General features: G+C 70.5%; 20 protein-coding genes and 1 pseudogene (1 of these 21 running past the window's edge). 5 read left to right on the forward strand and 16 right to left on the reverse strand.

The annotated features are described in order from the left end of the window. Nucleotides 1-284 precede the first annotated feature (284 nt). On the reverse strand, nt 285-935 hold the full coding sequence (locus ACWEO7_RS16110; protein ID WP_452424053.1) for a LysE family translocator: 651 nt from the start codon (nt 933-935) through the stop codon (nt 285-287). A gap of 209 nt (nt 936-1,144) precedes the next feature. Between ACWEO7_RS16110 and ACWEO7_RS16115 the strand changes: the two genes are divergently transcribed. Beyond that, nucleotides 1,145-1,960: an NAD(P)H-binding protein gene (locus ACWEO7_RS16115; protein WP_452424055.1), complete on the forward strand. Its 816-nt coding sequence runs from the start codon at nt 1,145-1,147 to the stop codon at nt 1,958-1,960. A 94-nt stretch (nt 1,961-2,054) separates the two neighbouring features. Here ACWEO7_RS16115 and ACWEO7_RS16120 read toward each other — a convergent pair whose 3' ends face one another. From ACWEO7_RS16120 to ACWEO7_RS16135, 4 genes are read right to left on the reverse strand one after another with little or no spacing between them, the layout of a single operon-like run. Continuing rightward, nucleotides 2,055-3,143 carry an ABC transporter ATP-binding protein gene (locus ACWEO7_RS16120; RefSeq protein WP_452424056.1) on the reverse strand — a complete coding sequence of 363 codons (1,089 nt, stop codon included), beginning with the start codon at nt 3,141-3,143 and terminating at the stop codon, nt 2,055-2,057. A gap of 13 nt (nt 3,144-3,156) precedes the next feature. Then, the gene (locus ACWEO7_RS16125) at nt 3,157-4,026 is read right to left on the reverse strand and encodes a carbohydrate ABC transporter permease (RefSeq protein WP_452424057.1); all 870 of its coding nucleotides are present in this window, start codon (nt 4,024-4,026) and stop codon (nt 3,157-3,159) included. 55 nt (nt 4,027-4,081) lie between these two features. Continuing rightward, entirely contained in the window at nt 4,082-4,927 is an 846-nt protein-coding gene (locus ACWEO7_RS16130) for a carbohydrate ABC transporter permease (RefSeq protein WP_452424058.1), read from the reverse strand. 3 nt (nt 4,928-4,930) lie between these two features. Further along, complete coding sequence (locus ACWEO7_RS16135) at nt 4,931-6,241, reverse strand: extracellular solute-binding protein (protein WP_452424059.1); 1,311 nt, start codon at nt 6,239-6,241, stop codon at nt 4,931-4,933. Nucleotides 6,242-6,322: 81 nt separating this feature from the next. Between ACWEO7_RS16135 and ACWEO7_RS16140 the strand changes: the two genes are divergently transcribed. Beyond that, the gene (locus tag ACWEO7_RS16140; protein WP_452424061.1) at nt 6,323-7,486 is read left to right on the forward strand and encodes an ROK family protein; all 1,164 of its coding nucleotides are present in this window, start codon (nt 6,323-6,325) and stop codon (nt 7,484-7,486) included. 213 nt (nt 7,487-7,699) lie between these two features. Then, complete coding sequence (locus ACWEO7_RS16145) at nt 7,700-9,730, forward strand: FAD-dependent oxidoreductase (protein WP_452424063.1); 2,031 nt, start codon at nt 7,700-7,702, stop codon at nt 9,728-9,730. 41 nt (nt 9,731-9,771) lie between these two features. Here ACWEO7_RS16145 and ACWEO7_RS16150 read toward each other — a convergent pair whose 3' ends face one another. From ACWEO7_RS16150 to ACWEO7_RS16175, 6 genes and pseudogenes are all read right to left on the reverse strand, one after another. Next, nucleotides 9,772-10,305 carry a PaaI family thioesterase gene (locus ACWEO7_RS16150; RefSeq protein WP_450018502.1) on the reverse strand — a complete coding sequence of 178 codons (534 nt, stop codon included), beginning with the start codon at nt 10,303-10,305 and terminating at the stop codon, nt 9,772-9,774. 12 nt (nt 10,306-10,317) lie between these two features. Beyond that, nucleotides 10,318-21,144: pseudogene (locus ACWEO7_RS16155) on the reverse strand (type I polyketide synthase); the annotation flags it as partial. Between the two features lie 37 nt (nt 21,145-21,181). Then, the gene (locus ACWEO7_RS16160) at nt 21,182-31,441 is read right to left on the reverse strand and encodes a type I polyketide synthase (protein ID WP_452424064.1); all 10,260 of its coding nucleotides are present in this window, start codon (nt 31,439-31,441) and stop codon (nt 21,182-21,184) included. 53 nt (nt 31,442-31,494) lie between these two features. Next, complete coding sequence (locus ACWEO7_RS16165; RefSeq protein WP_452424066.1) at nt 31,495-31,860, reverse strand: hypothetical protein; 366 nt, start codon at nt 31,858-31,860, stop codon at nt 31,495-31,497. After that, nucleotides 31,799-48,196 (reverse strand): SDR family NAD(P)-dependent oxidoreductase, encoded by a 16,398-nt coding sequence (locus ACWEO7_RS16170; protein WP_452424068.1) that lies wholly within the window; start codon nt 48,194-48,196, stop codon nt 31,799-31,801. Before ACWEO7_RS16170 ends, ACWEO7_RS16165 begins: the two co-directional genes overlap by 62 nt. Nucleotides 48,197-48,318: 122 nt before the next feature. Further along, the gene (locus ACWEO7_RS16175; protein WP_452424070.1) at nt 48,319-48,498 is read right to left on the reverse strand and encodes a hypothetical protein; all 180 of its coding nucleotides are present in this window, start codon (nt 48,496-48,498) and stop codon (nt 48,319-48,321) included. Between the two features lie 1,596 nt (nt 48,499-50,094). Here ACWEO7_RS16175 and ACWEO7_RS16180 point away from each other — a divergent pair. Then, nucleotides 50,095-51,132: a fused (3R)-hydroxyacyl-ACP dehydratase subunits HadA/HadB gene (locus ACWEO7_RS16180; protein ID WP_452424072.1), complete on the forward strand. Its 1,038-nt coding sequence runs from the start codon at nt 50,095-50,097 to the stop codon at nt 51,130-51,132. Nucleotides 51,133-51,147: 15 nt separating this feature from the next. Here ACWEO7_RS16180 and ACWEO7_RS16185 read toward each other — a convergent pair whose 3' ends face one another. Genes ACWEO7_RS16185 through ACWEO7_RS16200 form a run of 4 tightly spaced genes read right to left on the reverse strand, consistent with a single transcriptional unit; the run spans nt 51,148 to nt 55,236 of the window. After that, a complete protein-coding gene (locus ACWEO7_RS16185; protein ID WP_452424073.1) occupies nt 51,148-52,182 on the reverse strand; it encodes an LLM class flavin-dependent oxidoreductase in 1,035 nt (344 codons plus the stop codon). A gap of 40 nt (nt 52,183-52,222) precedes the next feature. After that, complete coding sequence (locus ACWEO7_RS16190) at nt 52,223-53,239, reverse strand: alpha/beta hydrolase (RefSeq protein ID WP_452424075.1); 1,017 nt, start codon at nt 53,237-53,239, stop codon at nt 52,223-52,225. Between the two features lie 8 nt (nt 53,240-53,247). Beyond that, nucleotides 53,248-54,198 (reverse strand): acyl-ACP desaturase, encoded by a 951-nt coding sequence (locus ACWEO7_RS16195; protein WP_452424076.1) that lies wholly within the window; start codon nt 54,196-54,198, stop codon nt 53,248-53,250. Nucleotides 54,199-54,255: 57 nt separating this feature from the next. Further along, nucleotides 54,256-55,236: a transcriptional regulator gene (locus ACWEO7_RS16200; RefSeq protein ID WP_452424078.1), complete on the reverse strand. Its 981-nt coding sequence runs from the start codon at nt 55,234-55,236 to the stop codon at nt 54,256-54,258. 530 nt (nt 55,237-55,766) lie between these two features. On the opposite strand from ACWEO7_RS16200, the gene ACWEO7_RS16205 reads away from it, so the two are divergent. Next, the gene (locus ACWEO7_RS16205) at nt 55,767-57,317 is read left to right on the forward strand and encodes an acyl-CoA carboxylase subunit beta (RefSeq protein ID WP_452424079.1); all 1,551 of its coding nucleotides are present in this window, start codon (nt 55,767-55,769) and stop codon (nt 57,315-57,317) included. A gap of 215 nt (nt 57,318-57,532) precedes the next feature. Here ACWEO7_RS16205 and ACWEO7_RS16210 read toward each other — a convergent pair whose 3' ends face one another. Further along, nucleotides 57,533-57,671, reverse strand: partial view of an Rv1733c family protein gene (locus tag ACWEO7_RS16210; RefSeq protein WP_450020063.1) — the final stretch only. 443 nt of this gene lie beyond the right edge of the window; 139 of the gene's 582 nt are visible here — the last part of the coding sequence; its start codon lies off the right edge, out of view; it ends in the stop codon at nt 57,533-57,535.

A 57,671-nucleotide genomic window follows, 5' to 3' on the forward strand; every position in this document is an offset into this window, starting at 1 on the left:
AGGGCGACATCGACCGAAACACCTACAAGATTGAGATCGACGTCACCATCAACACCAGTTGACACCAGCCCGACCAGCCTATGTGAGCGGCATTGACGCTAGAACTCGACAGGGCGATGCACTTCCCCGTCCGATGGTTCTGGACACCTCACGAAGAGGTCAGGTCTTCGTAGGGACGCGATACATTTGTCGCGGATTCGTGAGTTCCTCTGTCCCACTCGAACGCGGGCGCGACCATGACCTACATCGCGGCGGCCGTGTTCGCGACACAGCTGCGCGACAGGTCACACCCGCACTCGGTCGGTGAAGGCGAGCGCGCCGCCGAAGCCGGTCAGCGCGACCCCGGCGAAGCTGTCGACGGCGATCTGTGCTCGTCTGCGGCGCAGGACAGCGTGGAGGCGCGTTGCGGTACCGACGAATAGCATCCACCAAGCGAAACCGATGGCTATGTCGAGTACGCCGAGTAGCAGGACTTGTGGTGTTACCGGGTTCGCCGGGGCGAGGAACTGCGGCAGCACCGCGACGAAGAACAGCGCCGCTTTGGGATTCAATACGTTCGCGGTGAACGCCTGGGCGAAGACCTGTCGCCCCGCTACGGATGCCGGTGGCGACACACTGGATGCCCGCGCGACGTCCCAGTGACGCCAGCCGCGGTACCCATCGCGCAATGCGCGCACGCCCAGGACGACGAGATATACCCCGCCAGCCAGTTTCACCACTGTGAACGCCTCGGCGCTGGTCGCCAATATCGCCGACAGCCCGGCCGCGGCGGCCGCCATATGCACGATCAAGCCGCATTGAACGCCCACCGACGCGCAGATACCCGCAGCCCGCGAGCGCGAGGCATGTCGCAAGACCAGAAGCCAATCGGGACCAGGAATCACATAGGCCAGCAGCACCGCACCCACGAAACCCCACACAAGACCAACATCCATCCCAAGTCTCCCGGGCTCCTCGACAGCAACCTCCCCGGGCAGCCTAGGAGAAACGACCTCGTCACGCAGCTCTCGAGCCCGGCGACGTCAGGAAGGATCCGCCGCGACAAGGGACAACGTCCGCCGGATGGAGGGCAAAGGTTGCACAGTGCCTTGCAGGTATGCGTACGGTCCCGCGAAAACCGTTGGAAACTGGAAGGATCAGCGCAATGATTCTCGTGACAGGAGCGACCGGCAATGTCGGCGCTGAAGTTGTGCAAGCCCTGGCCGCGGCGGGCGAGCCGGTGCGCGCGCTGGTGCGCGATCCGCAGCGTGCGGTCGTACCCCCGGAAGCGGAAGCCGTGGCGGGCGACCTCACGTCTCCAGAGACCCTGAGTTTCGACGGGGTACGTGCGTTGTTCCTGCTGCCCGGTTATCCAGCGGTCGCGCAGGCGGCCGCGAAGGCGGGCGTCGAACACATCGTGCAACTGTCGGGTGTTTCCGCGGGCACCGGCGACACATCCAATGCCGTCACCCGCTATATGATGGCCTCCGAGCAGGAAGTCACCGAATACGCTGCGGCATGGACCATTCTGCGCCCCTGCGCCTTCGCATCCAACGCCCTGCGCTGGCTCCCCCAGCTGCGCGAAGGAGACGTGATTCGCGCTCCGTTCCCCGGGGTGCGCACGGCCGCTCTGGATCCGCAGGACATCGGCGCGGTAGCTGCCACCGTACTGCGGGACAACAGTCATCACGGCGAAATCCTCTGGCCTACGGGGCCGGAGCCGCTCACACCCGCGGAGCAGGTCGCGATCCTGGCCGAGGCCGTCGGCCGCGATCTCATCTGTCAGGGCCTCGGCGACGAGGAGGCCCGCGCCGACATGCTCCGCACCACCCCCGTCGAGTATGTGGACGCCTTCTTCGACTTCTACGTGAACGGAGCCATCGACGAATCCATTGTCCGAGCGACGGTAGAAGAGGTCATCGGCCGCGCGCCACGGACGTTCGGTCAGTGGGCCACGGCCCACGCGGACGCCTTCCGGTGATCATCCGCGCAGGATCACCCCCGATCGAAGGTACTGGGAGGGGCGTGCCGCGACCGGGCGCGACGGCTCCGTGCCGCATTCGCCCCGTGGCGGATCAGTCGAGGTTCAGCAGCATTCCGGTTTCCGGGTCGTACCAACGGCACGCTTCGGGTGGCAGGTACAGATCGGAGGGGTCGCCCTCGGCGGCACGAAAGCTCGGCGGCGCTTGAACTTTCACGGTCTGACCGCCGACGCGGGTGGTGAGCAGGGTCGAGGAGCCGAGTGGCTCCAGCACTTCGAGTTCACCGCGCACGGTCGCGTCCGCGGGGCCTTCGCGCACCACGATGGCCTCGGGGCGGATACCGAGCCGGAGGGTGCCACCCTCGAACGACGACAGCGCCGCGGGCACGGCGAGTGATTGCCCGCCCAGGTCGATCCGCGGTCCGTCCTGCGCCGCGGAGACCACGCCGGTGAGGAAGTTCATCGGCGGGCTGCCGAGGAAACCGCCGACGAATTCCGTCGCCGGGTCGTCGTAGACCTCGGTCGGCGGGCCGCACTGGACGATCGATCCGTCCCGCATCACGGCGACACGGTTGCCCAGCGACAGCGCCTCGACCTGGTCATGGGTGACGTAGACGGTCGTGGTGCCGAGTTCCGCGACGAGTCGTTTCAGCTCGGCCCGGAACGACAGCCGCAGCAGCGCGTCCAGGTTGGACAGCGGCTCGTCCATGAGCAGCACGTCGGCGTCCATCACGATGGCCCGCGCGACCGCGACACGCTGGCGCTGCCCGCCGGACAGCCGCGCCGGGTAGCGGTCCAGGTACGGGGTGAGTTGCAGCAGGTCCGCGGCCCAGGCGACTTTGCGCCGGATCTCCTCGGCCGGTACACCGTGCACGCGCAGGCCGAAGCCGATATTGTCGGCGACCTTCTTGTTGGGGAAGACCGCGTAGGACTGGAAGACCATCGACAGGTTGCGCCGCCGAGGTTCGAGGTAGGTGACGTCCTTGCCGCCGATCACGATCTGCCCCGAGTCCGGCAGCTCCAACCCGGCGATCATGCGCAGCAAGGTCGTCTTGCCGCAGCCGGAAGGCCCCAACAGCACCATGAACTCGCCGTCGGCGATCTCCAGCGAAACCTCGTCGGTAGCACGCGCCGTGCCGCCGGGATAGGTCTTCACCAGATCCCGGACAATCACCTCGGCCATCAGCGAACCCCTGTCATCTGAGCGTCGTCCCCCACATGTTCACCAGGTAGCGCCGCATCACGAAGATGAACACCAGCGCCGGGATGATCAGCGCGAAGCCACCGGCGAAGCGGTACGCGGTCGACGCCTCACCCAGCGCCGTGAGCACCTGCGCGGGCAGCGTGCGGTGCCCGAGCGTCACGATCGTCGCGCCGAGGATCTCGTTCCACGACAGGACGAATGTGAAGATCGATGACGCGGCCAGACCCGGCAGCGCGAGCGGCACCACGACCCGGCGCGCGGCCTGCCATCGAGTGCACCCGAAGACCCGGGCCGCCTCCTCCAGATCCGGCGGCACCGCGACGAAGATGCTCGCCGTGATGAGCACGGTGGTCGGCAATGCGAGCGTGGTGTGCACCAATGTCACGGCGAACACCGTGTCGTACACATCGATTCGCAGGAATACCGTGGCCAGCGGCACCGAGAGCACCACGATCGGCAGCGCTCGCACGAAGAGAATGAAGACCTGGTAGGTGTCTTTGCCGCGAAAAGCATGGCGGGCCAGCGCGTATCCCGCGGGCGCGCCGATCACCAGCGACCAGAACACCGTGCACAGGCCGACGAGCACCGAGTTGCCCAGTGCGGCGACGGTCCCGGTGGCGCGGAAGAAAGACACCAGGGTGTCGGTGGAGAATTCCTTCGGGATGAGTGGCTTCGGGAACTCGTTGAGCGCCGCGCGGGAGGACAACGCGGCGAGTCCGATGAGCACGATCGGCAGCGCCATGAACAGACTTACAGCAGTGCAGGCCGCCTGCACCCCCACCGCGCGCAGGCGGCGCCTGCGCAGGGGTGCGCGGTCGATGGGTGGCAGCACGCGCCGCGACGGCGCCTCGGCCGAGTTCATCGCGCTCCTCGCCTCCTGCGCGTGCGCCCGCGGCCCTCCGCCGCACGAGCGCGACTCATCGGGCCTGCTCCGGCTGCCGGACCGCACGCAGGTAGAACACCGCGGTAGCGAGCGAGATCGCCAGCACGATCAGCGAGACAGCGCTGGCGACCGCGGGGTTCTGCAGATTCGCGTACCACTCGTAGGTCTCGCCGACCAGCAGCGGAAAGTCCCGGCCGGTCAATGCCTGCGCCACGGCGAAAGCCTGCAGCGCGAGGATGGTCCGCAAGATCAGCGCCACTTGCAAGCTCGGGCCGAGCAGCGGCAGCGTCACATGCCGCAGCCGCTGCCAGAGGTTCGCTCCGAACACCTGCGCGGCCTCGTCGTAGTCGCGCGGGACCATCTGCACGCCCGCCACCACGATGACGAACACCAGTGACGTCGCGCGCCAGATCTCGGCGACCACCACGGCGAGCAGCATGGTGCCCGCGTTCCGGTAGCTGAGCCACTGCACGCCGTCGTCGGAGAGCCCGATGCCGACCAGCAGCGAGTTCAGGTAGCCGCGGTTGTCGAAGATGGACAGCCATACCAGGCCCGCGGCCAGTTCGGAGATCGCCAGCGGCAGGCACCACAGGTAGAAGTGGCCGCCGGCGAATCGCGGCCGGGCCTGCATGAGCAGCGCCATGGCGACGGCGAGCACCAGTTGGACCGGCACGACGATCGCGATCAGCAGGAGGGTGTTGCGCAGCGCGGGGAGGACGTAGGGATCGTCGAACAGCCGGTCCCAGTTGGCGAGGGTGAATCCGTCGCCGCCACGGAACGCCTCGAGCACGGCCTGCACGAGCGGCCAGCCGAACAGGGCCGACATCAGGACGATCGACGGCAGCAGCAGGATCCACGGGGAGCGTAGACGCGACATCATGGCTCATCCCACCCGGCAGAGCTCTGCGGCCGGGTCGGGCGCCCAGCACGGCACTTTCAGCTCGTCGAGGATGCCTTGCAGCACCCGGGCCTGCTGATCCAGCGTGGAACGGATATCCGCCCCGTCGAGCACGATCGAACGGAAGCTGTCTTTGAAGACCTTGCTCACCTCACCTTCACGCTGGCCCAGACCCACCGGCGGCAACGAGAGAATGGCGCCGGGCGCCTCCCGCTGCTTGCGCACCGCGTCCGCCTCGAGCTGGACGGCCGGTGGCAGGTCGGTAGGGATCGCCGTGTCGACCGCCGGGAAGAAGCCGTTGGAACGAAGCAGTCGCAGTTGGGTTTCCGGGCGGGTGAGCGTGCTGATCGTCCGCTGCGCGAGTTCGGGATCCGTACTGCCCTTCGGGATCGCGAGCCCGGCGATCACGGCCATGTAGCCGAGTCCGTGTGCGCCCCGCGGCGCCGGAAGCATCCGCCAGTCGCGCGGGTCGCGCTCGGGCGCGTGGACCAGGCGCACGACGTGGTCCCACGCCATCCGCGCCTCGCCGCTGTCGAGCGGCTCCTGCATGAAGTCGAAATTCGTGCTCGACTGGACGCAGTTGGCCCACAGCTCACGCAAGTACTGCCACGCCGTCACGGCCTCGTTCGAGCGGAACGTGGTGATCTGGCCGCCGGTGAACGAGGGCAGCAGGAAGCCCTGGACGAACCGGTGCAGCAGGCCCTTGGGGCCCGCGGGCAGGCCGAGCACGGGGCGATTGCCATTGGCGCGGCGCGCGGCGACGGCCCAGTCGAGGAACTGGTCATAGGTCAGCGACGCGGCGTCGACTCCGGGCGGCAGGTGTTCGAGCGCGTCCGCGTGCGCGGCGAGGACGTAACTCGCCGTGGCCCATGGGATGTACCACGTGCGGTCGGTGCCGATCTTCGCGAGTTCCAGGTATTCCGCCGACCAGCCGCGGGCGCCGAAGTCGGCGAGCAAACCGGTGAGGTCGTCCAGGTAGCCGTCCGCGAGCGGAGCGAGGTCGCCGTGCAGACCGCCGAGCAGACCGATCTTGGTCGCGCCCGCGTCGACCTGGCTGCGCACCTGGCTCGCGAACGGGCTCTCCTCGATGGTCACGTAGCCGACGCCGGGCGCGGCGGCGGCCAGCAGGGTACGGAACCGCTCGGCCTCGTCGGCGGGACGGAACTGGGTGGACAGGAAGATCATGCCGCCGTTGCCGCTGGTCGCGAATCCGGTACAGGCCGCGGCGGACAGGGCCGCCGCACCGGAGCCCACCGCGCGCAGGAACGATCTGCGCGTCGAACCGGATACCGGCATGCATGGCTCCTGCTAGGGCACAACGGGTTTCAAGCTTTTGTCAGGTTGGTTAACATAAGTGCGCTGAGAGATATTGTCAATATGCCCGCGACACCATCCAGCCCCACTTCGCCAGGACATGTGCTCGCCCTGCTGCGCGCCACCGGGCCGCTGACCCGGCTCGAGCTGCAGGAACTCGCGGGGTTGTCGCGGGTGACGTTGACCGAGCGGCTGGAGGCGCTGCGCGGTCTCGGGCTCGTCCGCCACGCGGGGCACAAGGAATCGAGCGGAGGACGACGCGCCGAAATGCTCGAGGTCGATGACACCGGAAGCACCGCGCTCGTCGCCGATCTCGGACAGAGCCATGCCACGCTGGCCGTGGTCGACCTGCGCGGGACGGTGTTCGCGAGAGAGGACCGGCGGCTCCCCCTGCGGCACAGCCCGGCGCAGGTCGTGCCGATGCTGCTCGACACGGGACGGAAGCTGTTGCGGCGGACCGGGCGAGCGGAGAGCTTGTGCGCGATCGGCCTGTCGGTGCCGGGCCAGATCGACCACGACAGCGGAGTGACCGTCGCGCCGCCGACCATGCCGGACTGGAACGGCGCCGCGCTGCGCGAACCGTTCGCCGACGCGCTCGGTGTCCCGGTGCTGCTGGAGAACGACGCGAATGCTCTGGCATTCGGCGACTTCCGCGCGCTGGACCGTCCCGCCGCGACCCTCGTCGGCGTGAAGGTGGGGACCGGAATCGGTGCGGGCGTGGTGATCTCCGGACGCGTGCACCGTGGCGTGAGCGGCTCGGCGGGCGAGATCGGGCACCTGCGGATCGAGGGCAGCCGACAGCTCTGCAGCTGCGGCCGCCGTGGGTGTGTGGCGGCGGGCGCGGGCGGGCAGGCGCTGGCCCGGGACCTGGGCGTCCGCACGACGGCCGACGTGGTCCGGCTGGTCGGCGACGGCAGCCCAGAGGCGATTCGCTCGACCGAGCGAGCCGGGCGCCTGGTCGGGACCGTGCTCGCGACGATGGTGTCGATCGTGAATCCGGCCCATGTCCGCGTCGGCGGGGCGATCGGGGTGCTGCCGCCGTTTCTCGAGGGGGTGCGGCGCGGCGTCGAGTCGAACGCGCACCCGAGCGCGTTGCGCGATCTCGACCTCGGCCCCTCGCGGCTCGGTGAGAACGGCGCGTTCGTGGGGCTGGCGGGTCTGGTCGCGGACGAGATGTTGTCCCCGGCGACCGTGGACGCGATGGTCGCCGCGCGACAGGAGGTCTGATCTGCTGCGAGCCTTTCCCGGTGTATGTGCTCGGCACGGCGGTAGCGAAGCCGTGCCCGGCAGTTGGTTCGGGGTGGTGGCGAAGGCGGTCGATTCAGAGGTTGCCGGGCTGTCGCCCCCGAAACACCCGGTTGTCCGTATCGGGCCGTACATCGCAGATGGCATGCCGCGCCAGCCATTGCGGAGGCGGGTAGCTACCGTTAGGTTCATTCCATGAGTTCCGCCTTTCCGCATTTGCTGTCGCCGATCGCGCTGGGGAGGGTGAAACTCCGCAACCGAGTTGTCATGGGCTCCATGCACACCGGGCTGGAAGATCGGGCCTGGCACATCGACCGGCTGGCCGCGTTCTTCGCCGAACGCGCACGCGGCGGCGTGGGGCTGATCGTCACCGGCGGCTACTCCCCCAGCCGCGACGGATGGCTGTGGCCGTTCGCGTGCGCGATGCTCGACGAGACCGACGCCGAGCGGCACCGCGTGATCACCGACGCCGTTCACGAAGCGGGGGGCAAGATCGCGCTGCAGATCCTGCACGGGGGGCGCGATTCGAACATCCCCACCAATCTGGCGCCCTCGGCGGTGGCGTCGCCGCTCACCGCGTTCGAACCGCGGGCGTTCACCGAGCAGGAGATCGAGACCACGATCGCCGATCACGTGCGCTGCGCGCGGTTGGCGCTACTGGCCGGATACGACGGCGTCGAGATCATGGGCGGCGAAGGCTTTCTGATCAACCAGTTCCTCGCGCCGCGCACCAACACCCGGACCGATCGCTGGGGCGGATCGGCGGCGAACCGGCGGCGGTTCCCGGTCGAGGTCGCCGCTCGGACCAGGGCCGCCGTCGGCGACGACCTACTCATCATGTTCAGGATGTCGCTGGCCGAGTTCGTCGAGGACGGGCAGACCTACGCCGAGATCATCGACTTGGCGAAGGAACTCGAAGCCGCCGGAGTCGACGTCATCAACACCGATATCGGCTGGCACGAGTCGCGGGTGCCGACGATCGTCACCTCGGTGCCACGGGCCGCGTTCGTCGGATACACCGCGGCGCTCAAGGAACATGTCTCGATTCCGGTGTGCGCGTCGAACCGGATCAACATGCCCGAGGTCGCCGAGCAGATCCTCGAGCGCGGCGAGGCGGACCTCATCTCGCTGGCCCGCCCGCTGCTGGCCGATCCGGAATGGGTGAACAAGGCCGCCGGATCGCGGGTGGACGAGATCAACACCTGCATCGCCTGCAACCAGGCCTGCCTGGACCACACCTTCACCCGGCAGACCGTGTCCTGCCTGGTGAATCCCCGCGCGTGCCACGAGACGCTGCTGCAACTGCTGCCCACCAGGCGGGCCAAGCGCGTCGCCGTCGTCGGCGCCGGTCCCGCCGGGTTGTCGGCCGCGATCGGACTGGCCGAGCGCGGGCACCAGGTGGAACTGTTCGAAGCCGAGGACCGGATCGGCGGACAGTTCGACCTCGCCCGCCGCATCCCCGGCAAGGAGGAGTTCGACGAGACGATCCGGTATTACCGGCGCAAACTCGAACTCACCGGCGTCACCGTGCATCTGAATGCCCTGGCCACCGCCGACCAACTCGCCGCGGGTGGCTGGGACGAGGTGGTGCTGGCCACGGGCGTACGCCCTCGAATTCCCGAGATCCCGGGCATCGATCACCCCATGGTGCTGTCCTATCCGGAACTGATCCGGCAGGAGAAGCCCGTGGGCAACCGGGTGGCCGTCATCGGCGCGGGCGGAATCGGTTTCGACGTCGGCGAGTTCTTGACCGCGGTCCACCAAGTTCCGCTCGCGCTCGACGAATGGCGCGACGAGTGGGGTGTCACCGACGACATCCACGCTCGCGGCCAATTGCGTACCCCTCGGCCTGCCAGGGCGATCCGGGAAGTGACCTTGCTGCAACGCAAGTCGGGGCCGTTCGGACTGACCTTGGGTAAGACGACCGGCTGGATCCACCGCGCCGCGCTCGACGCGCGCGGGGTCCAGCAGATCGGCGGGGTCAACTACGAACGGATCGACGATCGCGGACTGCATATCAGCTTCGGTCCGCAGCGGCAGGCGCCGCGAGTGATCGAAGTGGACAACGTGGTGGTGTGCGCGGGCCAGGAATCGGTCCGCGACCTGCACGGCCAGCTCGAATCGCGTGGCGTGCGGGTGCATCTTATCGGCGGCGCCGACGAAGCGAAGGAGCTCGACGCCAAGCGCGCCATCCAGCAGGGCACCCAGCTCGCGGCCGAACTCTGATCCCGGACGGCCCGGGGACCTGGTCCCCGGGCCGTCGGAATTCACCCGTTGCCGCCGCCCATCCGGACGAACGTGGCGGTCGCGGTCGCGTAGACCTTCCCCGCGGCATCGACGAGACGGCTCTCGGCGGTGGCCGTCGTCCGGCCGACGTGCACCGCCTCCGCGACCGCCTCCAACGCCCCCTGGGTGTGCGAGACCCCGCGCACCAGATTGGACGTCATGCTCACCGTCGTGAGCATGGACTTGTCCTGCACCGACAGTTGCACCGCACCCCACATCGCGACGTCGAGCACCGTGCCGACCACGCCGCCACCGACCACACCGAGGAAGTTCACATGCCGCTCGTCCGGCGTGAGGCGCAGCGTCATCCGCCCCGGCGCGGCGTCGACGACCTCGATGTTGAGTAGTTTGGCCAGTGGCGGCAGCGGCAGTTCGCCGGTACGGATGCGCTCGACGAGTTCGTCCCTGGTGAGCTGGATCATGCCCAGCACGGCGATGCCGGGGTCGTCCCACTCCAGGTGCAGTGAGCGCACGCCATCGGTCACTTCGATCGCCGACACATCGTCGGGTGTCATGGTCTTCTTCCTCTACTTTCCGCTGATCTGCTGGTCGATGAGAGCGAACAGTTCGTCCGCCGTGGCGGCCGCCTCGACGGCGTCGCGGCCCTGATCGGCGACCGGCGCGGGCTCGGGCGCGGGTTCGTCGATGGCGTCGGTCAGCGTCGCGCGGATCCGCTCGGCCAGCCGCGCCTTGTCCTCCTCCGACGGCAGGGTCGCCAGCAGCGCGGCGAGCGCGGCGATCTGGTCATCGATCGCCGAGGTGGTCGCGGTCGCTTCCCATTGCGACCGCAGCAGTTTCGCCACCGCGCTCACCGTCGGGTAGTTGAACACCAGCGTCGACGGCAGTCGCGTGCCCGTGCCCTCCGACAGCCGGTTGCGCAGCTCGACGCCGCCGAGTGAATCGAAACCCATCTCGTTGAACGGAGTTTCGGGATCGATCGCCGCCGCGGACTGGTATCCCAGCACCGCCGCGGCGTGTTCGCGGACGAATCCGAGCACCAGCGCGTCGCGTTCGTCCTCCGGCGCGGTGGCGAGCAGGTCGGCCAGCAGGCCGCCGGTGGCGGTTGCGCTGGAGACCCGGCGGGCACGGCCGGCGACCAAGCCGCTCAGCACTTCGGGCAGCAGCCCCGCACGCGCCTGCGCGGCCAGAGCGGACTTGTCGAACTCGACGCAGGCGACCATGGCCGCATCCGTGGCGAGCGCGGCGTCGAACAGCGCCGTACCGTCGGAGTCACCGAGGATCCGCAGACCGATACGCTCCAGCCGCGCCAGCGCGGCCCGGTCCATTTCGGCGGTCATGCCCGTGTCCTGGTTCCACAAACCCCAGGCGACCGACAAGGCGGGCAGCCCCTGCGCTCGCCGGGCCTGCGCGAGCCCGTCGAGGAACGCGTTCGCGGCCGCGTAGTTGCCCTGTCCGGGCGAACCGAGAATCGCCGCGGCGGAGGAGAACACGACGAACGCGGCCAGGTCGTGGCCCCGGGTGAGCTCGTCCAGGTGCAGCGCGCCGTCGACCTTGGGCGCGAGTACGCGATCGATCCGCTGAGCGGTCAGCGTCTCGATGGTGGCGTCGTCGATCAGGCCCGCGGAGTGGATCACCGCCGACAGCGGGTGCTCGGTCCCGATCGACTCGATCACGGTGGCCAAGGCCGCGCGATCGGCCACGTCGCACGCGGCGACCCGGGTGCGCGCACCGAGCCGTTCCAGCTCGGCGATCAGTTCCGCGACACCGTCGGCCGCCGCGCCGCGCCGCGACACCAGCAGCAGATGCCGGACGCCGTGTGCGGTGACCAGGTGCCGCGCGATCACCGCGCCCAATCCGCTGGTTCCGCCCGTGATCAGCACCGTGCCGTCGCCGAAAGCGCCTGTTCTACCGAGCTTTTCAGACTCATCGACGGGTATGTCACCATAGGCCAAGCGTGGCAGGTATATCTCGCCCGTGCGGACCGCCACTTGGGCGTGCCCCGATTCGAGCACGCCGAGCACCGTCGCGGCGTCCAAGTCTCCGTCGTGGTCCAGCAGCACGATACGACCGGGTTGTTCCGATTGTGCGCTGCGGACCAAACCGGTGACGGCCGCGGCGGCCAGATCGACCGGTTCGCCGTTCAGGCCCGTCGCGCGGCGGGTCGCCACCACGAGGCGAGTGTCCGCCAGCCGCTCGAGCGACAACCAGGATCGCAGCAGCTCCCAGGCGGTGCGGGTCGCCTCCCGCACCGTCCCGGGCTCGACCGGGTCAGCGGTGGCCGCCGGTCCCTCCGGGAGCGACCAGACGACGATATCCGGAACCTGTTCGGCTGCGGTGACTTCCGACGCGTCGAGGTAGTGACGGTCGACACCGGATACTCGCGCATGCCCCATCGTCGCCACACGGTCGGGCACCGCCCGCAGCGCGGGTAGCTCCGCGCGCGTCCAGCTCAGGGTCAGGGGTGCCGTACGGCGTCCCGCATGCGCCGCGCCCAGCGCGTCGGCCGCGATCGGACGTGCGGAGACCGCATCGATGCGCGCGACGGGCGAGCCGGCGTCGTCCGCGATGTCGATCGTGACCTGTCCCTCGGCATCCCGGACGACGCGAACGCGCGCCGCGGTGACACCGGAGCGCCACAAGCGCACACCGGTGAAGGAGAAGGGCAACGGCACCTGCCCGGCGGGCAGGTCGCCGATCAGCTCGGCGAGCGCCGCGTGCAGGCATGCGTCCAGCAGCGCCGGATGGATGCCGAACGGAGCCGCCGCGACGCTCACGGATTCGTCGAGGGACACCTCGGCGAAGGTCTGCTCGCCGCGCGTCCACAACGCGGTGACGCCCTGGAAACCGGGACCGTAGTCGAAGCCGCGCTCCGCCAGCCGGTCGTAGAGCGACCCGTCCGACGGCTCCGCGCCGGACGGCGGCCACACCGGTTCGCTCCACACCGGCGCGTGGTCGTCGTCGGCGGTGGTCAGGACGCCGCTCGCATGCCGCACCCACGGGTCCGTGCCGTCGGACTCCCGATCGGCCGCGCGGGAGTGCACGGCGAATACGCGCCGCCCATGCTCGTCGCGCGCCCCGACGCTCAATTGGAGCTCGATCTCGGCGCTCGCGGTGAGCGGCAACGGAGCTTGCAGCAACAGTTCGCCGACGACGCCGGCGTCCACCTGCGCGCCCGCGGCGAGCGCCATCTCCGCGAAGGCCGTGCCGGGCAGCAATACCGAGCCGAACACCGCGTGGTCGCCGATCCATGGCTGGGTGCGCGCGGAGAACCGGCCGGTGAACAACCATTCGTCCTTGCCCGCGACCGGCACCGCGCTGGTCAGCAGGGGATGGCCGAACGAGCCGGTCACGACTTCGGGAGCCGGTCGTACCCAGTACCGGCGGCGCTGGAACGCGTACGTCGGCAGCTCCACCCGTGCGTCCGCTCCCGGCAGCAGCGACCGCAGCCGCACCGGTGCGCCTGCCGCGAAGGACTGGGCGAGGAGCGTGACGAACTGGGTCACCTCGTCGACCGAACGCCTGGACGAGGCCGCCACCAGAGACTTCGTCGCCACCTGCGGACGTTCGGCCAAGCATTCTCCGGTCATCGCGGTGAGCGCGGCGTCCGGTCCGATCTCGATGAAACGCCGCACCCCGGAGTCGAGGAGGCTGCGCACCCCGGGCGCGAAGCGCACACAGCTGCGCACCTGCGCCACCCAGTAGCCCGGATCGCGCATTTCGTCGCCGGCCCGCGCGCCGGAGACGTTCGACACGATCGGCACGGTGGGTTCGCGATAGGTCAGTCCCTCGGCCACCGCTCGGAATTCGTCGAGGACGGGTTCCATCAGCATCGAATGGGACGCGTGGGAGATCCGCAGCAGGGTGTTCTTCCGTCCCGCCTCGGTCAGCCGCCGCCGCATCTCGTCGACGGCATCGGCGTATCCCGAGAACACCACCGACTCCGGACCGTTCACCGCCCCGATCGCGAGCCGGTCGGCGAGACCGCTGAGCAGTTCCTCCGCTTCCGTCTCCGACACCGCGGCCGCCAGCATCGCCCCGCCGGCGGGCGCCGCGCCCATCAGCCGTCCCCGCGCCGCCACCAGCACGCAGGCGTCCGTCAGCGACCAGACCCCGGACACATAGGCCGCGACGAGTTCGCCCAGCGAGTGACCCGCGAGCACGTCCGGTACGAGACCGTACGACTCGAGCAGCCGGAACATCGCCACCTCGAAAGCGAACAGCGCGGGCTGCATCCAGTCCATCCGGTCGAGCACCCCGTCCTCGTCGGTGAACATCACCTCCCGCAGGGAACCCCCGAGATGCCGGTCGAACTCGGCGCACACCTCGTCCAACGCGGTCGCGAACACCGGAAACGCCTGGTACAGACCGGCACCCATGCCGACTCGCTGCGCGCCACCACCGGTGAAGAGGAAGGCTGTCGTACCCGGCACGGCCAGTGCCTCGACCGCGTGCGGCGACGTCGTTCCCGCCGCCAGCGCGGCCAGCCCGGCGAGCAGTTCCTCCCGATCGCGGCCGACGACCACGCCGCGGCGATCCAGCAGCGCGCGCGAGTCGAGCAGCGCACGCGCCACCCGCCCCGGGTCGATCTCCGGTGCATCGGCCAGCCAGGAGCGCAAGCGTTCGGCCTGACCGCGCAAAGCTTCCGCGGATTTCGCGGAGACCACCAGCGGTACCACGCCGCCCGCTACCGGGCCTGAGTCCGCCGCCGGTCGCTCGGCACGCGGGGACGGTGGCGCCTCCTCGAGGATCACGTGCGCGTTCGTGCCGCTGATACCGAACGACGACACCCCCGCGCGTCGTATCCGGCTGCCCGAGGTCCATGATTCGGCGTCGGTCAGCACGCGCACCGATCCGGCCGACCAGTCCACATGGGGTGAGAGTTCCTCGGCGTGCAGGGTTCTCGGCAGCATCTCGTGGCGCAGCGCCTGCACCATTTTGATCACGCCGCCCACACCGGCCGCCGCCTGGGTGTGGCCGATATTGGATTTGAGCGAACCGACACGCAGCGGACCTTCCGGGCGGCCCTGGCCGTAGGTGGCGAGCAACGCCTGTGCCTCGATCGGGTCGCCCAGTGTCGTTCCGGTGCCGTGCGCTTCCACGGCATCCACGTCCGACGGCCCGAGTCCGGCATCGGCCAGCGCCGCCGCGATCACCCGCTCCTGCGACGGACCGTTCGGCGCGGTGAGACCGTTGCTGGCGCCGTCCTGGTTCACCGCGCTGCCGCGCACCACCGCGAGCACGTTGTGGCCGAGTCGCCGTGCGTCCGAGAGCCGTTCGACCACCAGGACGGCCGCGCCCTCCGCCCACGCCACACCGTCGGCGGCGGCCGAGAACGATTTGCACCGCCCGTCCGGCGCCAGTCCGCGCTGGCGGGAGAATTCCACGAACACCGTGGGCGTGGCCATCACCGTCGCACCGCCCACCAGGGCGAGCGAACTCTCCCCCTGTCGCAGCGCCCGGCAGGCCACGTGCAGTGCCACCAGCGAGGACGAGCACGCCGTATCCACCGTCATCGCGGGGCCTTCCAGACCGAGCGAATAGGCGATGCGTCCCGAGACCACGCTGGCCGCCGAGCCGGTGCCCACGTAGCCTTCGGCCTCGGGTCCGGCCTTGCGGGTCAAGACCTCGTAGTCCTGGTACATCACCCCGGTGTAGACGCCGGTGTCGGTGCCCCGCAGCGACGTCGGATCGATGCCCGCGTGCTCGAGCGCTTCCCACGACACCTCCAGCAGCAAACGCTGCTGCGGGTCCATCGCGTTCGCCTCCCGCGGGCCGATGCCGAAGAATCCGGCGTCGAAATCGGCCGCGTCCGTCAAGAACCCGCCCTCTTTCACGTAGGAGGTTCCGGTGTGTTCGGGATCGGGATCGATCAGGCGATCGAGATCCCAGCCGCGATCGTCGGGGAACTCGGAAATGGCGTCGGTCCCCGAGGCCACCAGGTTCCACAGATCGTCCGGCGACGCGACTCCGCCGGGGTACCGGCAGGCCATGCCGACGATCGCGATCGGTTCGTCGGCTCGCGCGCGCTTCTGCGTCGGGCGGACGCCCTGCCCCGCGCCGTCGATCCGGGAACGCAGCAGCCGGGCGACCGCCGCGGACGTCGGGTGATCGAAGGCCAGCGTCGACGGCAGCCGCAGACCGGTGGCCTTGGTGAGGCGGTTGCGCAGGTCCACCGCGCCCAGCGAATCGAAGCCCAATTCGCTGAACGGCTTGTCGGCCTCGATCTGTTCGCCCGTGGCGTGTCCCAGTACCTTGGCGACCTGATGGCGCACGAAATCCAGCACGAGCGCGTCGTGCCGGTCCGGTGGCGCCGACGCGAGCCGCTCGGCCAGATCGCCGCCGCCCTCGGCACGGCGCGGTACCGCTACCAGCGAACGCAGCAGCGGAGGCAGCAGATCCGCGCGGGCCTGCGCGGACAATGCCGCGGTATCGAAGTCCACGGCGGCGACCAGCGGCATCTCCGCGCCCGCCGCCCGGTCGAACAGCGCGAGCCCGTCGGACTCGGCCAAGGGGCGGAAGCCCATGCGGGACAGACGGTCCAGGCCTGCGCGTCCCAGTTCGGCGGTCATCCCGCCGCTCTGGTTCCACGGGCCCCAGGCCACCGAGACCGCGGGCAGACCCGCCGCGACGCGCCGCCGGGCCAGCGCGTCCAGCACCGAGTTCGCGGCGGCATAGTTGCCCTGGCCCGCCGAGCCCAGGACCGCCGCGATCGAGGAGAACAGCACGAACGCCGACAGATTCCGGTCACGGGTGAGTTCGTCGAGGTGTAGTGCGGCGTCGACCTTCGGCGCGAACACCCGCTCGATCCGGTCGGGCGTGAGTGCGTCGAGCGTCGCGTCGTCCAGGACGCCGGCGGCATGGACGACGGCGGTCAGCTCCGGGCCGTCGGCCAGCTGGTCGAGCAGGGCGCGCACCGCGGCGCGGTCGCCGACGTCGCAGGCCAGTACCCGCGACCGAGCACCGAGTCCGGCCAGTTCGGCTACCAGTTCGCGGACACCGTCGGCCCGTTCGCCGCGGCGTGACACCAGAGCGAGATCCCGCACACCGTGGGTGGCGACCAGGTGCCGGGCCACCAGCGCGCCCAACCCACCGGTCCCGCCGGTGATCAGCACCGTGCCTCGGCCCAGGGTGACGGCCGTGCCGGGCGCGTCGTCACGCCGGGCGAGCCGGGGCGCGACCAGTTCGCCGCCACGCGCCGCGAGCTGCGGCTCGTCGGTCGCGAGGGCCGCCGAGATCAGCTCGGGCCCGATGACCGCGTCACTCTCGATGTCCACCAGCACGATCCGGCCGGGATGCTCCGACTGCGCGCTGCGCAGCAGGCCCCAGAGCGCCGCGGCCGCCAGATCCGGATCCTCGCCGGGCAGTCCGGCGCCGTTACGGGTCACCGCGACCAGCCGGGTGTCGCCGGACTCGGGGAGGCGTAACCAGGACTGCACCGCCGCCAGCGCGGTGTTCACGCTCCGGCGCACCCGGTCGGCCTCGGTGCTGTCGGCGTGCCCGGGACCGGACTCGGCGAACCACACCACGGCGTCGGCCTGCACTCGGGTGTTCGCTCCCGGGGCGTCGGTACCTGCGGCCGCCACCAGCGCGGCCATATCCGAATAATGTTCCTCGAAAGCGGATTCCGAAGGTCCGCCGACCGCCGCCAGGCGCACCGCGCCGGACCCGGTGCCGGAAGCCACCGCGGCCCACCGCACGTCGTAGAGACGGTGGGGTCCGGCGGAGCGCGCGCTGCGCACCGCGTCGCTGTCGACCGGCCGCGCCCGCAGCGCATCGATCGTCAGCAGCAACGCGTCCGTATCGTCGCGGAGTTCTACCCGCGTCCCTTCGGAGCCCGTCCGCCGGATCAGCGCGCGCGCCGCGCTCGCGCCACCGCGATACAACCGCACGCCGGTGAACGAGAACGGCAGCGGCGCCTGGTTGTCGGCGAAATCAGCGGACAATACGTCGACGGCGGCGTGCAACGCGGCATCCAGCAGCGCGGGGTGCACGCCGAAGCGCGAAGCGTCCGAATCGGTCTCGCCGAGCCGCACCTCGGCCACGACGGAGTCGCCGCGGCGCACGAACCGGCGCACGCCCTGGAAGGCGGGTCCGTAGTCGAGACCGCGGGCGGCCAGTTGGTCGTAGAGCGCCGCGCCGGTGGTCGCGTCCTCGTCGTGGAACGGTTCGTCCGTATCAGCGGGCACCGCCGAGTTTCCCGTGTCGGGAGCGAGTACACCGCGGGCGTGCGTGGATCCGGCGGTCGGGTCGCCGACGGTCCGCGAGGCGATGACGAAGCGCCTGCGCCCGGCGTCGTCGGGCGATTCGACACTGATCTGGATATCGATTTCGGTTCCCTCGTCCAGCCGCAGCGGCGCCTCCAGGACCAGCTCGTCGATCGTCCCGGCATCCACTCGCGCGCCGGCTGCCAACGCGAACTCCACGAACGCGGTCCCGGGCAACAGGACCGTGCCGAACACCGTGTGATCGGCCAGCCACGGCTGCGAGGCCGTGGACAGGCGACCGGTGAACAGCCACTCGTCCGTACCGGCCAGGGCCAGCGCCGCGCCGAGCATCGGGTGGTCCATCGCCGTCAGTCCGGCGCGGCCCACATCGCCGATGCCGTCGGTCGGCGGCAACCAGTACCGCTGACGCTGGAACGCGTAGGTGGGCAACGGAACTCGGCGCGCCCGCCGACCGGGGAACAGCGGGCTCCAGTCCACGTCGGCGCCCGCGGCGTGGGCGGCGGCCAGGAACGCGGTGAACTGCCCGACCTCGTCCGCGCCGCGTCGTGCGGCGGCGACCACCGCGCAGCGGGCCTCGATATCGGGTTGTTCGGTCAGGCATTCGCGGGTCATCGCGGTCAGCACCGCGTCGGGACCGATCTCCAGGAATCGTCGCACCCCGCCGGCGGCCAGCGCCTGGACTCCCGGGGCGAACCGCACGGCCGCCCGGACCTGACGGACCCAGTACTCCGGATCGGTCAGCTCGTCAGCGGCCGGTGCGCCCGAAACGTTCGAGACGATCGGGATCGTCGGCTGCCGGTAGGTCACACCGCGTGCCACGGCACGGAACTCGGCCAGCATCGGTTCCATCCGCGCCGAATGGAAGGCGTGGCTCACGCGCAGCCGGTTCGTCCGACGGCCCTGAGCAGCGAAAAGCCGCTCGACCTCGGCGACGGCGTCGGCGTCACCGGACAACACCACGGAAGAGGGCCCGTTCACGGCGGCCACGGACACCCGGCCCGCGTACCCGTCGAGCGCGGCCGACGCCTCCGCTTCCGGCACCGCCACGGCCAGCATCGCGCCGCCGGCGGGCAGTGCGCCCATCAACCGTCCGCGCGCCGCCACCAGCGCACACGCGTCGGGCAGCGACCACACTCCGGCGACATACGCCGCCGCGAGCTCACCGATGGAATGGCCGAGCAGCACATCCGGTGTCAGCCCGAACGATTCGGCGAGCCGGTACAGCGCCACCTCGTAGGCGAACAGCGCGGGCTGGGTGTACTCGGTCCGATCCAGCGGTCCCGGCGCGCTGTCGCCGTCCGCCGCCTCGGCGCGGAGCAGGTCCCGCAGCGAACGTCCGAGCAGCGGATCGAATTCGGCACAGACTCGGTCCAGCTCCGCCGCGAACACCGGGAACGCCGCGTACAGTTCCCGTCCCATCCCGGCGCGCTGCGCACCCTGGCCGGTGAACAGGAACGCCGTGCGTCCCGAGCCGACGCGGTCCTGGACCACACCGGGCGCGGAACGACCCTCGGCGAGTGCCGTCAGACCGGCCAGGAGTTCGTCCCGGTCGCGACCGACGACCGCTCCGCGCCACTCCAGCCGGGCACGGGAGGTGAGCAGCGAGTACGCGATATCCTGGGCGTCCGTTTCCGGGTCGTCCGCCATCCACTGCCGCAAGCGATCCGCCTGCGCATGCAGCGCCGCACCGGAACCGGCCGACAGCAGCAACGGAATGATCCGCGGGGCAGCGTGATCCGATCCGATCCCCACCGTGGGAGCGGGCTCGGACTCCCCTTCCGCGGCGGGCTCGGCGGGCGCTTCCTCGAGGACGACGTGGGCGTTGGTACCGCTGGCGCCGAAGGACGACACGCCCGCGCGCCGGACCCTGGCACCGGCGGGCCACGGCTCGCTGTCCCGTAGCAGCCGCACGGTGCCCGCGGACCAGTCCACATGGGGGGTGGGCGCATCGATGTGCAGGGTCTTCGGCAGCATCTCGTGCCGCATGGCCTGCACCATCTTGATCACTCCGCCGACACCGGCCGCAGCCGAGGTGTGACCGATATTGGATTTCAGCGATCCCAGACGCAGGGGCGCGTCGGCCTGCCGGGCGCCGTAGGCCGCGATCAGTGCCCTGGCTTCGATCGGATCGCCCAGCATCGTGCCCGTGCCGTGCGCCTCCACCGCGTCGACGTCCGCGGGCTCCAGGCCCGCGTCGCGCAACGCCTGCCCGATCACGGCTTCCTGCGACCGGCCGTTCGGCGCGGTCAGTCCGTTGCTGGCGCCGTCCTGGTTGATCGCGCTGCCGCGCACGACCGCGAGGACGGTGTGCCCGAACCGCCGTGCGTCGGAGAGCCGTTCGAGCACCAGCACGCCGAGTCCCTCGGAGAATCCCGTCCCGTCGGCCGCCGCCGCGAAGGCCCGGCACCGTCCGTCGGGTGAGAGGGCGCGCTGCCGCGCGAACGCGATGAGCAGCGACGGGTCCGACATCACGGTGACGCCGCCTGCCAGGGCCAGGGTGGCGTCACCGTTGCGCAGCGCCCGGCACGCGAGATGCAGGGCGACCAGCGATGACGAGCAGGCCGTATCGATCGAGACGGCAGGCCCTTCCAGCCCGAGGGTGTAGGCGATCCGGCCCGACAGCACGCTGTTGGAAACACCCAGATACGCGTGGCCTTCCGTTTCGGCCGTGATATTCGGGGAGCCGACGCGGGGCCCGTAGTTCTGGTGGGCCACCCCGGCGAACACGCCGGTGTCGCTACCCCGGAGCGAGGCCGGGTCGATCCCGGCGTCTTCCAGCGCTTCCCACGCCGCCTCGAGCATCAGGCGCTGCTGCGGGTCCATCGCCGCGGCCTCGCGCGGGCTGATGCCGAAGAAACCCGCGTCGAAGTCGGCGACGGAATCGAGGAAACCGCCCTCCCGCGTGTAGACCGTGCCCGGCACGTCCGGGTCGGGATCGAACAATCGCTCCAGGTCCCAGCCACGGTCGGACGGATACACCCCGACGGCGTCCACGCCCGCGGCGGCGACGCGCCACAGGTCCTCGGGTGAACGGACTCCGCCGGGGTACCGGCAGGCCATACCGACGATGGCGATGGGCTCCCGCGTCCGATCGGTGAGTTCGCGCAGGTGTTGTTTGGTCTCGTAGAGCTCCTTCGCCGTCTTCTTGAGATAGCGGCGTAGCTCGTCGGTGTCGGCCATCGGTGGGGCTCCTGATCGTGCGAGGTCAGCTGAGGTTGTCGATGAACTCGAAGAGTTCGTGATCGTCCGCGGTGTCGAGGTGGTCGGCGTCGCCGCCCGGATCGGCGGCGCCGGCGTCCCTGCCTTCGAGTTCACGCAGCAGGGCGGACAATGTGGTCGCCAGGGACGACCGGTCGGCGGCGGAGAGTTCGGCGGAGGCGGGACTGTGGGCCAGCGCTTCGACTTCGGCGGCGAGCCGTTTCGCCGGGTCCTCCACCGGAGCGATCTCCTGGCGGAGATAGCCCGCCAGGTCCCTCGGCGTCGGGTAGTCGAACATCGCTGTCGCGGGCACCTGGACGCCTGCGGCCGATTTCAACCGGTTGCGGAATTCCATGACACCGAGTGAGTCGAATCCGATGTCGCTGAAGGGTTTGTCGGCGGCGATGGTCTCGGCGTCGCTCCCGAGCACCGCCGCGGCCTCGGCGCGGATCAGATCGAGGACGACGCGGTCCTGCTCGGCGGTCGACAGGCCCGCAAGGCGGTGCACCGGTTGCGGCGATCCGCCCACCACGGTCTCGGCTCGGCCCCGGGCGGGTCCGACCAGGTCGCGCATGATCGGCCGCGGGTCGTGATCGGCGATCTCCGTGAGCGCGGACCGGTCGATGCGGGCCGCCACGCACGCGGCCCTGCTGCCGGACAGCGCGGCGTCGAACAGCGCCATCCCCTCGCGCTCGCCCAACGGCGGGAAACCCTCCCGCCGCAAACGGGCGAAGTCGGCGTCAGCGAGTGTCCGCGTCATGCCGGTGCTCTGCTGCCACGGCCCCCAGGCGATCGACGTCGCCGCCAGGCCGTTCACCCGCCGGTGTTGCGCCAACGCGTCCAGGAACATGTTCGCCGCCGCGTAATTCGCCTGCCCCGCATTACCGATCACACCCGCGATCGACGAATACAACACGAACATCGACAGATCCAGATGCCGCGTCGCCTCGTGCAGATTCCACGCCGCATCCACCTTCGGCCGCAACACCTCCGCGATCCGCTCCGCCGTCATGTTGTCCAGCAGCGCGTCGGCCAGCACCCCGGCTGCGTGCACGACACCGGTCAACCGATGCTCCGGCGGGATCGCCGCCAGGACCGCATCCAGCGAATCCCGGTCCGCCGCATCGCAAGCGACTACGTCCACGTGCGCGCCGAGAGCGACGAGTTCGTCGCGCAGCTCAACCGCTCCCGGTGTCTCCGGGCCGCGTCTGCTCGCCAGCACCAATCTGCGCACCCCGTACTCGGTGACCAGATGCCGAGCCGCCAACGCCCCCAACCCACCGGTGCCACCGGTGATCAACACCGTGCCCTCGGGCCGCAGCGGCGCGGGCACGGTCAGCACGTTCTTGCCGATATGCCGAGCCTGGCTCATGAATCGCAATGCCTCGGGCACATCCCGGATGTCCCATGCGGTGAGTGGAGACGCGGTGAGGACACCCGCCTCGAACAGATCGACGATGCGGGTCAAGATCTCGTTGAGCCGGTCGGGCGCCACGTCCATGAGCATGAAACCGGTGTAGGCGACTCCGGGATGTTCGGCGGCCACCTGTGCCGGATCACGCCGATCCAACATCCCCATCTCCACGAACCGGCCACCCGGCCCGAGCAGACGCAAACCCGCATCGACGAACTCACCCGCCAACGAATCCAACACCACATCCACACCACCCAGCCCCGCACGGAACTTCCCCTCGAAGTCCAGCGACCGCGAATCACCGATCTCCTCGTCCCCGAAACCCAACCCCCGCAACACACCCCACTTCGGTCGACTCGCCGTCACCAACAACCGCACACCCAACCACCGCCCCAACTGCACCGCCGCCAAACCCACCCCACCCGTCGCCGCATGCACCAACACCCGCTCCCCAGCACGCACCCCCGCCACATCCACCAACCCATAAAACGCCGTCGCGAACACCGCAGGCACCGCCGCCGCCTCCGCAAACGACCACCCCGCCGGCATCCGCACCACCAACCGGCAGTCCGCCACTACGACCGACCCCACACCGGTCAAGAACCCGAAAACCCGTTCACCCGGAACGAGGTTCGGCACTCCGGAACCCACCTCGACCACCACACCGGCACCCTCCACACCCAGCACAGCGTCCGGATCGGGGTACATCCCCAAGGCGATGAGGGCATCGCGGAAATTGAGACCGACCGCCCGCAGCGCCACCCGGACCTCGCCGGGGCCGAGCGGCCGCGACGCCTCCTTCGTCTCGATCAGCGTCAGGTTGTCGCCGGTCAGCGAGCCCTTGCCGTGGTGGGTCAGCGCCCACGCCGCCGCTCGCGTCGCCACGCTCGCGTTCCCGACGTCGCCCGCCGCCCGGTGCAGACGCGGAACGTGCGCGACACCACGGCGGACGGCGAACTGGGGTTCGGTGCTCATGGTCATCGCGAGCGCGACGCTCTCTCGATATTCGGCCCAGTCGTCGACGTCGACGACGAGGATCCGATCCGGATGCTCGCTCTGGACGGTGCGCAGTAATCCCCACACCGCTCCCGCGGACGGATCCACCGATTCACCCGGATGCACCGCCACGGCCCGGCGAGTGACCACGACGATGAGGTCTTCCCCATCCAGCAGCCGCCGCACCCGCGTGGTCACCGCGGTCACCACATCGTGTGCCGATGCCGGTAGAGCGCGGTCCGGGGCTTCGTCGAGCCGGATCACCGTCGCCACCCGCCCCGTGACGCGCACGGTCTCGCCGTCCTCGGCTGCGCTCCAGACTCCGGCGTCCGCGGCCTCGTCCTCCGGCACGGACGACGCGACCCACTCCACCCGGTAGCCGAGTCCCTCGCTGGACGGCCGGGTTCGGCCGAGTGCCTCGACCGGGATCGGGCGCATGGTCAACGCGTCCACCTCGGCCACCGGCAGGTCCGCGGTATCGGTGAGGCGCACCGCGATCCGCGACCCCGCGGCCGTGGAGCCGGACACGGACGCGTGGACCCGCAGCGTGGTCGCTCCCGTCGCGTACAGCCTGACGTTCTCCCAGGAGAACGGCACCGCGACCGTCCCATCCGGCACGTCGGAGACGAGCCCGCCGAGCAGGACCGCGTGCAGCGCCGCGTCCAGCAATGCCGGATGCACCCCGAATTCGGCGGCACCGGCGCGGCCGGGCTCCGGCAGTGTCACTTCGGCGAAGACTTCGCCGTCACCGCGCCACAGAGCGGTCAGCCCCTGGAACACCGGACCGTATTCGTAGCCACGCTCGGCCAGCTCCGCGTAGACAGCGGGAATATCGATCGCGGCCACACCGTCCGGTGGGCGGACGGCCACGACCGAGGCCTCGGCCGCATCCGCTTCGGCGGTGATGGTGGCGACGGCGTGCCGGATCCACGGCGGTGCGTCCGTGCCCGAGCTCCGGTCGGCCGCATCGTGCCCGGCATGAGATGCGGCCTCGTCCGACCGGGAGTACACCGACACCCTGCGCCTGCCCGGCTCGTCCGGTGCGGCGGCCACCACCCGTAGCTCGACGGTCCCCGATGACGGCACCACCAAGGGCGCCTCGAGCACCAGTTCCGACACCCGCGTGCACTCGACCACCGCGCCGACGTGCAGGACGAGCTCCACGAAGGCGGTTCCGGGCAGCAACGCCACACCCGCGACAGCGTGATCGGACAGCCACGGATACGCCGAACGCGACAGCCTGCCGGTGAACACCGCCTCGTCGGTGTCCGGCAGCCGAACCATCGCCGCCAGCAACGGATGCGCCGCCTCGTCCAGACCCGACTGCCGGATATCCGGCACGCCGCCGGGCACCAGCCAGTGCCGCTTGTGCTCGAACGCGTATCGCGGCAAGTCCACCCGGGTGGCGACGGGCGCCAATGCCCCTGCGGCCAGGTCGATACCGGCACAGTGGGCGCGCGCCAGCGCGAGCGAGAGTTGTTCCGGCCCACCGAGTTCGCGTTTCAGGGTGCCCAGGACGGCCACGCGGCCGGACATGCCGAGGGCATCCGCCGCCAGCTCGATCCCTACGGTCAAAACCGGGTGCGGGCTGACCTCGATGAAGGCGTTCACACCCGCTCGCTGCAGCGTTCCGACCGACTCGGCGAACCGGACCGGCTCGCGCAGGCCGCGATACCAGTAGGCGGCGTCCAGCGTCGCGGTGTCGACATAGTCCGCGGACACGGTCGAGAAGAACGGTACCGAACCGGATACCGGCGCGACCGGAGCCAGCTCCGTCAGGACCCGTTCGCGGATGGCTTCCACCGCGACCGAATGCGACGCGTAGTCCACCGGAATCCGTTTCGCCCACACACCGTCGGCCGCGCAGGCCGCGAGGAATTCGTCCACGGCGGAGGTCTCCCCCGACACCACGGTCTGCCCCGGCCCGTTCACCGCCGCCACCGACAACCGGTCCCCGAACCCAGCCAAGCGGTCCGCGACCGCCTCTGCCGCCAGCCCGACCGACACCATGCCACCGGCCCCCGCCAGTTCCTCCGCGACGATCCGGGACCGGACGGCGACCACACGCGCGCCGTCGGCGAGCGAAAGCCCGCCCGCCACCACGGCCGCCGCGATCTCACCCTGCGAATGCCCCACCACCGCGGCGGGCTCCACCCCGCTCGCCCGCCACACTCGCGCCAGCGACACCAGCACCGCGAAAAGCGCGGGCTGCACCACATCCACCCGGTCCAACGAGGCCGCGCCCGGCTCCCCACGCAGGACGGAGGTCAACGACCAGTCCACGAACGGCGCAAGCGCCGCCTCGCAGTCCGCGATCGACTCCGCGAAAACTCGATGCGTGGCGAGCAGTCCGGCGCCCATCGCGGGCCACTGGCTGCCCTGACCCGGGAACACGAACGCCACCCGCCGCGCCGTGGCACGGCCTGTGACCACGGAATCGCTGTCGGAGGTTGCGGCCAGACTCGCGAGCCCGGACCGCAGATCATCGAGTTCGCGCCCGACCACGGCGGCGCGAAACTCCAGCTGCGCACGGTGCCGCAGCAGTGTGTGCGCCACATCCGCCACGTTCGCGTCGTCTTGCGCGGTGAGCCATTCGGTGAGCCGAGCCGCTTGCGCACGCAATGCTTCCGGGGTACGCGCGGACACCGTCCACGTCCGGACACCACGATCACCGTCACCCGGCTCATCCGCGGCGGTAGGTATTTCGGCCGAAAGCGTCTGCGGCGGCGCCTCTTCCAAAATCAGGTGCGCGTTCGTCCCGCTCATCCCGAACGACGACACCCCGGCACGACGCGGCCGGTCGCCCGCAGGCCAGGGCTCCGGCTCGCTCAGCAGCCGCACCGAACCCGCCGACCAGTCCACGTGCGGACTCGGTTCATCGAGATGCACTGTCTTCGGCAGGGTCTCGTGCCGCAACGCCTGCACCATCTTGATCACGCCACCGACACCGGCGGCCGCGACGGCGTGACCGATATTGGATTTCACCGATCCGATGCGCAGCGGTTCCGCTCGCTCGGCGCCGTAGGCGGCGATGAGCGCCTGCGCTTCGATCGGATCGCCCAGCGCGGTACCGGTTCCGTGCGCCTCCACCGCGTCCACATCGGCGGGTCGCAATCCCGCGTCGGCCAGCGCCGCCGCGATCACCCGTTCCTGCGCCGGACCGTTCGGCGCGGTCAGGCCATTGCTCGCACCGTCCTGGTTGATCGCGCTACCGCGCACGACCGCCAGGACCCGGTGCCCGAGGCGACGGGCGTCGGCGAGGCGTTCGACGACCAGCACGCCGACGCCCTCGGACCAGGTCACGCCGTCGGCCGCGGCGGAGAAGGGCTTGCACCGCGCGTCCGCCGCCAACCCCCGCTGCCGCGCGAAGTCGACGAACAGCGCCGGACTCGCCGAGATGCTCACCCCACCGGCCAGCGCCAGGGAGGTCTCGCCCTGGCGCAGCGCCTGACAAGCCAGGTGCAGTGAGACCAGTGACGAGGAACACGCGGTGTCGATCGTGACCGCGGGACCTTCCAGGCCGAAGGCGTAGGCCACGCGGCCGGAGATGACGCTGTGCGACGTCCCGGTCAGCCGGAAACCCTCGTACTCCCCGGTCACGCCGTCGGCGTAGCCGGAGGCGCAGGCACCGACGTACACACCGGCATCCGTACCGCGGAGCGCGGCGGGGTCCAGGCCCGCGTCTTCCAACGCCTCCCAGGCGACCTCCAGCATCAGCCGCTGCTGCGGATCCATCGCCGCCGCCTCCCGCGGCCCGATGCCGAAGAACGCGGCGTCGAAATCCGCCGTGCCGGAGAGGAATCCGCCTTCGCGGATGTAGACCGTGCCCGGCTCGTCCGGATCGGGATGGAACAGCCGCTCCAGGTCCCATCCCCGGTCTTCGGGAAACGGCGTGATCGCGTCGGTTTCGGAGGCGACCAGACGCCACAGGTCCTCGGCCGATCCGACACCGCCCGGGAAGCGGCAGCCGATCCCGACGATGGCGATCGGCTCGTCGGATCGGGTGCGGCGCACGGTACGCGGCGCGGCGGGATCGGTCCCTTCGAGCCGAGCGCGCACCAGCCGCGCCACCGCGGTGGGCGTGGGGTGGTCGAACATCAGCGTCGCGGGCAGCGTCAGCCCGGTGGCCGCGGCCAGCCGGTCGCGCAACTGGACGCCGCTCAGCGAGTCGAATCCGAAGGCGGTGAACGGCAGATCGGTGGGAACGGCCTCGGGAGACTCATAGCCGAGTACCGCGGCGGCCTGTTCGGCGACGACGTTCAGCACGAGCGCGTCGCGTTCCGGCTCGGGGACGGCGAACAGCCGCGGCGCGAGCGGACCCTCTACCGCGGCGCGCCTGCGGCGCGTCGGCGCGGACACGGGCACCGCCGCCGGGGACTCGTCCGTCACCCGATCGACCATGCGCAGCCGCAGCGAGCCGATCACCAGAACCGGTTCACCGTCCTCGGAGACGGCCGTCACCCGCACGGTGTCCGCATCGACCCGCTCGATCCGCACCTGGGCGGCGGCGATGCCGGAGCGATACAGCTGAGCGCCGGTGAACGACAGAGGCATCGGCGTCCGGGCGGGTGCGTCGTGGGCGAGCAGATCCGTCGCGGCGTGGGCCATGGCATCCAGCAGCGCGGGATGGATGCCGAACCGGCTTTGATCGCCGACCGACTCGTCGAGCGACACCTCGGCGAACGCGTCGCGACCGCGCAGCCAGGACGCCGTGACGCCCTGGAATGCCACACCGTAGCCGAGTCCGCGGCCAGCCAGTCGGTCGTAGAGTTCCTCGGCGGCCACCGGTTCGGCTCCGGCGGGCGGCCACTCGACGTCCGGCCGGGCGGGGATCTCGTCGCGGTCTCCGGCCAGCACTCCCTGCGCGCACCGAGACCATTCCGCAGCGGCACCGGTGGCGGGCCGGGCGTGGATGGTGAACGTCCGCCGACCATTCCCGTCGGCTGCCGCAACGCGCACCTGGATCGTCCACGGCGTGTTCGCAGGCAGCGACGCCTCGATCCGCAGTTCCTCGACCTCTACCGCGCCCACCCGAGCGCCCACGCTCCACGCGACATCGAGCCAGACCGCCGCGGGCACCGCGGGAGCCCCGAAGACGAGGTGATCCGCCAGCCAGCGGTGGATCTCGGGGGTCAACAGCCCGGTGAACAGCCATTCGTCGCGCTCCGCCACCGGCACCGCGGCGCCCAGTATCGGATGATCCGGCGCGATCAGCCCGGCGCGGCGCACATCCGTAAGGCCCGTCCCGGCCTCCGGCGTCCAACACCGGCGGCGCTGAAACGCGTAGACCGGCAGGTCGACTCGCGCGGCGGGCGCGGCGAGCTCCGCCGCCACCGCGTCGATACCGGCGCAGTAGGCCCGGGCCGACGCCGCGGCGAACTCCTCGGGGCCGCCGTGACCGCGCCGCAGTGTGCCGAACACCGCCACCCGGTCGGCTGCGCCCAGCGACCCGGCCACCAGTTCGATCGCCGAGGCGACCACCGGATGCGGACTCGCCTCCACGAAGGCCGTCATCTCCGCGCGCAGCAACGCCTCGATCGCCTCGGCGAAGCGCACCTGCTCGCGCAATCCGCGATACCAGTACGCCGCGTCGAGTCCGGATGTGTCCACGAACTCGGCCGTCACCGTCGAGAAGAACGGGATGGCACCGGTTTTCGGCTGTATCGGCGCCAAGTCGGCCAGCACGCGGTCGCGAATACGTTCCACCGCCGCCGAATGCGACGCGTAGTCCACCGGAACACGTCTCGCCCAGATTCCCTCGGCCGCGCACTCGGCCAGGAACCGCTCGATCGCGTCGGCCGCCCCGGACACCACGGTCTGGCCGGGCGCGTTCACCGCCGCGACCGACAATCGGCCGCCGAAGGCCACCAGCCGGTCGGCGACCGCGTCACCCGGCAAGCCGACCGACGCCATACCGCCCGAGCCCGCGAGCAGTTCCGCGACCGCGCGCGATCGCAGGGCCACCACGCGCGCGCCGTCCGCGAGCGACAGTCCACCGGCCACCACCGCGGCCGCGATCTCGCCCTGCGAATGCCCCACCACCGCGGACGGCCGCACACCGGCCGCCTGCCACCGCCGCGCCAGCGATACCAGCATCGCGAACAGGACCGGCTGCACCACATCCACGCGATCCAGCGAGGCGGCTTCCGGCGTCCCGCGCAGCACGTCGGTCAGCGACCAGTCCACGAACGGCGCCAGCGCCGCCTCGCATTCCGCGATCGACGCCGCGAAGATCTCGTCCGATGCCAGCAGTCCGGCGCCCATTCCGACCCACTGGCTGCCCTGGCCAGGGAACACGAACACCACCCGGCGCGCCGCTGCCCGGCCGGACACCACCGTGGGATCGTCGGCGACCAGGTCGGGTGCCGGGTCGGCCAAGGCGGCGAGCCCGGCACGCATCCGATCGGCGCCGGACCCCACCACCGCTGCCCGCCACTCCAACGGCGTCCGGGTATGGGCGAGCGAGTACGCCACCTCGGCGGTACCCGCTCGCGGGTGCTCCGCCAGCCACTCCCGCAGACGAACAGCCTGCTCCCGCAGGGCTTCCCGGCTCCGGGCCGACAGCACCCACACCGCGGGCCGGGGCTCGCCGGTCATCTCGACGGCAGCCGTCGCGGGCGCCTCCTCGAGGATCACGTGCGCGTTCGTTCCCCCCATCCCGAACGACGAGACACCGGCCCGGCGACGCGCGTCGCCCGTCCACGGCTGCGTACTGGTCTGCACCCGCAGGCCCAACTCGTCCAGCGGGATACGGGGGTTGGGGTTTCGGAAGTTCAAGCTGGGCGCGAGCTGCCCGTGCCGCAGGCACAGTGCGGTCTTGATCAATCCCGCGATTCCCGCGGCGCCTTCCAGATGCCCGATATTGGTCTTGACCGAACCCACGGCCAGCTGCCGGCCCGCCGGGCGGCCCGCGCCGTAGATTTCGCCCAGCGCCGCTGCCTCCACCGGGTCGCCCGCGGGCGTGCCGGTACCGTGCAATTCCACGTACTGCACCGACGCGCCGTCGACCCGGGCCGCCGTCAGCGCGGCCCGGATGACGGCGGCCTGGGTAGCGGCGCTCGGGGCGCTCAACACCTGCCGCTCGTTGCCGTTGTTGACGGCACTGCCACGGATCACGGCGTAGATCCGGTGTCCCGCGGCGATCGCACGCTCCACCGGCTCGAGCACGATCATGCCGCCGCCTTCGCCGCGGACGGTGCCGTCGGCCCGGTCGTCGAAGGTGTGGCATTTCCCCGACGCCGAATGCGCGCCGAACTGCTCGTACCGCTCGCCGCTCAACGGAGACAGGATGAGATTCAGCCCGCCCGCCACGGCCACCTCGCATTCGCCGCCGCGGATCGATTCGCAGGCCAGGTGCACCGCGACCAAGGACGAGGACTGCCCGCTGTCGACGACCAGGCTCGGCCCGGTGAACCCGTAGTAGTTCGAGATCCGGTTGGCGGCGACCCCTCGTCCGACGGCCCACAGCGAATGCCGACCGACGCCGGTGCTGCCCTGCGCGGCAACGATTTCGGCGAAATCGGTGCCGGTGCAGCCGAGGAACACACCCGCCCGCGCGCCCGTCGCGTCGCCGAGACCGGCGTCCTCCCACGCCTCCCAGCTGAGCTCGAGCCCGAGCAACTGCTGGGGGTCGATGGCGTTCGCCTCGTTCGGTGGGACGCCGAAGAATCCGGCGTCGAATTCGGTGGCCGAGTCGAGGAATCCCGCGGTCTCCTCGACACCGGGCCGGTCGGCGGGCGCCCGCCCGACGGCATCGCGGCCCTCGCGCAGCAATCGCCAGAACTTCTCCAGGTCGGAAGCGCCCGGCATCCGGCACGACATTCCGACGATAGCGATGTCATTCGCCGCTTCGACCATGGGATTTCCTCTGTCTCGCCGCTTCGATGCCGCGTGCCACGCCCGCCCGGCGGTCATCGCGGATTTCCGTCACTGCCTGCCGCCGACCGCGCGAGGATCGGCTCCTTGTCCTCGAGTTCGCCCAGCCAGCGCCGTATCTCGGCCGCGACGGCCGAGGTCGCCGCCCCGATGATCGAGAAGTGGTCGGCGTCGAGTTCGACCGTCTCGCCGGTGTGCAGCCAGGCAGGCACCGGCTCGGCGAGGTCGAGCCCCGGCAGCGGTGTCGCGGCCCGCAGGTCGAACGTCGGCGCGGTGATCGACAACGGCCTGCGCTGCTCGAACAGGCGCGCGTATCTCGCCATGGCGACCAAGCCGTGATCACCGATCTCGGTGACCTCGTGGCCGAGGTCGAGTACGGAGCCGATCGCGCTCAGCAGCACCCGGCGGTTCTGTTCCGGGTCGTCTGGTGAATACGTGTCCAGCAGGATCACCGCGGACGGGCCGCGCCCGTCCCCGCTCGAGCCGATGCGCCAGCGCATGCGCGATCGCGCCGCCCGCCGAGTAGCCGAGCAGCACGACCGGCCGGTCGTCTCCGCGGTTGCGCACCGCCGCCGCCAAGTGATCCAGCAGCACGTCCCACGTCTCGGGCAGCGCCTCGCCCGGCTGCGTACCGGGCAGGCGCAGTGCCGCGATCGACCGGTCGCCGCCGAGTTCCCTCGCGAGCCGGGCGAACTGGTGCGGCCCGGTGCCGACCACGAACGACGGAACGCACAGCAGTGTGGCCGCTCCGGCGCCTCTACTCAGTGGGATCGGCACCGGATCGCCGGAACCCGCCGCAGCGGTGAAAGTGTCGACGAGTTCGGCGCTCTCCAGCAGCATCGGTATGGCGGCGCCGACCCGGCCGCGCCGGTGTGCTGCCAGGACCAGCTCGGTGAGGGCACCCCTGGCCCCGGTTTCCACGGGCATCGCGGGCACGGCGGCGGGCTCGTCCGCGGGCACCATCTCCGCGATCCGGGAACCCAGGTACGCCGCCAGGGCCTCGCCGGTGGGATGGTCGAAGACGAGTGTCGACGGCAGCGCCAGCCCGGTGGCCTGGGCGAGGCGATTACGGAACTCGATGCCTGCCAGCGAGTCGAATCCCAACTCGGTGAACGGAGCCCGCGGATCGATCACGTCGCCGGAAGTGTGGCCGAGACTCGCGGCGATGTGCTCCCTAACGGCGGCGAGTACGACGCCTGCGCGCTCCGCTTCGGCGGTCGCGGCGAGCTGCTGTGCCAGCGAACGCACCCCGCCTGCCCGTCGCGGCGCCGCGGTGACCAGGGAACCGAGCATCCTGGGCAACGCACCCGATGCGGCCAGGGCGTTCAGCACCGCGGAATCGAGACGCACGCCGACACCGGTCGGCTCGTCCGCGGCAACCGCGCTGTCCAGCAACGCCATTCCGTAGTCGTCGTCCAGCGGTATCAGGCCCTCACGGCGCATCCGCGCGATGTCGGTCTCGGTGAGGGTGCTCGTCATGCCGCTCTCCGCGCGCCACGGTCCCCACGCGATGGACGTGGCGGGCAATCCCCGGTGGTGCCGGTGCTGGGCGAGCGCGTCGAGGAAGGCGTTCGCCGCCGCGTAGTTGGCTTGGCCCGGGCTGCCGATCGTCCCCGCGAACGAGGAGAAGAGCACGAACATCGACAGCTCGAGATCGGCGGTGGCTTCGTGCAGATACCAGGCCGCGTCGGCCTTCGGCCCCAGCACCGTCGCGAGCCGCGCCGAGGTGAGGTCGGTCAGGAGACCGTCGGCGAGAGCGCCCGCGGTGTGCACGACCGCGGTGAGCGGATGTTCCGGCGCCACGGTGGACAGCAGCCGGTCGACGGCCGCCCGATCGCTCACATCACAGGACCGCACCTCCACATGTGCCCCCAGATCGGTCAGTTCCACCGCCAGTTCCGCGGCACCCGGCGCGTCCGGGCCGCGCCTGCTCGCCACCAGCACCCGGCGCACACCGTGCTCGACGACCAGGTGCCGGGCGGTGAGCGCACCAAGGCTTCCGGTCCCGCCGGTGATCAGCACCGTGCCGTCGGGATTCGGCCGCGGCGACCGTGTCCGGTCCGCCCCGGCCCGGCTCAACCGCGGCACGTACACCGCACCGTCGCGCACGGCCACCTGGGATTCCTCGGTCATGGCCAGCGCGGCCGCGACGGCACGGCGGTATCCCGGCCGGTCCGCCACGTCGACCAGGACGATCCGTCCCGGGTTCTCGTGCTGCCCGCTGCGCAGGAGGCCCCACACGGCCGCGCCGGCGAGGTCCACCGGTGCCGCGGGCGTCACGGCGACCGCGCCGCGGGTGACGACGACGACGCGATCGTGGCGGGTCAGCAGTCCGGTGACCCGTTCCGCCGTCTCGGCGAGCCGGGTTCGCACCACGCCGGGCACATCGCTGTCCACCGGTGTCTCTTCGACCTGGATCACGGCGACGGAAGCTCCGTCGACGCGCACGAACTCGTCGGCGCCGCCGCGTGCCCAGTGCTCGTCCGCGACGAGGCCGGTGCGTTCCGCGACCGGCACCGGGACCCACCGGAGCCGATACGGGTCGTGCCCGGTCGGGGCGGCGCCTGCGGAACGCAGCGTGTCGATCGGAATCGGGCGCATGGTCAACGCCGAGATCCGGAAGATCTGCTCCCCGTGCGGATCGGTGAGCGTCACCGCGATCGGCTGGTTGTCCCGGTCACCGGATCCGGACTCGGCCGCGGTCAGCCGTACCCGCGCCGCGCCCGCGCCCACGGCGTGCAGGTCCACGTTCTCCCACGAGTAGGGCACGTAGATCTCGTCCGGAGCAGGCTCCCCGGTGAGCCCGGTGAACCGGATCGCGTGCAGTGCCGCGTCCAGCAACGCCGGATGCAGCCCGAACCGATCGGCCGCCGAATGCTCTTGTTCCGGCAAGCGCACCTCGGCGAAGACCTCCTCGCCGCGCCGCCACAGTGCGGTCAGTCCTTGGAACAGCGGTCCGTGCCCGTAGCCGCGGTCGGCGAACTCGGTGTACATATCGCTGATATCGACCGGCTGCGCCCCGGCAGGCGGCCAGGTTTCCGTCGGGTTCGCCTCGGCCGACGGCGCCTGCGCGACAAGGGTTCCGGTAGCGTGCCGGATCCAGTCCGCCTGTTCCTGCGCGCCGGAACGACGCGGGCGCGAATACACCGACACCGCACGCGCGCCGGTGTCGTCGGGGCCGTCGGCCAGCACGCGCAATTCGACCGAGCCGTCGGCGGGCACCGCCAGCGGCGCCGTCACCACGAGCTCGGCCAGGCGCGGGGTGCCGGTCATCGCGCCGATGTACAGCGCCAGCTCGGCGAAGGCCGTGCCGGGCAACAGCACCGTCCCGCCGATCATGTGGTCGGCGAGCCACGGATGGCTCGACAGCGACAACCGGCCGGTCGCCACCACGCCGTGCGAGTCGGGCAGCCAGACCGCGGCCCCGAGCAGCGGATGGTCGACATCGTCCAGGCCGGAGGACCGCACGTCGGGGGTGTGTTCGATGGCGGACAGCCAATACCGCTGGTGACGGAACGCGTAGGTGGGCAGAGGGATCCGCCGCGACGAGCCGCCCTCCCACAATGGCCGCCAGTCCACCGTCGTTCCGGCGACGTGCGCACGCGCCAGGAACGTCACGAACTGGCGCGCTTCCGCTCCCACGCGGCGGGCCGCCGGGGCCGTCAACCATCCGCTCCCTGGCTCGTCTCCGATGACTCCGCGGGTCATGGTCGTGAGTACGGCGTCGGGACCGATTTCGAGGAACCGGCGCACGCCGGTGTCGGCCAGCGCCCGGATGCCGGGCGCGAACCGGACGGCCGCGCGGATCTGCCCGACCCAGTACTCCGGCTCGGTGAAGGTCTCCCCTACCGCCCCGGTCACATTCGACACGATCGGCAGCATGGGTTCCCGGTAGGTCAGTTTCTCGGCGACCGCGCGGAAGCCGGCCAGCGCGGGTTCCATGCGTGCGGAGTGGAACGCATGGCTGACCTGCAGCCGCGTCGTCTTGCGGCCCTTGGCCGCGAAAGTTCGTTCCAGCTCGTCGATCGCGTCCGTGTCGCCGGAGATCACTACCGCGTCCGGTGCGTTCACCGCGGCGATCGACGCGCGGTCGCCGAAACCGGTGAGTAGTGGCGCCGCATCGGTTTCGGAGACGGATACCGCGAGCATGGCCCCGCCTTCCGGCAGCGCTCCCATCAACCGTCCCCGCGCCGCCACCAACACGCACGCGTCGGGCAACGACCACACTCCCGCCACATACGCGGCCACCAACTCACCGATCGAATGCCCGATCAGCACGTCCGGGGTGATCCCGAACGACTCCACCAGCCGGAACAACGCCACCTCGAACGCGAACAACGCGGGCTGCGTCCACTCGGTCCGATCCAGCACACCCGACGGATCGGCGAACATCACCTCCCGCAACGACGGCGACGGATCACCCACCGCAAGCGAACGCGCCGCGTCGGCCGAGTTCTCCCGCAGCCGATCGAATTCGGCGCACACCTCGTCCAACGCGTGGGCGAACACGGGGTAGGCCGTGTACAGCTCGGCGCCCATGCCCACCCGCTGCGCGCCCTGTCCGGTGAACAGGAACGCGGTCCTACCTGATCCGGCCGTCCCTTCGACCACGCCGGACCCGGTACCCGCGGCCAATTCCGCCAGTCCCGCCAGCAATTGCTGCCGATCACGGCCGAGCGCGGCGCCACGCCACTCCAGCTGCGCGCGGGTCTCCACCAGCGAGCGTCCGACAGCACGGGCGTCGGCGTCGGGATGCTCGGCCGCCCAGGCGCGCAGCCGTTCCGCTTGCGCCCGCAGACCGGCCTCCGATTTCGCCGACACCACCCACGCGATCACACCGTCCGGGTCGCAGCGGTGGTCCCGCACGGCGGGCCGTTCGTCGCGTGCGGGCGCTTCTTCCACGATGACGTGCGCGTTCGTCCCACTGATCCCGAACGACGACACCCCCGCCCGCCGTACCCGCTCCCCCGCGGGCCAGGGCTCCGCTTCGGTCAGCAACCGCACCGACCCCGCCGACCAATCCACGTGCGGCGAGGGAGCGTCCACGTGCAGCGTCCTCGGCAGCATCTCGTGCCGCAGGGCCTGCACCATCTTGATCACGCCGCCCACGCCCGAGGCCGCTACCGAATGGCCGATATTCGACTTCAACGAACCGATCCGCACGGGTTCGGTCCGCCCTTGCCCGTAGGTCGCGATCAGCGCCTGCGCTTCGATGGGATCGCCAAGCGGAGTTCCCGTGCCGTGTGCCTCCACTGCGTCGACGTCGGCCGGCTCCAAGCCCGCCGCCGCCAGTGCCGACGCGATCACCCGCTCCTGCGAGGGACCGTTCGGCGCGGTCAGGCCGTTGGACGCACCGTCCGAATTCACCGCCGAACCCAGGATCACCGCCAGCACCTCGTGGCCCGATCGCCGAGCGTCCGAAAGCCGTTGCAGGGCGAGCACGCCGACCCCTTCCGACCAGCCGACGCCGTCCGCGCCCGCGGCGAACGACTTGCACCGCCCGTCGGGCGCGAGCCCCCGCTGCCGCGCGAAGTCCACGTACAGCTCCGGGCTGCCCGACACCGTCACACCGCCGGCCAGCGCCAGCGACGTTTCCCCGTTTCGCAGCGCCTGGCAGGCCAAGTGCAGCGCCACCAGCGAGGACGAGCACGCCGTGTCCACCGTCATGGCCGGACCCTGCAGGCCCAGGACATAGGCCACCCGTCCCGAGGTGACGCTGTCGGAGTTCCCGGTCATCCGGAATCCCTCGTATGCGCCGACCACCCGCTCGGAATAGCCGGACGGGGTAGCCCCGACGAACACTCCGGTATCGCTGCCGCGCAGCGCGGTCGGATCGATACCGGCGTCTTCCAACGCCTCCCAGGCGGCCTCCAGCATCAGCCGCTGCTGCGGATCCATGGCCGTCGCTTCCCGGGGGCCGATCCCGAAGAAAGCGGCGTCGAACGCGCCCGCGTCGGTGAGGAAGCCGCCCTCGCGCACGTAGGTGGTCCCTGGTTCGTCCGGGTCCGGGTGGTACAGCCGATCGAGGTCCCAGCCCCGGTCCGTGGGGAACGGCGTGATCGCGTCGGTACCCGAGACCAGTAGCTGCCACAGCTGCTCGGCGGAACTCACGCCGCCGGGATAACGGCAGCTCATGCCGACGATGGCGATCGGCTCGTCCGCGCGGGTCCGCGACGTCACCCGCGCCGGACGTGGTCGCGCGGCCGGAGCGTCCCCGAGCCTGGAGACGAGGAAACCCGCCACCGCACGGGAACTCGGATGGTCGAATACCAGGGTCGAGGGCAGCGACAGCCCGGTGGCCTTGGCGAGCCGGTTGCGGAATTCCACACCGGCCAGCGAGTCGAAACCCAACTCCGTGAACGCGGTATCGGGGTCGATCGCCTCCGCGGTGGCGTGCCCGAGCACGGCCGCCGCCTGCTCCCTGGTCACGGCGAGGGCCACCTCGGCACGGTCGGCGGGCGCGGCCGACGCCAGCCGCCCGACCGGATCCCCACCGGCGCGAGCCGTCCGCGCGGACGAGGGCGCCAGCGCACTCAGCAGTTTCGGGAGCGCTCCCGCCTCGGCCTGCTCCGCCAGTCCCGACCGATCGAATTCCGCACCGATCACCAGCGCCGAGCCCGCGGTGAGCGCGGCGTCGAAGAGGGACAGCCCCGTCGTATCGCCGAGCGGGCGGAACCCCAAGCGCCGCAGTCGTTCCAACCCCGATGTACCGAGGTCGCCGGTCATTCCCGTGCCCGCGTTCCACGGCCCCCAGGCCACCGACACCGCGGGCAGGCCCGCGGCACCGCGCAGCCGGACCACCGCGTCGGCGAACGAGTTCGCCGCCGCGTAGTTGCCCTGGCCCGGCGAGCCCGCCAGCCCCGCGAGCGACGAGAACACCACGAACGCCGAAAGATCCGCGTCCCGCGTCGCCTCGTGCAGCAGCCAGGTGCCGTCCACCTTCGGGCGCAGCACCCGATCCACTTGCTCCGTGGTCAGGGTCTCGACGGTGCCGTCGTCCACCACACCGGCGGCATGCACGATGCCGGACAACGGGAACCGCTCCGGCACCGACGCCAGTACCGCGGTGAGGTCGCCGCGATCGGCGATGTCACACGACTCGACATCCACTCCCGCGCCCAGCGCCGACAGCTCCGCGAGGAGATCCGGGACCCCGGCGGCGTCGCGACCGCGTCGCGAGACCAGCAAGAGCCGCCGAACTCCGTGCTCGGTCACCAGATGTCGCGCGATCAGCGCGCCCAGCCCGCTGGTGCCGCCGGTCACCAGCACCGTACCCGTCCCGAACGACATCGCCCCCAGGTCCGGTGCGGCCGCGATCCGGCGCACCCGTGGCGCCGACAACCGGCCGTCGCGCACCGCGACCTGTGGTTCGTCCGCGGCCAGCACCGCAGCCACCACTCCGGCGTCGATCTCGCCGTCCCGATCGAGCAGCACGATCCGGCCCGGATGCTCCGCCTGCACGCTGCGCAGCAGGCCCGCGACGGCAGCGGCCGCCGGGTCGGGCGACTCGCCCGGCAATCCGAGCGCGTTCCGCGTCACCACCATCAGCCGCGCCCGGTCGTACCGCGTGTCGGTCAGCCACGACCGCGTCAGTTCCAGCGTCCGCGTGACCCATTGCCTGCCCGCTCGCGCCGGGTCCGCGCCCGCTTCTGCGGTCTCGGCCACCCAGACGATCGTTGCCGCGTCCACATCGGCGTCGACCGATTCGCTCAGGTCGCCGACGCGCAGGTCGATTCCCGCCACGCTTCCCGTACCGAGCACCGCCATCGATCCCGTCGGCCCGGCGGCGCCGGTGGACACCGGCACCCACTCCAGACCGTGCAGCGGCACCGGCGCCGTATTCGACCGGACCCGCTCCACGGTGCGCCGCTCCACCGGATGCACCACGACGGATTCCGTGCTCAGCACCGGTGCGCCGGCCTCGTCCACCACATCCATCCGGATCCGGTAGCCGCCCGACAGCACCGCGCGGACCCGGACCGGACCGGAGCCGGACCGGGCCAGCCGCAGGTCCCCGACCGTGACCGGCAGCGGAACCCGCCCGGCGGGCAGCTCGTCCATGACGAAGTCGAGCGCGGGGTGCAGACAGGCGTCGAACAACGCCGGATGAATGCCGTAACCCGACGCCGCGGCGGCGGTGGCGTCGTCCAGCGATACCTCGGCGAACACCTCGTCGCCGCGCCGCCACACCGCACGCATCCCGCGGAAGGCGGGACCGTATTCCATTCCCAGGCGCGCGATCCGCCGATAGATCGCCTCTTCGTCGAGTTGTTCCGCGCCCGTGGGCGGCCAAACTCGATCCCAGCCGGTGGCGAGTTCGGAGCCGGGGTCGGCGGCGAGCACGCCACCGGCATGGGGGACCCACGCCTCGGCGTCGTCGAGGTCCGCGGTCCGGGAGTACAGGGTGAAGCTGCGCCGACCGTCCGCTTCGGCCGCACCGACCGACACCTGCACGTCGACGGCGCGCTCACCGAGGGCCAGTGGGATGTCCAGCCGCATCTCCTCGACCGAGCGCATCCCGAGCCGATCGCCGATCGCCGACATCAGTTCCAGATACGTCGTCGCCGGTACCACCGGCGTGCCGAACACCACGTGATCGGCGATCCACGGCTGCCTGCCATTCGACAGCTGCCCGGTGAACAGCCATTCGTCCTTGCCCGCCACCGGCACCGCGTCCAGCAGGATCGGATGGTCGACGGCGCCCGCCGCGACCGGCCGGACCACGTCCAGCCAGTAGCGCCGACGCTGAAAGGCATAGGTGGGCAGTGAAATACGCACCGGGGACCGGCCCTCCGACAAGGGCTGCCAGTCCACCTCGACACCGGCGTTGCAGGCATGCCCGAGGAAGCCGAGGAACTGGGTGACCTCATCGACGCCGCGCCTGCTCGCCGCCGCCACGACGGACCGGGACCCGACCTCGTCGGGCAGGCACTGACGGGTCATCGCCGTCAGCACCGCGTCGGGGCCCACCTCGAAGAACTTCCGGACACCGAGGTCAACCAGCGCGTCGACACCCGGGGCGTAGCGCACGGTGTCGCGGACATGACCGGCCCAGTACAGCGAATCCGACAGCGCTTCGCCGCCCACGACGCCGAACACGTTCGACACCACCGGCAGCAGCGGGCTCCGGTAGTCGAGACCGGCGGCCATCGCCTCGAATTCCGGCAGCATCGGTTCCATCGACGCCGAGTGGAACGCGTGGCTGACCCGCAACCGTGACGTCTTGATCCCGTCCGCCGTCAGCACGGATTCCAGCTCCGCGACGGCCGTTTCGGTACCGGAGATCACGATCGCGGAGGGTCCGTTGACCGCCGCGATCGACAGTTCGCCGCGGAATCCGGCGATGAGCTCGGCCGCTCGCTCCGAAGGGACGGCCGCGGCCAGCATCGCGCCGCCTTCGGGCAGCGCGCCCATCAACCGCCCCCGCGCCGCCACCAACGCGCACGCGTCGGCCGTCGACCACATCCCCGACACGTACGCGGCGACCAATTCGCCGATCGAATGCCCGATCAGCACGTCCGGGGTGATCCCGAAGGACTCGATCAACCGCACCATCGCCGCCTCGTAGGCGAACAACGCGGGCTGGGTGTACTCCGTGCGGTGCAGGAGGTCCGCACCCGCGGCACCGAAGACGATGTCCCGCAACGACATTCCAGGCTCGGGGAATTCGAGCAGACCGTCGAATTCGGCGCGCAGCTCGTCGAACGCCGCCGCGAAGACCGGGAACGTCGCGTACAGCTGAGCGCCCATGCCGACCCGCTGCGCCCCCTGCCCGGTGAACAGGAACGCGATCTTCCCGCCGACGGGGCCGCCCTCGGCCACTCCCGGCGACCCCGCACCGGTCGCCAGATCCGCCAGCCCGGCCAGCATGGCCGCGCGGTCGCCCGCGACCACCGCGGCGCGCCGATCGAATCGGGCCCGCGTCGTGAGCAGCGAATGGGCCACGTCCACCGGGTCGGCGTCGGGCCTGTCCGCGAGCCACTCGCGCAACCGAGCGGCCTGCGCCCGCAGCCCCGCCTCGGTTTTCGCCGACAGCAGCAGCGGCATTCCCGGCGCCGTCGGCGAAGCGTCGGCCGGTTTCGTCACCGCCGCGCGCTGCGGGGCGCCCGGCGCTTCCTCCACGATGACGTGCGCATTGGTGCCGCTGATCCCGAACGCGGACACCCCCGCCCGGCGCACCCGCTCGACCGAGGCCGACCACGGCCGCTGTTCGGTCAGCAATCGCACGGCCCCCGCCGACCAGTCCACGTGCGGCGACGGAGCGTCCACGTGCAGCGTCTTCGGCAGCATCTCGTGCCGCAACGCCTGCACCATCTTGATCACGCCACCGATCCCGGCGGCGGCCTGGGCGTGCCCGATATTCGACTTCAGGGAACCGACCCACAGCGGCTCGGTCCGGCCCTGCCCGTAGGTCGCCATCAACGCCTGCGCTTCGATCGGGTCGCCCAGCGGTGTGCCCGTGCCGTGCGCCTCCACCGCGTCCACGTCCTCGGGAGCCAGCCCCGCCGTGGCCAGCGCCGCCGCGATCACCCGTTCCTGCGACGGACCGTTCGGCGCGGTCAGCCCGTTGGACGCACCGTCCTGGTTCACCGCCGAACCCCGGATCACCGCGAGCACGTCGTGACCGAGCCTGCGCGCGTCCGACAGCCGCTCGAGCACCAGCACACCCACGCCTTCGGCCCAGCCGACACCATCGGCGGAGGCCGAGAAGGCCTTGCACCGCCCGTCCCGGGAAAGACCGCGTTGCCGCGAGAACTCGACGAACATGAACGGCGTCGACATCACCTGGGCGCCACTGGCCAGCACCAGCGAACTCTCCCCTTGGCGCAGCGCCTGACAGGCCAGGTGGATGGCCACCAGCGAGGAGGAGCAGGCGGTGTCGATCGTGACCGCCGGACCCTCGAATCCGAAGGTGTAGGCCACGCGACCGGAGAGCACGCTACTGGTGGAACCGGTACCGATATAACCTTCGGCTACCGAACCCGCGGCCTTGGCGATCTCCTCGTAGTCCTGATAGGAGACCCCGGTGAACACGCCGGTGTCACTGCCGCGCAATACCGACGGATCGATACCGGCGTGCTCCAGCGCCTCCCACGACGCCTCCAGCAGCAACCGCTGCTGCGGATCCATCGCCGCCGCCTCGCGCGGACCGATTCCGAAGAAGCCCGCGTCGAAATCGGCCATGCCGGAAAGGAATCCACCTCGGTCCAGGTAGGAGGTTCCCGGGTGGTCGGGGTCGGGATCGAACAGCCGATCCAGGTCCCACCCGCGATCGACGGGGAACGCGCCGATCGCGTCCGCACCGGCGGCCACCAGCTCCCACAGTCCATCCGGCGATTCGATACCGCCCGGGTACCGGCAACTCATGCCGACGATCGCGATCGGCTCATCGGCACGGATCCGGCGCGTCACCCGCGCGGGCCGCCCCGCGTCGGTTTCGGTCGCCTCGCCCACCCGCGAGCGCACGAATGCCGCCACCGCCGCGGCGGTGGGGTGATCGAACACCAGCGTCGAGGGCAGTTGCACGCCGGTGGCCTTGGCGAGGCGATTGCGGAACTCGACACCGGCGAGCGAATCGAAGCCCAGTTCGGTGAACGGCGCCGTGGGATCGATGGCGTCGCCGGAGATATGGCCGAGCACACCGGCGACCTGTTCGCGAACGACGTCGAGCACGATCTCCGCACGCTCCTGCGCGGGCGCGGCGGCCAGCCGACGCGCCAATGTCCCGCTCGTCTCGGCAGCCCGCCGCACCGGCACCGTGACGATCGACTGCAGCAGTCGCGGCAGCGCGCCTTCCCGGGCCTGCACCGCCAGTGCCTCGGTGTCGAACTCCGTCGCGATCACGACCGGCGACGACGCGGCGACGGCGCGATCGAACAGCGCCAAGCCATCCGCCGTTTCCAGCGGCCGCACGCCGAGGCGACCCATCCGCGCCATCGCCGCGCCGCCCAGCCCACTGGTCATGCCGATGCTCTGGTTCCAGGATCCCCAGGCGATCGATACCGCGGGCAGCCCCGCCGCCCGCCGCCGTGCTGCCAGCGCGTCCAGGAACGCGTTCGCCGCCGCGTAATTCCCTTGGCCGGACGTGCCGACCACACCCGCGACCGAGGAGAACAGCACGAAGGCGGCCAGTCCGAGGCCGCCGGTCAGTTCGTGCAGATGCCAGGCGGCGTCTGCCTTCGACGCCAGCACCCGGTCGAGCTGTTCGGCGGTCAGGGTTTCGATGGTGGCGTCATCGAGCACGCCCGCGGAATGGATCACCGCGCTGGGCGCGAACTCATCCGACAGATCCGCCAGCAGCGCCGCCACTTCGGCCCGGTCGCCCACATCGCAGGCCGCCACCCGCACCCGCGCGCCCGCGGCGGTCAGCTCGCTCACCAGATCGGCCACCCCGTCGGCCTGTTCACCGCGCCGCGACACCAGCACCAGCCGCCGCACGCCGTGGGTGGCGACGACATGACGCGCCGCCTCGGCTCCCAGTCCGCTGGTGCCACCGGTGATCAGCACCGCACCCGCACCGAGACCGTTGCCGTCCGCCGCCGCGTGCTGCCTGCGCAGCCGCGGGACGCGCAGTTCTCCGCCGCGCACGACCAGCTGCGGTTCCTCCGACCGCACCGCCGCGGCGATCACTTCGGTCGTGACGTCGTCCTCGGGTGCGGCGTCGAGGAGAACGAACCGGCCGGGGTGTTCGGCCTGGGCGCTGCGCACCAGACCGCACACCGCGGCCCCGGCCGGGTCAGGGCTCTCGCCCGGCAGGCACGCGGCACCCCGCGTCAGGATCACCAGCCGCGAATCGTGCCACCGTTCCTCGGCGTGCCATTCCCGTATCAACTCCAGCGCCGCCCGCAGCCAGGTACGCGTCCGCGCGGTCACGTCGCCATCGGCCGGTTCGTCCGGCGACCACACGACGATCTCCGGCGGCGCCTGGTCGCCGAGTAGATCGGCCGGTGCCGTCCCGCGGCGATCGGCGCCCGCGACACTCGCCTCCCCGAGCAGCGCGATCGTCCCCGCCGCGCCGCCCGCGTCGGCGGCCACCGGCACCCATTCGATGTCCGACAGGGACGCACGGCGTCCAGCTCCACGGTCGAGCGCCTTGGCATCCACCGGGCGAGCCGTCAGTGCGTCGAGGCTCAGCACGGGCGCACCGGTGTCGTCGAAGGCGGCCACCCGGATCCGTCCGGCCCCCACCCGTTCCAGGCGCACCCGAAGCGCCGTCGCCCCCGCGCGATACAGCCGGACCCCACCGAACGAGAACGGCAAGGGCAGCCTGCCCGCGGGCATGTCGTCGGCCAGTTCGGTGATCGCGGTGTGGAAGGCGGCGTCCAGCAGGGCGGGATGGATGCCGAAGGCCGGTCCCTGAGCGTCGGGCTCGGTAGTGAGCGACACCTCGGCGAGCAGGTCGTCGCCGTCGTGCCAAGCCGAGGTGACGCCTTGGAACAGCGGACCGTAGCCGAAGCCGAGCCGCGCCAACCGGTCGTAGAGTCCGTCGACCGGCACCGGTTCGGCCCCGCTCGGCGGCCATCGCCCGTCCTCCGGCGCGGCGTGCCATCCCGTTTCGACCCAGGCGGGCACACTCTCCGCGGCGGCGACGAGGACACCGTTGGCGTGTGAAATCCACTCGCTCGCTTCGGTTCCTCCGGGCACCACCGCACGCGAATAGATCGCGAACCGGCGCGCGCCCGCGTCGTCGGCGGGTTCGACGGTCAGCTGCACGTCGATCGCGACGTCGTCGGTCAGCGACAGCGGCGCTTCCAGCAGTAGTTCTTCGACGAACCCGGCACCGAGCCGGGCCCCCGCGGTGAGTGCCAGTTCCACGAACGCGGCGCCGGGCAGCAGCGCCGACCCGAAAACGGCGTGCTCGGCCAGCCACGGGTGCGTCCGCAACGACAGCCGACCGGTGAACAGCCATTCGTCCCGACCGGCCAACGGCACGGCACCGGTAAGCATCGGATGATCCGATGACTCGCGTGACGCCTCGACTCCGAGCGGCTCCAACCAGTACCGCTGCCGCTGGAACGCGTACGTCGGCAACGACACACGTTCTGGTGTCCGCCCGCTGAAAAGGGGGCGCCAGTTCACCTCGACACCGGCGGTGTGAGCTTGCGCGAGCATGGTGATGTACTGCGTCACCTCGTCGCCCGAACGGCGCGACGCGGCCGTCACCATCGACTCGGCTTCGATCCGCGGGTGTTCGGCCAGGCAGCGACGTGTCGTCGCGGCCAGCACCGCGTCCGGGCCGACTTCGACGAAGCGGCGGACCCCGGCGGCCACGAGAGCGTCCACGCCCGGCGCGAACCGCACGCAGCCGCGTAGCTGCTCGACCCAGTAATCCGGGTCGGTGAATTCGGCCCCGGCGAGCGTCCCGGACACATTCGACACCACCGCGATCGTGGGCATCCGGTACGTCAGCCGCTGTGCGACCGCGCGGAATTCCGCGAGCATGGGATCCATTCGCGCGGAATGGAACGCATGGCTGACCCGCAGCCGCGAGATCGTGACCCCCGCATCGGACAGCTGCCGCTCGACCGCACCGACGGCGTCCGCGTCGCCGGAGAACACCACCGACGACGGACCGTTCACCGCCGCCACCGACAGTTGACCCTCGTGAGCAGCCGTGATCTCGACGGCCCGCTGCTCGGTGACCGCCGCGGCGAGCATGGCGCCGCCTTCGGGCAACGCCCCCATCAGCCGCCCACGCGCCGCCACCAACGCGCACGCATCCGCCGTCGACCACACACCCGCCACATACGCCGCCACCAACTCACCGATCGAATGACCGATCAGCACATCGGGAGTGAGGCCGAACGACTCGACGAGCCGGAACAACGCCACCTCGAACGCGAACAGCGCAGGCTGCGTGAACTCGGTGCGGTGCAGCAAATCCGCACCCGCGGCGCCGAAGACGACGTCCTTCAGCGAGACACCCGGCCCGAGCAAGCGATCGAATTCGGCACACAACTCGTCGAATGCCGTGGCGAACACCGGAAACGCCGCATACAACCCTGCCCCCATGCCCACCCGCTGCGCACCCTGACCGGTGAACAGGAAGGCCGTCTTCCCCGATCCGGCCACACCTTCGAGCGCACCGGCGGACGCACCGGCCGCCAAGTCCGCCAACCCGGACAGCAACTGGTCACGATCGCTACCGGCCACCGCGGCGCGCCGATTCCATTGCGCCCTGGTTTCGATCAGCGCGGACGCCACGCTCCACAGGTCGGCGTCCGGGTGTTCGAGCAGCCACGCGTGCAGCCGCGCCGCCTGGGCGCGGAGCGCGTCATCGGTCTTCGCCGACACCAGCAACGGAACGACGGTTGCCGCGCACGCCGGACCGGCTTCGGTATCGGCGGACTCGCCGTCGGCCCCGGCGACCGGCGCGGGCGCTTCCTCCACGATCACATGCGCGTTCGTGCCGCTGATCCCGAACGACGACACACCCGCACGGCGCACCCGCTGCGCCGACGTGGGCCATGCTTCCGCCTCGGTCAGCAGCCGCACCGCCCCCGCCGACCAATCCACGTGCGGCGACGGCGCGTCCACGTGCAACGTCTTCGGCAACACCCCGTGGCGCAGCGCCTGCACCATCTTGATCACACCGCCGACACCCGCCGCCGCCTGCGCATGACCGATGTTCGATTTCAGGGAACCGATTCGCAGCGGCTCGTCCCGCTGCTGTCCGTACGCGGCGATCAGGGCCTGCGCCTCGATCGGATCTCCCAGCGACGTGCCCGTACCGTGCGCCTCGACCGCGTCCACATCAGTGGGCGTCAGCCCTGCCGCGGCCAGCGCCGAGGCGATCACCCGCTCCTGTGACGGACCGTTCGGCGCGGTCAAACCATTGCTCGCGCCATCCTGATTCACCGCCGAGCCCCGGATCACGGCGAGCACCTCGTGCCCCGACCGCCGCGCATCCGACAGGCGCTCCAGCACCAGCACGCCCACGCCTTCGCCCCAGCCCACCCCGTCGGCCGCCGCCGAGAACGCCTTACACCGACCGTCCCGCGACAGACCTCGCTGCCGGGAGAACTCGACGAACAGGAACGGTGTCGACATCACCGTGACGCCGCCCGCCAGCACGAGCGACGCCTCTCCGCGCCGCAGCGCCTGGCAGGCCAGGTGGATGGCCACCAGCGACGACGAACACGCCGTGTCCACCGACACGGCAGGGCCTTCCAGGCCCAACGTATAGGCCACCCGGCCCGAGACCACACTGCCCGTCGAACCGATACCCGCGTAGCCCTCCGCGATCGGTCCGGCGGCCCTGGCGGTGTGCTCGTAGTCCTCGTACATGACACCGGCGAACACGCCGGTATCGCTGCCGCGCAGCGAGGTCGGGGCGATACCGGCGTTCTCCAGGGCCTCCCAGGAAGCCTCCAGCAGCAGCCGCTGCTGCGGGTCGGTCGCCGCCGCCTCCCGGGGGCCGATGCCGAAGAATCCCGCGTCGAAGTCGCCCGCGCCGCGCAGGAAGCCGCCCTCCCGCGTGTACACCTTGCCGAAGCGGTCCGGATCCGGGTCGTACAGCCCCTCGAGGTCCCAGCCCCGGTCCGCCGGGAACCCGCCCACCGCGTCCACTTCCGCCGCGACCAGCTCCCACAGCTGCTCCGGCGATTCGACGCCGCCCGGATAGCGGCAGCTCATGCCGACGATCGCGATCGGCTCGTCGATCTTCTCCCGCAACTGGGTCAGATCATCGCGAGTCGTCATGAGCTCGACGGTGACCTTCTTCAGGTACTCCAACATGCGGTCGGACGATTCACCAGCGCTCGAGTCCACGTTTCACATCCCGGGTATCGCAGGGTCGACGAAGAAACCCGGCGTCGCGAGCAGCGGCGCGGGTCGGCGAGAACTACCGAGTAGTTAGATCAGGTGTCGGTGACGAAGCAGCCGGTCGAGGCACGGGCGAGCAGGGTGACTCGCCCGCGCGCACCTGCACGGCTGCGCATTGCGGCAGAATAATGTTTCTCGGCGGTCACCGAGACGGACATCTCGCCGTTACCTTTACTGACGGTAAATCCGACACCATAGAACACTTCACTTACCACAAATCTTTATCCGTGGCGAGCGCTTCGTTTCCCACTGCTGAGAAGAGGAACCTACAGCACATGCACAATCTTTCTTCGGCGATCAAGGCGACCGGACGATCGTCCAGTCGCGTGCTGAGCGTTAGCCTGCCAGCCATTCCGGTTTCCCGCAAGTGATACGCAGACCCCGCTGTTCCATAGATCGGTCGCCGACCCGCCGGACCATCGGAGGCGATTCGCACCCCTTCCCGGCACACCGAAGGGGCTGGGGCGAATGCCGTACGGCAGACCACTTACACCGATGTCATGTGCGTATGCCGCAAGCCCGCACCGTTCGCCTCGATGGGCAAACCACCGCCGTGACATCGTATGTCGCTGCGGATCCGAGCTGCGACCCGCCTCGCGGCCGAGCGAAGCATGTGGTCCGCCCTCGTGCCATCCCGCGAACGGGTCGTAACAAGATCGTTGCTGGGCACCGATGCCGATCCAAAGCCCGGAAGCGAAGACCGCCATTTCCGGCACGCCCGAAGTGTTACCTACGGAATTCCTGCAAGGCGGACGGATACGACTGAGCCGTCCCGAATACACACCTGAAAATGCGACGTCCAACCTGATTCGCCGGAATGCAGATTTCACGCCCGCCCACGTTCCGCGTGACCACTCCGACCACAGTTCATGCGGGCGGCACAGGGCCCGCATTATCGCGGCTCGTCGGCGTAGCGGCCTATTCGGAACAGCTTTTGTTCACGTGAACAAAAGTAATGACGGCCCAATTTTCGCGAATGTTCGTTCGAAGCGAACGGCGACTACGGCCGGGATTCGGCGCGGCAGTCGCTGAGCGCGGTCGGCCGGATCCGGAATGCCCGATGCCCACCGAGCGGCGGTGCGAGGGTCCGCTCGGTGGGCACACCGCCGCGCGCCGGGGACGTGCGCGCCGGACAGAGGCGGGTCGAGGGATCCCGTCCGGCGGGCGAAACGCGTGGCGGTCGGTGCTTCCGTCGAGCGGGCGGCCGAAGTCAGGGCACGAGCCACGCCGCTCGACGGAAACAGGTCATTCGATGGCAGAAGCGCGCTGGTCGACGGCATCGAAGCCGGGCCAACGCTAGAACCGGCGGACGCGGTCACCTATGCGCGACGACCGGATCTGGAGACCTCACGAACCCGTTCGGCGCGGTTGGGGAAACGGCACAAAGAATGCGAAAGAGCGCTCCCGGCATTCGGCGAATAGGTCGTCCGGCACAAGCGAGCAGCCCGGAAACGGTGAATTATCCAGATCACCAAGCCATTACGGCTCTGCGACGGCCTACGGCCGCATCATGGACGGACGCCGCACCCCAGCCATCGGTGGCCATCCGGTGGCCGACCGCTTGGAGATTCCGTGTCCGCCATCGTGGTTCCGCTCGCCCGCACCGCGCCGGGCGCGCGGTCGCCGACGCCGCCGTGCCGATCACCTCGGCCGGTCACCTCGCCCGCGCGGTGGGCACCTGCTACCGACGCGGCACGGACGTGGTCGGCACGGTGACTCCCGAGCAGGTGCCTCCCCGGGCGTGGCGGTTCGGTCCGCTCCCGTGACGAGAGCCCGCCGTCGTCCGCCGTTTCCGCATTACAGGAGCAACCATGAACGAGACCGCGGTGAATCCGGCCGATCAGGCCAGATCGCTCGTCGACCATAGATACCGTTCCACTCTCCGCTATGAGGTGGAACGGGAAAAGATCCGGGAATTCGCCCGCGCCGTCCAGGATTCCCATCCCGCGCATCGGAGCGAGGACGCCGCGGCCGAACTCGGTTTTCCCGGGCTCATCGCGCCCGCCACATTCAGCTCGATAATCCTCACCAGAGTGCACCGCGAAATTCTGGATACGCTGATCACCGGCTACGACCCGACCCGGATCCTGCACGCGGACCAAGTTTTCGACTTCGGCAGGCCGTTGCTGGCGGGCGATCGCCTGACCTGCGACATCTATTTCGAATCGTTCCGGCACTTCGGCGATTACGACGTCCTCGCGATCAAGAGCGTGCTCATCGACCAGCACGGCACTGTGGTGCAGACCGGCTCCAGCGCATTGCTCGCCCGGGTGGGCGGTCGCGATCCGTGGTTGGCCGATGCCGTACGCAAGGTCGCCATGGGCCATCGCTCCCCGGACGCACCGGCTCGGGGCAGCGCCGTCGTGCCGGCCGCGGCGGATCACCTCGCGCCGACGCCGCTACGCCGGGTACCGCGTCCGCGCGTCGCTTTCGCCGACCTTTCTGTGGGCGCCGAACTGCCCCTTCGCACCATGCGCCTGTCCCGTGGCGACCTGGTCAACTACGCCGGGGTGACGGGCGAATCCAATCCGGTGCTGTTCGACGAAAGGGTCGCGGTCGCCAGCGGCCTGCCGACCGTGGTCGCTCCTGGCATGCTCAAACTGGGTCTGGCCACCTCGTTCTTGAGCTCCTGGCTCGGTGACCCCGCGGCCCTCACCCGGTTTCGTGTGCAGTTCGCGCACAACACGCAGCACCTGCGCATACCACCGGTGGGCACCGGCGTCGTCCAATTCCGCGGCCGGGTCACTTCCATCGACCCGCGCAGGCGGCGGGCGACCATCGCGGTCGACGCGCGCGCCGAGGGACGCAGACTGTTCGGCTATGCCGCCGCCGAAGTGCGCTTCCCCTAGGCGAGCACCGGCTGATCAGGCCGCCGTACCGGCCCGGTCGCGGACAGTCACGCGCGACAGGCCGACGAGCGACGCCAGGCGACGGTGCGAATCCAGCCGCGCGTCGCGATCGTAGGTGCTGGTGTGCACGAGGATCTCGTCGGCGCCCGTCCTGCCCACCAGCCGCTCCAGTTGGCCGGCGACCTCGTTCTCGGTTCCGTACAGGTGGCCGCGCAACCCTTCGTCGAAGATCCGACGCTCCCGATCGGTCATGGTGCGCGCCGCGATTTCCGCGGGCGGCAGCAGGGGCGGGAACTCGCCACGGGTGCGCGCGTATGCGCCGGACCACGCCTCCGGCAGCAGCAGCCGATGCGCTTCGGCAGTGCTGTCGGCGATCACGATCGAGGCGGAGACCACGACGTAAGGCGCCGCGCCCACCGCGGCGGGGCGGAACTGGGCACGATAGCGCTCGATAGCCTCCACCATGCGGTCCTCCGCGCCGACCGCGGCGATGACCAGCGGCAGCCCGAAGCGGGCGGCGCGCTCGGCGCCGGACCCGGTCGCCAGCAGGAACGCCGGGATACGCAGCCCTTCGGCGGGCCACGCGTGCACCCCCTGTCTGCCCTCGGCGAAGTACCCCAGCAGCTCGGCGAGCTGGGCGTCGAAGTCCTCCGCGTCGCGCTTGTCGTGCCCCAGCGCTCGCCGCACGCCGTCGGTGAACCCGACCGAACGGCCGAGACCCATGTCGATGCGTCCCGGGTAGAGCGATTCCAGCACGCCGAACTGCTCGGCGACCACCAGCGGCTGGTGGTTGGGCAGCATCACACCGCCCGTGCCGATCCGGATCCGCTCGGTCGCTCCCGCCGCCGCGGCCGCGAGCACGGTCGGGGCCGAGCCCGCCACGCCGGGCACACTGTGGTGCTCCGACACCCAGAAACGGTGGTAGCCCCACTGTTCGGCGAGCCGGGCGAACTCGACGGTCTCCCGCAACGCGGCCGGATGGCTCTGACCGCGCCGGACGCGCGAGCGATCGAGAACAGAGAACCGGACAGGGGACAGCGCCGAGGTCATATCGGTGTCAACGCGAGCGCGCCGCGCTCATTCCGCCGATTCACGACGGCGTGGGCAGCCCCAGCGCCTGCGCCAGCACCCGCCACGCCTTCGGCAGCTGCGCCTGGAAGTCCGGCCAGGTGTGCATGCCCGCCGCGGTGTACTCCAGGGTGGCGGGCATGCTCAGCTGGGACAGGCGGTCGGCGAACCGCTCGGTGCAGGCCCGGGCGCCCGCTTCCAGCGCCGCACCGCCGCCTGCGGTTTGCAGCGCTTCCGCGACCGACGGGGAGTTCGCGACCGACACCAGATCCGCTCCCGTCGGCAGCCCGGTCGCCGCCGAGAGGTAGACGGCGGTGTCGCGCAGGTTCTCCGCGTGCAGCAGGCTGTCGTGCGCGGCCCACTCCGGTGAGGTCGGCGGGCCCCAGAGATTGTTCACGTTGCCGCCGCGCGAGGCGACCGTGATGGTGGTCACCGCGTGCCCCAGCGGGTCGGCGGTGGAGTAGCACCCGCTCATCCCGGCGACGGCGCGGTACCAGCCCGGATGGCGCTGGGCGAGCATCATCGCCGCCTGCGCGCCCATCGATACCCCGGCGATGGCGCGACGCCCGTCGGTGCGCAGCAGCGACTCCACGATGGGTGGGAGCTCGGTGGTGAGGAACGTCTCCCAGCGGTTGAGTCCGAGTGCGGCGTCCTGCCGGACCCAGTCGCTGTACATGCTGCCGGTGCCGCCGCCGGGCAGCACCACGTCCACCGGCTTGCCCGCGAAGAACTCGGCGGCTGCGCCCTTGGTCAGCCATGCGGACGTGGCATCGCCGTCGACGCCGTCGAGTAGATACAGCACCGGGCGCGGCGCCGCGCCGCTGCCGCGCAGGATGTCGACGGTAATGATCCGGCGCATCGCCGCCGAGGCGATCGACAGCCGTTCGTGCCCCCCGCCCAGGTCCTCGATCGAGAGCAGCCCGGTGCGGGTCATGGCGGGGTCGACGGCGGGCGGCGGGGTCTGGGGCACCGGATCAGCGAGTACGGGCGCAGCGGCAGCGGTGGCGATGAGAGCCATCGCCACCGCGGTGATCGGCATACGTAGGCTCATCCGGCTGCGGCGGCCCGTTCCGCTTGTCTGGCCGCGGCGCGTTCGCGCTGTTCCTCGAACCGGCGCGCCCGGATCTCCAGGTCTTCGAGGTAGGCGTGCAGTTCCTCGCGGGCTCGTTCGCCGTCGCCGGTCAGATCGTCGCGTTCGAAGACGTGCCACGCGCGCAGCACCGGACGCACCACCACATCGAGATGCTGACGCAAGTCGTAGATGCCGTGCTTGGCCAGCAGCACGGCGTTGCGCCGGAAATTCGGCTGGGTCAGCCCCGGCATCTGGAATCGGGTGACCACGCTGGTGATGGCGCGCAGCGCTTCGTTCGGCACCAGGTCGAGGGCCGCGGCGCTGATGTTCCGGTAGAAGATCATGTGCAGGTTCTCGTCGGCGGCAACTCGCTGCAGCATACGCTCGGCGATCGGTTCCTCGCAGGCCGCTCCCGTATTGCGGTGGCTGATCCTGGTCGCGAGCTCCTGCAACGTGACGTAAGCGACCGAATGGAGCAACCGCTCCTCTTCGTCGGGCGTGGCGAAGCCGGTGGTCATGTGCGCCATCCGTGCCTGCTCCAGCAGCACTGGATCGACCGCGCGGGTCACGACCAGATAGTCGCGCATCACGATGGCGTGACGGTTCTCCTCGGCGGTCCACCGGCCCACCCAGGTACCCCACACCCCGTCCAGCGAGAACGCCTCCGAGATCTCCTGGTGATACGACGGCAGATTGTCCTCGGTGAGCAGATTGGTGATCATCGCGGTCTGCGCGACCTCGGAAAGCGCGGATTGCCCCGGCTCCCAATCGATTCCGCCGAGGGCGGCGAAATTGCGGCCGTCGTCCCACGGCACGTAATCGTGCGGATTCCACGATTTCGCCTTGCGCAGATGGTCGTTGAGCAGGCGTTCGGCGGTGGGCTCCAGTTCGCGCAGAATATCGCGATCGGTCAACGCGGTGGTCACTGGCACTCCTTTGCTCACCCTCGAGATCAGGGCACAGTCGACGATAGCGGCGGAATATCAGGCAGAACGGCCGATCACGCGATCGTTGGACGAGGTGACGATGGCCATATGGCCCGGCTGGGGCAGTTCACAAGCCGGGGCATCGCCCGCGTCGGACACCCGGTACAGCCCCGGCGGCCCGCCCGCCGCCCGCAGCCGGTCCAGCAGATCGTGGGCGCGACCGGCCAGTTCCGGGATGCGCGCGGTGCGGCCGGTGGCCACCGCGGCCGTCAACGGGACCTCGGCGGCCTCGCCGACGATGGCCAGCACGTCGTCGGTCATGGTGAATGTTCCGGTGCGGGCGGGTACGTCGTCGAGCGGCACCAGCACCGTGCCGCCCGCGGCGGAGAGCACCGACAAGGCCCGTGAGCCGAGCGGACCGGCCAGCGCGGCCTGCACGCGACGGAGTTTTCGCCGGGCCGCGTCCGTGCCCGTGCCGGGTCTTCGCTCGTCCGGATGCGCCGGAATGCCCAGCGCGACGACCTGATACGACCGTGCGATCGGAATGCCGGTCGCCCTGGCGAGTTCGCCGACCGCGTGCCCGCCCAGCAGCGCGGAGACCAGCGTCTGAGCCGCAGTCTGATGTTCCCGCGCGACCGCGCGATGCTCGTCGACATAAGCGGTCGACGCCGCCACGGTCACCATCTCCAGTACGTGGACCGCCAATCGCGCACCCGCGAGAAAATGATCGGTTCGCTCGTCGGCGACCTCGTCGGCGAGGAATTCCAGGCCGCTGCGGATTTCGTCGTGATATGCGCCGAGCACCGTTTCCAGTGTGATGCCCTCCCGCGCCCAGCGCGAGGCGAAACCGGCGATCTCCGGCAGCCGGACCGCCGCGGGCGCCGGACGCGGAGCCAGTAGTTCGACAGCGGCCGCCAGACAATTCCGCGCGGTCGTCGCGATATCACCGGACGCGTCGCGGCCGGAACGCCCGGCCAGGTGTGTGACGAGTTTCGACGTGAACGTCTCGGTACTCGTTCTCGGCTGCCTGCCCATCATGCCTCCCGAAGGTTAGCGTCGGATCGTGATGGAATCGAGATATGTTCCGCCGAATCGGGTAAGTCATCAGCGGCCGCCCGACCCGTTGGGCGCAATCACAACTTTTCGCTGGAAGTTCGCGGGGACCCGCGTCCCGCACGGGCAGAACCGCTGCGGCACCGGGGTTTTCGGATCCGGCCCCATGCCTTCGCGGGCGCACCGATTTCCGGAGTATGTGACGCAGCGCCGTCCGCGCATTTCCGGCGCTGCGTCGAGATCACCCTAGATCCGCGGGCACCGCCTGAGTAGTCCGCGTGGGCGCTCTGGGGACGGTTCATCGACACCCGCGGCCACGATTGGGACGTCGCACAGTCCGTGTCGTCGCGGTGGGCCGGGGCGTCGCGTGCTATGAACCGAGGGCCCGAAAGGCACACCTATGAGCTGTTCCATGAGATCTTCCGAACCGCTGTGCAGCAGATCGCGCCGCCGATAGCATCGAGCGCCGCGCTGCCGTACGGCGTCGCGACGAGTTTCGAAGGGCGACAACACATATGAGCGGTACGCGAGAGAAGCTGCACGAGCTGCGCGGAATCCTCGAGCTGGCCGAAGAACCCGCGGGCGAGAACGGCATCGCGAAGCGCAAGGCAAAGGGCATTCCCAGCGCGCGGGAGCGGGTGCGCGCGCTACTCGACCCGGGAAGTTTCGTGGAGATCGGCGCGCTGGTGCGCCAGCCGGGCACCCCGGGAGCCATGTACGGCGACGGTGTGGTCACCGGTCGCGGGCGGATCGACGGTAGGCCGGTCGTGGTGATCGCGCACGATCAGACCGTCTTCGGCGGCTCGGTCGGCGAGATGTTCGGCCGCAAGGTCGCCGCGGCGCTGGATTTCGCCACCAGGAACGCCTGCCCGGTCGTGGCGATCAACGACTCCGGCGGCGCCCGCATCCAGGACGCGGTCACCTCGCTGGCCTGGTACGCGCTGATGAGCCGCCGCCAGGAACGACTGTCGGGCTTCGTCCCGCAAGTGTCGATCATGCTGGGCAAATGCGCGGCCGGGTCGGTCTACGCACCGGTCAACACCGACATCCTGATCGCGACCGAGAAATCCTACATGTTCGTCACCGGCCCCGAGGTGATCAAGGAAGTCACCGGCGAGGAGGTGACCATGGAGGAACTGGGCGGCGCGCAGGCACAGGCGGCCAACGGCACCGTCCACCATGTCGCCGCCACCGAGCAGGACGCTTTCGACTGGGCCAGGACTTATTTGGGCTATCTGCCGTCGAGTTGCCTCGAGCCGGGCCCGGTCGTCAATCCGGGCTTGGAGCCGCAGGTCACGCCGCACGATCTGGAGCTGGACTCGATCGTTCCCGACTCCGATCGGCAGGGCTACGACATGCACGAGATCTTGCTGCGCCTGTTCGACGACGGTGACTTCCACGAGATCAGCGCTGCGACCGCGCAGAACCTGATCACCGGCTTCGCCAGGGTGGACGGGCGCAGCGTCGGGGTGATCGCGAATCAGCCGCTGGTCCTCGGCGGCGCGATCGACGCCAAGTGCTCGGACAAGGCGACGCACTTCATCCGGCTGTGCAATGTCTTCGGGCTGCCGCTGATCTTCGTCGTGGACACCCCCGGCGTGCTGCCGGGCGTGGAGGAAGAGCGCAGCGGAGTGATCAAGCGCGGCGGACGGTTCTTCCGCGCGGTGATCGAGGCGACGGTCCCGATCGTGACCGTCGTTGTCCGTAAGGCCTACGGCGGCGGCTACGCCGTGATGGGCTGCAAGCAACTCGGCTCCGACGTCAGCCTGGCCTGGCCGACCGCGCGCATCGCCGTGATGGGCGCGGAGAGCGCGGTCAGCATCGTCGGCAAACGGCAGCTCGCCCAGGTGGCCCCGGAGGACCGCGCGGCCGTGCGCGACGCCATGATCGAGCAGTACAACACGACGGTGGCCACGCCGTGGATCGCCGCCGAGCGCGGCTACATCGATGCGGTGATCGAGCCCTCGCAGACGAGACTGGAGATCCGCCGGGCGCTGCGTCTGCTGCGTGAGAAAGAGGCGAGCGCCGAGCCCAACCCGCGCAAGCACAGCCTTTTTCCGGTCTGAGGCGCACCGGACCCGGTTATGTTGTGTCACAACATAACCGGGTCTATGTGGTGGGATCTCCGGCGATCAGCGCCGAACCGGGCCGTCCGGCACGCCGATGCCTTAATCTCAGGTCAGTGCCGGGCCCGCTTCGTTCGCCGCGTGGCGGCCCGGTACGCGACGTGCCCGCTGCGCCTGTTCCCTACCCTCGCTCGGCGGGCACGCCGCACCAAGGCTCAGCCGTGCCCCCAGGTGAGATCGGCCGCCACCCACTCGGTCTCCCACCTGCGCAGCCGCCGCCGATCGAGACCGCGGCGCAGCAGCAGATAGCTGCCGACGAGCACGATCGAAACGCCGAACACCGCACCGGCGGTC

It is taken from the genome of Nocardia sp. NPDC004260, from assembly GCF_053603155.1.

Excerpts from the sequence above, each read along its gene's own strand:
- ACWEO7_RS16160 (WP_452424064.1), bottom strand. The coding sequence starts at position 31,441 with ATGGTCGAAGCGGCGAATGACATCGCTATCGTCGGAATGTCGTGCCGG.
- ACWEO7_RS16170 (WP_452424068.1), bottom strand. The coding sequence starts at position 48,196 with ATGTTGGAGTACCTGAAGAAGGTCACCGTCGAGCTCATGACGACTCGC.
- ACWEO7_RS16185 (WP_452424073.1), bottom strand. The coding sequence starts at position 52,182 with ATGACCTCGGCGCTGTCCCCTGTCCGGTTCTCTGTTCTCGATCGCTCG.
- ACWEO7_RS16205 (WP_452424079.1), top strand. The coding sequence starts at position 55,767 with ATGAGCGGTACGCGAGAGAAGCTGCACGAGCTGCGCGGAATCCTCGAG.
- ACWEO7_RS16180 (WP_452424072.1), top strand. The coding sequence starts at position 50,095 with ATGAACGAGACCGCGGTGAATCCGGCCGATCAGGCCAGATCGCTCGTC.
- ACWEO7_RS16135 (WP_452424059.1), bottom strand. The coding sequence starts at position 6,241 with ATGCCGGTATCCGGTTCGACGCGCAGATCGTTCCTGCGCGCGGTGGGC.
- ACWEO7_RS16150 (WP_450018502.1), bottom strand. The coding sequence starts at position 10,305 with ATGACACCCGACGATGTGTCGGCGATCGAAGTGACCGATGGCGTGCGC.
- ACWEO7_RS16190 (WP_452424075.1), bottom strand. The coding sequence starts at position 53,239 with ATGCCGATCACCGCGGTGGCGATGGCTCTCATCGCCACCGCTGCCGCT.
- ACWEO7_RS16120 (WP_452424056.1), bottom strand. The coding sequence starts at position 3,143 with ATGGCCGAGGTGATTGTCCGGGATCTGGTGAAGACCTATCCCGGCGGC.
- ACWEO7_RS16125 (WP_452424057.1), bottom strand. The coding sequence starts at position 4,026 with ATGAACTCGGCCGAGGCGCCGTCGCGGCGCGTGCTGCCACCCATCGAC.
- ACWEO7_RS16140 (WP_452424061.1), top strand. The coding sequence starts at position 6,323 with ATGCCCGCGACACCATCCAGCCCCACTTCGCCAGGACATGTGCTCGCC.
- ACWEO7_RS16115 (WP_452424055.1), top strand. The coding sequence starts at position 1,145 with ATGATTCTCGTGACAGGAGCGACCGGCAATGTCGGCGCTGAAGTTGTG.
- ACWEO7_RS16110 (WP_452424053.1), bottom strand. The coding sequence starts at position 935 with ATGGATGTTGGTCTTGTGTGGGGTTTCGTGGGTGCGGTGCTGCTGGCC.
- ACWEO7_RS16145 (WP_452424063.1), top strand. The coding sequence starts at position 7,700 with ATGAGTTCCGCCTTTCCGCATTTGCTGTCGCCGATCGCGCTGGGGAGG.
- ACWEO7_RS16200 (WP_452424078.1), bottom strand. The coding sequence starts at position 55,236 with ATGATGGGCAGGCAGCCGAGAACGAGTACCGAGACGTTCACGTCGAAA.
- ACWEO7_RS16130 (WP_452424058.1), bottom strand. The coding sequence starts at position 4,927 with ATGATGTCGCGTCTACGCTCCCCGTGGATCCTGCTGCTGCCGTCGATC.